At 66.5% G+C, this 55,500-nt stretch carries 52 protein-coding genes and 1 pseudogene (1 of these 53 only partly in view); 30 read left to right on the top strand and 23 right to left on the bottom strand.

Going from position 1 to position 55,500, the window contains the following annotated elements:
- The first annotated feature begins 32 nt into the window (after positions 1-32).
- The gene (locus DBY63_RS07540; RefSeq protein ID WP_027600415.1) at positions 33-791 is read left to right on the top strand and encodes an SDR family oxidoreductase; all 759 of its coding nucleotides are present in this window, start codon (positions 33-35) and stop codon (positions 789-791) included.
- A 305-nt stretch (positions 792-1,096) separates the two neighbouring features.
- On the opposite strand, the gene DBY63_RS07545 is transcribed toward DBY63_RS07540, so the two are convergent.
- Together DBY63_RS07545 and DBY63_RS07550 are read right to left on the bottom strand one after the other, a co-directional pair.
- Positions 1,097-1,384: a helix-turn-helix domain-containing protein gene (locus tag DBY63_RS07545; protein WP_027598600.1), complete on the bottom strand. Its 288-nt coding sequence runs from the start codon at positions 1,382-1,384 to the stop codon at positions 1,097-1,099.
- Positions 1,385-1,389: 5 nt separating this feature from the next.
- A pseudogene (locus DBY63_RS07550) lies at positions 1,390-1,693 on the bottom strand (type II toxin-antitoxin system RelE/ParE family toxin).
- Between the two features lie 195 nt (positions 1,694-1,888).
- Here DBY63_RS07550 and DBY63_RS07555 point away from each other — a divergent pair.
- The gene (locus DBY63_RS07555) at positions 1,889-2,422 is read left to right on the top strand and encodes a DUF924 family protein (RefSeq protein ID WP_108582772.1); all 534 of its coding nucleotides are present in this window, start codon (positions 1,889-1,891) and stop codon (positions 2,420-2,422) included.
- An 11-nt stretch (positions 2,423-2,433) separates the two neighbouring features.
- Here the strand turns inward: DBY63_RS07555 and DBY63_RS07560 are convergent, their stop codons facing one another.
- A complete protein-coding gene (locus tag DBY63_RS07560) occupies positions 2,434-3,381 on the bottom strand; it encodes a GlxA family transcriptional regulator (RefSeq protein ID WP_108582771.1) in 948 nt (315 codons plus the stop codon).
- Between the two features lie 97 nt (positions 3,382-3,478).
- On the opposite strand from DBY63_RS07560, the gene DBY63_RS07565 reads away from it, so the two are divergent.
- From DBY63_RS07565 to DBY63_RS07575, 3 genes are read left to right on the top strand one after another with little or no spacing between them, the layout of a single operon-like run.
- Positions 3,479-4,279 (top strand): SDR family oxidoreductase, encoded by an 801-nt coding sequence (locus tag DBY63_RS07565; RefSeq protein WP_108582775.1) that lies wholly within the window; start codon positions 3,479-3,481, stop codon positions 4,277-4,279.
- A 2-nt stretch (positions 4,280-4,281) separates the two neighbouring features.
- Positions 4,282-5,070 (top strand): SDR family NAD(P)-dependent oxidoreductase, encoded by a 789-nt coding sequence (locus DBY63_RS07570; RefSeq protein WP_256594360.1) that lies wholly within the window; start codon positions 4,282-4,284, stop codon positions 5,068-5,070.
- 51 nt (positions 5,071-5,121) lie between these two features.
- Entirely contained in the window at positions 5,122-6,294 is a 1,173-nt protein-coding gene (locus DBY63_RS07575; RefSeq protein ID WP_177411436.1) for an MFS transporter, read from the top strand.
- A 42-nt stretch (positions 6,295-6,336) separates the two neighbouring features.
- On the opposite strand, the gene DBY63_RS07580 is transcribed toward DBY63_RS07575, so the two are convergent.
- On the bottom strand, positions 6,337-6,852 hold the full coding sequence (locus tag DBY63_RS07580) for a peroxidase-related enzyme (protein ID WP_108582769.1): 516 nt from the start codon (positions 6,850-6,852) through the stop codon (positions 6,337-6,339).
- A 123-nt stretch (positions 6,853-6,975) separates the two neighbouring features.
- Between DBY63_RS07580 and DBY63_RS07585 the strand changes: the two genes are divergently transcribed.
- Positions 6,976-7,797, top strand: coding sequence for an AraC family transcriptional regulator (locus DBY63_RS07585; RefSeq protein WP_044343151.1), 822 nt, complete (start codon positions 6,976-6,978; stop codon positions 7,795-7,797).
- Here the strand turns inward: DBY63_RS07585 and DBY63_RS07590 are convergent.
- Positions 7,794-8,465 (bottom strand): nucleoside/nucleotide kinase family protein, encoded by a 672-nt coding sequence (locus DBY63_RS07590; RefSeq protein ID WP_074583437.1) that lies wholly within the window; start codon positions 8,463-8,465, stop codon positions 7,794-7,796. The genes DBY63_RS07585 and DBY63_RS07590 overlap by 4 nt on opposite strands.
- A 273-nt stretch (positions 8,466-8,738) precedes the next feature.
- Between DBY63_RS07590 and DBY63_RS07595 the strand changes: the two genes are divergently transcribed.
- Entirely contained in the window at positions 8,739-10,199 is a 1,461-nt protein-coding gene (locus DBY63_RS07595; protein WP_108582768.1) for a YdgA family protein, read from the top strand.
- Between the two features lie 224 nt (positions 10,200-10,423).
- On the opposite strand, the gene DBY63_RS07600 is transcribed toward DBY63_RS07595, so the two are convergent.
- The 5 genes from DBY63_RS07600 to DBY63_RS07620 all read right to left on the bottom strand — a co-directional run bounded on the left by DBY63_RS07600 (position 10,424) and on the right by DBY63_RS07620 (position 13,740).
- Complete coding sequence (locus DBY63_RS07600) at positions 10,424-12,364, bottom strand: DUF4105 domain-containing protein (protein ID WP_256594367.1); 1,941 nt, start codon at positions 12,362-12,364, stop codon at positions 10,424-10,426.
- A 17-nt stretch (positions 12,365-12,381) separates the two neighbouring features.
- Positions 12,382-12,702 carry a DUF2388 domain-containing protein gene (locus DBY63_RS07605; RefSeq protein ID WP_007160025.1) on the bottom strand — a complete coding sequence of 107 codons (321 nt, stop codon included), beginning with the start codon at positions 12,700-12,702 and terminating at the stop codon, positions 12,382-12,384.
- A gap of 34 nt (positions 12,703-12,736) precedes the next feature.
- Positions 12,737-13,036, bottom strand: a complete 300-nt coding sequence (locus DBY63_RS07610) for a DUF2388 domain-containing protein (protein WP_037006567.1) — start codon at positions 13,034-13,036, stop codon at positions 12,737-12,739.
- Positions 13,037-13,136: 100 nt separating this feature from the next.
- Positions 13,137-13,457 carry a DUF2388 domain-containing protein gene (locus DBY63_RS07615; protein WP_007160027.1) on the bottom strand — a complete coding sequence of 107 codons (321 nt, stop codon included), beginning with the start codon at positions 13,455-13,457 and terminating at the stop codon, positions 13,137-13,139.
- Positions 13,458-13,530: 73 nt separating this feature from the next.
- Positions 13,531-13,740: a DUF1127 domain-containing protein gene (locus tag DBY63_RS07620; protein ID WP_027598612.1), complete on the bottom strand. Its 210-nt coding sequence runs from the start codon at positions 13,738-13,740 to the stop codon at positions 13,531-13,533.
- Between the two features lie 261 nt (positions 13,741-14,001).
- On the opposite strand from DBY63_RS07620, the gene argC reads away from it, so the two are divergent.
- Positions 14,002-14,955 carry an N-acetyl-gamma-glutamyl-phosphate reductase gene (argC, locus tag DBY63_RS07625; protein ID WP_108582766.1) on the top strand — a complete coding sequence of 318 codons (954 nt, stop codon included), beginning with the start codon at positions 14,002-14,004 and terminating at the stop codon, positions 14,953-14,955.
- Positions 14,956-15,143: 188 nt separating this feature from the next.
- On the opposite strand, the gene yihA is transcribed toward argC, so the two are convergent.
- On the bottom strand, positions 15,144-15,782 hold the full coding sequence (gene yihA, locus DBY63_RS07630) for a ribosome biogenesis GTP-binding protein YihA/YsxC (RefSeq protein ID WP_108582765.1): 639 nt from the start codon (positions 15,780-15,782) through the stop codon (positions 15,144-15,146).
- Between the two features lie 201 nt (positions 15,783-15,983).
- On the opposite strand from yihA, the gene DBY63_RS07635 reads away from it, so the two are divergent.
- The 3 genes from DBY63_RS07635 to DBY63_RS07645 all read left to right on the top strand — a co-directional run bounded on the left by DBY63_RS07635 (position 15,984) and on the right by DBY63_RS07645 (position 19,389).
- Positions 15,984-16,613, top strand: coding sequence for a thiol:disulfide interchange protein DsbA/DsbL (locus tag DBY63_RS07635; protein WP_027598615.1), 630 nt, complete (start codon positions 15,984-15,986; stop codon positions 16,611-16,613).
- Positions 16,614-16,790: 177 nt separating this feature from the next.
- The gene (locus DBY63_RS07640; RefSeq protein WP_108582764.1) at positions 16,791-18,578 is read left to right on the top strand and encodes a diguanylate cyclase; all 1,788 of its coding nucleotides are present in this window, start codon (positions 16,791-16,793) and stop codon (positions 18,576-18,578) included.
- A 25-nt stretch (positions 18,579-18,603) separates the two neighbouring features.
- Entirely contained in the window at positions 18,604-19,389 is a 786-nt protein-coding gene (locus DBY63_RS07645) for an N-acetylmuramoyl-L-alanine amidase (protein ID WP_042134837.1), read from the top strand.
- Positions 19,390-19,404: 15 nt separating this feature from the next.
- Here the strand turns inward: DBY63_RS07645 and DBY63_RS07650 are convergent, their stop codons facing one another.
- Entirely contained in the window at positions 19,405-20,502 is a 1,098-nt protein-coding gene (locus DBY63_RS07650; protein WP_037006569.1) for a GlxA family transcriptional regulator, read from the bottom strand.
- A 465-nt stretch (positions 20,503-20,967) separates the two neighbouring features.
- Between DBY63_RS07650 and choX the strand changes: the two genes are divergently transcribed.
- From choX to choV, 4 genes are all read left to right on the top strand, one after another.
- A complete protein-coding gene (gene choX, locus DBY63_RS07655; RefSeq protein ID WP_108582763.1) occupies positions 20,968-21,906 on the top strand; it encodes a choline ABC transporter substrate-binding protein in 939 nt (312 codons plus the stop codon).
- Positions 21,907-22,176: 270 nt separating this feature from the next.
- Positions 22,177-23,115: a choline ABC transporter substrate-binding protein gene (locus DBY63_RS07660; protein ID WP_027598620.1), complete on the top strand. Its 939-nt coding sequence runs from the start codon at positions 22,177-22,179 to the stop codon at positions 23,113-23,115.
- Between the two features lie 116 nt (positions 23,116-23,231).
- On the top strand, positions 23,232-24,074 hold the full coding sequence (gene choW, locus DBY63_RS07665; protein WP_027598621.1) for a choline ABC transporter permease subunit: 843 nt from the start codon (positions 23,232-23,234) through the stop codon (positions 24,072-24,074).
- Between the two features lie 3 nt (positions 24,075-24,077).
- On the top strand, positions 24,078-25,310 hold the full coding sequence (choV, locus tag DBY63_RS07670; protein WP_027598622.1) for a choline ABC transporter ATP-binding protein: 1,233 nt from the start codon (positions 24,078-24,080) through the stop codon (positions 25,308-25,310).
- Between the two features lie 274 nt (positions 25,311-25,584).
- On the opposite strand, the gene DBY63_RS07675 is transcribed toward choV, so the two are convergent.
- The 6 genes from DBY63_RS07675 to glyA form a co-directional block, all read right to left on the bottom strand.
- Positions 25,585-26,442, bottom strand: coding sequence for a formyltetrahydrofolate deformylase (locus DBY63_RS07675; RefSeq protein WP_108582762.1), 858 nt, complete (start codon positions 26,440-26,442; stop codon positions 25,585-25,587).
- Between the two features lie 98 nt (positions 26,443-26,540).
- The gene (gene soxG, locus DBY63_RS07680) at positions 26,541-27,170 is read right to left on the bottom strand and encodes a sarcosine oxidase subunit gamma family protein (protein WP_042134845.1); all 630 of its coding nucleotides are present in this window, start codon (positions 27,168-27,170) and stop codon (positions 26,541-26,543) included.
- A 15-nt stretch (positions 27,171-27,185) separates the two neighbouring features.
- Positions 27,186-30,206, bottom strand: a complete 3,021-nt coding sequence (locus tag DBY63_RS07685; RefSeq protein ID WP_108582761.1) for a sarcosine oxidase subunit alpha — start codon at positions 30,204-30,206, stop codon at positions 27,186-27,188.
- Positions 30,203-30,502 carry a sarcosine oxidase subunit delta gene (locus DBY63_RS07690; RefSeq protein ID WP_017639232.1) on the bottom strand — a complete coding sequence of 100 codons (300 nt, stop codon included), beginning with the start codon at positions 30,500-30,502 and terminating at the stop codon, positions 30,203-30,205. The genes DBY63_RS07685 and DBY63_RS07690 overlap by 4 nt, the downstream gene beginning before the upstream one ends.
- Before the next feature lie 11 nt (positions 30,503-30,513).
- Positions 30,514-31,764: a sarcosine oxidase subunit beta family protein gene (locus DBY63_RS07695; protein WP_108582760.1), complete on the bottom strand. Its 1,251-nt coding sequence runs from the start codon at positions 31,762-31,764 to the stop codon at positions 30,514-30,516.
- A gap of 79 nt (positions 31,765-31,843) precedes the next feature.
- On the bottom strand, positions 31,844-33,097 hold the full coding sequence (gene glyA, locus DBY63_RS07700) for a serine hydroxymethyltransferase (protein ID WP_108582759.1): 1,254 nt from the start codon (positions 33,095-33,097) through the stop codon (positions 31,844-31,846).
- A 214-nt stretch (positions 33,098-33,311) separates the two neighbouring features.
- Between glyA and DBY63_RS07705 the strand changes: the two genes are divergently transcribed.
- Together DBY63_RS07705 and DBY63_RS07710 are read left to right on the top strand one after the other, a co-directional pair.
- Positions 33,312-34,670, top strand: coding sequence for a PAS domain-containing methyl-accepting chemotaxis protein (locus DBY63_RS07705; protein WP_108582758.1), 1,359 nt, complete (start codon positions 33,312-33,314; stop codon positions 34,668-34,670).
- 81 nt (positions 34,671-34,751) lie between these two features.
- Complete coding sequence (locus DBY63_RS07710; protein ID WP_007160045.1) at positions 34,752-35,180, top strand: universal stress protein; 429 nt, start codon at positions 34,752-34,754, stop codon at positions 35,178-35,180.
- 58 nt (positions 35,181-35,238) lie between these two features.
- On the opposite strand, the gene DBY63_RS07715 is transcribed toward DBY63_RS07710, so the two are convergent.
- Positions 35,239-36,018, bottom strand: a complete 780-nt coding sequence (locus DBY63_RS07715) for an exodeoxyribonuclease III (RefSeq protein WP_007160046.1) — start codon at positions 36,016-36,018, stop codon at positions 35,239-35,241.
- An 80-nt stretch (positions 36,019-36,098) separates the two neighbouring features.
- On the opposite strand from DBY63_RS07715, the gene pyrE reads away from it, so the two are divergent.
- From pyrE to DBY63_RS07735, 4 genes are all read left to right on the top strand, one after another.
- On the top strand, positions 36,099-36,740 hold the full coding sequence (pyrE, locus tag DBY63_RS07720; RefSeq protein ID WP_007160047.1) for an orotate phosphoribosyltransferase: 642 nt from the start codon (positions 36,099-36,101) through the stop codon (positions 36,738-36,740).
- A 17-nt stretch (positions 36,741-36,757) separates the two neighbouring features.
- Complete coding sequence (locus tag DBY63_RS07725) at positions 36,758-37,354, top strand: DUF4124 domain-containing protein (protein ID WP_108582757.1); 597 nt, start codon at positions 36,758-36,760, stop codon at positions 37,352-37,354.
- A gap of 146 nt (positions 37,355-37,500) precedes the next feature.
- Positions 37,501-38,166, top strand: coding sequence for a GntR family transcriptional regulator (locus tag DBY63_RS07730; protein ID WP_027600434.1), 666 nt, complete (start codon positions 37,501-37,503; stop codon positions 38,164-38,166).
- Positions 38,167-38,181: 15 nt separating this feature from the next.
- Positions 38,182-39,033 carry a DUF1989 domain-containing protein gene (locus DBY63_RS07735; protein WP_027598633.1) on the top strand — a complete coding sequence of 284 codons (852 nt, stop codon included), beginning with the start codon at positions 38,182-38,184 and terminating at the stop codon, positions 39,031-39,033.
- 60 nt (positions 39,034-39,093) lie between these two features.
- On the opposite strand, the gene argB is transcribed toward DBY63_RS07735, so the two are convergent.
- The 4 genes from argB to coaBC form a co-directional block, all read right to left on the bottom strand.
- Positions 39,094-39,996, bottom strand: a complete 903-nt coding sequence (gene argB, locus DBY63_RS07740; RefSeq protein ID WP_007160051.1) for an acetylglutamate kinase — start codon at positions 39,994-39,996, stop codon at positions 39,094-39,096.
- 74 nt (positions 39,997-40,070) lie between these two features.
- Positions 40,071-41,465, bottom strand: a complete 1,395-nt coding sequence (algC, locus tag DBY63_RS25085; RefSeq protein WP_197027426.1) for a phosphomannomutase/phosphoglucomutase — start codon at positions 41,463-41,465, stop codon at positions 40,071-40,073.
- A gap of 1,212 nt (positions 41,466-42,677) precedes the next feature.
- A complete protein-coding gene (gene dut, locus DBY63_RS07750; protein WP_044341301.1) occupies positions 42,678-43,133 on the bottom strand; it encodes a dUTP diphosphatase in 456 nt (151 codons plus the stop codon).
- The gene (gene coaBC, locus DBY63_RS07755; protein WP_077171190.1) at positions 43,126-44,349 is read right to left on the bottom strand and encodes a bifunctional phosphopantothenoylcysteine decarboxylase/phosphopantothenate--cysteine ligase CoaBC; all 1,224 of its coding nucleotides are present in this window, start codon (positions 44,347-44,349) and stop codon (positions 43,126-43,128) included. The genes dut and coaBC overlap by 8 nt, the downstream gene beginning before the upstream one ends.
- A 135-nt stretch (positions 44,350-44,484) precedes the next feature.
- Here coaBC and radC point away from each other — a divergent pair, with 135 nt between their 5' ends.
- The 9 genes from radC to DBY63_RS07800 form a co-directional block, all read left to right on the top strand.
- Positions 44,485-45,159, top strand: coding sequence for a DNA repair protein RadC (gene radC, locus DBY63_RS07760; RefSeq protein WP_108582756.1), 675 nt, complete (start codon positions 44,485-44,487; stop codon positions 45,157-45,159).
- Positions 45,160-45,505: 346 nt separating this feature from the next.
- Positions 45,506-47,035: a type VI secretion system protein TssA gene (gene tssA, locus DBY63_RS07765; RefSeq protein WP_158541721.1), complete on the top strand. Its 1,530-nt coding sequence runs from the start codon at positions 45,506-45,508 to the stop codon at positions 47,033-47,035.
- Between the two features lie 29 nt (positions 47,036-47,064).
- Positions 47,065-47,559, top strand: coding sequence for a type VI secretion system contractile sheath small subunit (gene tssB / locus DBY63_RS07770; RefSeq protein WP_027598639.1), 495 nt, complete (start codon positions 47,065-47,067; stop codon positions 47,557-47,559).
- A 14-nt stretch (positions 47,560-47,573) separates the two neighbouring features.
- Positions 47,574-49,052, top strand: coding sequence for a type VI secretion system contractile sheath large subunit (gene tssC / locus DBY63_RS07775; protein ID WP_108582754.1), 1,479 nt, complete (start codon positions 47,574-47,576; stop codon positions 49,050-49,052).
- Positions 49,053-49,058: 6 nt separating this feature from the next.
- Positions 49,059-49,463: a type VI secretion system baseplate subunit TssE gene (tssE, locus tag DBY63_RS07780; protein WP_108582753.1), complete on the top strand. Its 405-nt coding sequence runs from the start codon at positions 49,059-49,061 to the stop codon at positions 49,461-49,463.
- 4 nt (positions 49,464-49,467) lie between these two features.
- Positions 49,468-51,252, top strand: coding sequence for a type VI secretion system baseplate subunit TssF (gene tssF, locus DBY63_RS07785; protein WP_108582752.1), 1,785 nt, complete (start codon positions 49,468-49,470; stop codon positions 51,250-51,252).
- Complete coding sequence (gene tssG, locus DBY63_RS07790) at positions 51,216-52,226, top strand: type VI secretion system baseplate subunit TssG (protein ID WP_108582751.1); 1,011 nt, start codon at positions 51,216-51,218, stop codon at positions 52,224-52,226. The genes tssF and tssG overlap by 37 nt, the downstream gene beginning before the upstream one ends.
- Before the next feature lie 15 nt (positions 52,227-52,241).
- Positions 52,242-54,770: a type VI secretion system ATPase TssH gene (tssH, locus tag DBY63_RS07795; protein WP_108582750.1), complete on the top strand. Its 2,529-nt coding sequence runs from the start codon at positions 52,242-52,244 to the stop codon at positions 54,768-54,770.
- Between the two features lie 23 nt (positions 54,771-54,793).
- Positions 54,794-55,500, top strand: partial view of a sigma 54-interacting transcriptional regulator gene (locus tag DBY63_RS07800; RefSeq protein ID WP_256326391.1) — the start only. Its footprint extends 763 nt past the window's final position; only the first 707 of its 1,470 coding nucleotides appear in the window; its start codon is at positions 54,794-54,796; the stop codon falls past the right edge of the window.

The following is a 55,500-nucleotide window of genomic DNA, read 5'->3' on the forward strand; positions in this document are numbered from 1 at the left end:
TTGGAAGCTCCTCCCCTGTCCAAGGACCGCCCATGACCACCGCCCGCCCCATCGCCCTCGTCACCGGTGCCTCCCAGGGCATCGGCCGCGCCGTCGCCCTCGGCCTGCTGCAGGACGGCTTCCGCGTGGTCCTCGCTGCCCGTCGCGCCGAACCCTTGGAGGCCCTCGCCGAAGAGGCGCGGCAACAGGGCGGCGAAGCCCTGGCGGTACCCTGCGACGTCACCGATGCCGCCAGCGTCGAGGCGCTGTTCGCCCGCATCCGCGAGACCTATGGCCGCCTGGACCTGCTGTTCAACAACGCCGGCGTCGGCGCCCCGGCGGTGCCCATCGACGAGCTGGAGCTGGACGCCTGGCACCGGGCGGTCAACACCAACCTCACCGGCGTCTTTCTCTGCAGCCGCGCGGCCTTTGCCCTGATGCGCGCACAATCGCCCCGCGGCGGGCGCATCATCAACAACGGCTCGATCTCCGCCCACACGCCACGCCCCTTCAGTGCGCCCTACACCGCGACCAAGCATGCCGTGGCCGGGCTGACCAAGGCCCTGGCCCTGGACGGCCGCGCCTTCGATATCGCCTGCGGCCAGATCGACATCGGCAACGCCGCTACCGAGATGACCGAGCGCATGGCCAACGGCGTACTCCAGGCCGACGGCAGCACCGCCGTGGAGCCGCGCATGGACGTCAGGCACGTCGCCGACGCCGTCCGCTACATGGCCAGCCTGCCGCTGGACGCCAACGTCCAGACCCTGACCGTGATGGCGACCAAGATGCCCTATGTGGGGCGGGGCTGAGGGGTTCCACGTGGAACCCCAATGGGCTGCCAAGAGGGCGGTGAAAGCCATTCCTTCTGCCGCCTCGCATGAAGATGATTTCTAAGCTGCCGCGGAGGCAGCTTAGAAAACTCAGCCCGTCGTTGGTGAGCCGGTATCATGGTTCACTGCTGTATAGGCAGCATTAGAAAATGCCGGGTTTTTCCAAGGTGCGTAGCGATAGGTTCACTGCCGTGCAGGCAGCTAAGAAAGCATCCCAACCCAGACTGGGGTAAGGGAGAAAATTCATTGCCGCAACGGCAGCTCACAAACTAGGACTGGGACGGTCAAGCCTCCAACGCCGCCAGTACATGCACGGGATCGTTCTTTAGCGCTACCAACAAGGCCTTCGCCGGCCCGGTAGGTTCGCGGCGGCTCTGCTCCCAGTTGCGCAACGTACCGACGTCGATATTGAGCTTTCTGGCGAACTGCGCCTGGCTCAGACCGGTATTCTTGCGGATCTGCTTGATCTGCAAGGCATCGACGTGGAATTCACGGGAAGGTTGTCGCTCACCCCGGACGATTTCGTCCATTTGGGTAACGCTTTCCATGAGGTCATCCAGGAACTTGGTCATGCTGTCTATCTCCACTTTTCGATCATGGCCTTCAGGGCTTTCCGGTCCTCGACGGAAAGGTCATCCTTCTCACTCTTGGGGTAGATCAGTAGCAGGGCAATGCGAGCATCGGCAGCGAAGTGATAGTAGATCACCCGAAAGCCGCCACGCTTGCCATGGCCACCGCTGGCGACACGAATCTTGCGTAGGCCGCCGGTATCCCTGATGACATCGCCTGCCGTCGGATTCACGTTGGAAAGCGGCGTAGGCATCATCCTCAAGTAGCTCTTTGACGAGCCGAGTGAAGACCGGCGTTTCGATAAAGATCATGTCGCAATCCATGCGTCATTGGCGTACCCAATCATACGAGGGCCAACATATAAGTCAATGACGCACCACCCCATGACGCAGCCTCCTCGGATAGCCGCGTCTCACCGTACCAAGCAACCGTTTGCCGCAGGTCTCCAGGCTATGCTTTGTGGAACCACCACCCAGGCAAGCCGGGATCGATCGGAGGAAGACAGCATGCAACCACAGGAGGTCGTAACCTTCTGGCACTCTGCCGGCAGGCGCAAATGGTTCAGCGGCGGCCCCGAGTTCGACACCGAATGCCGTACACGCTTGGAGGCAGGGCATTTCGCTGCGAGTCGTCGCGAATTCGATAGCTGGGCCGCCAGCGCCGAAGGCGCCCTGGCCCTGTGCCTGCTGCTCGACCAGATCCCGCGCAATATCTATCGCCACAGCGGCCACGCCTTCGCCACCGACGGCCTGGCCCTGCAGCACGCGCGACAGGCGATAGCCGCCGGCCTGGATCAGCAGGTCGAAGCCGAGTTGCGCGCCTTCTTCTATCTGCCGTTCGAGCACTCCGAGAACCTGGCCGATCAAGAGCGCTCGCTCGCCTTGTTCGAGGCCCTGGGCATCGAGCACTACCGGCGCTATGCCGAGGCCCATCGGGAGGTGATCGCCCGCTTTGGCCGCTTTCCCCATCGCAACCGGGCGCTGGGCCGCATCAATACGCCGGACGAACAGGCCTGGCTGGATGCCGGCGGCGGTTTCTGAAGACCCAGGGCTCAGGCCAGGCGGCGGGCATCGCGGCGGATCATCTGCGGCGGTACGCCGAAGCCGCGCATGAACACCTCGCGCAGATGGCGGCGATCGCGAAAGCCGGTCTCGCGGGCGACCGTTTCCAGCGAATGACAAGTCTGCTCGATCATCAGCCGCGCCGCCTCCAGGCGCAGCCCCTCGATGGCCTTGGCCGGTGACTGCCCCGTCTCGGCGGTGAACACCCGGCTGAATTGCCGCGGGCTCAGATGAGCCACCTCAGCCAACTCCTCGACACTCAGGGCGCGGCTCAGGTGCTGCCGGGCGTAGGCGAGCGCGGTCTGGATACGATCCGACTTGGGCGCCAGGGCCAGCAGCTCCGAATGCTGGGTCTGACCGCCCGAGCGAAATTGCTGCATCACCAGGCGATGCGCTACCGAACGGGCCACGTCCATGCCCAGGTCCTTCTCCACCATCCCCAGCGCCAGATCCAGGCCGGCGGTCATGCCGGCGGAAGTCCATACCGGACCATCGACGATGAAGATGCGGTCTTCCTCGACGCGGATCTGTGGATAGCGTTCCTGCATGGCCCGGGCGAACGACCAGTGGGTGGTGGCCCGGCGCCCATCGAGAAGGCCAGCCGCCGCCAGGGCGAAGCCGCCGGTACAGATGCCGGCGGTGCGCCGCGCCTGGGCGCCGGCCTGGCGCACGAAGTCCAGCAGCGTCGGCGATGGCTCGGTGGCCAGGGGCGTCAGGTTGCCGACGATGAACCAGGTATCGGCGCGGCCCGGCGTACCCAGGGCTTCGGTCTCCACCAGCAGTTGCTGTGAAGAACGCACTAGGCCGCCCTGCTCGGAAAAGATCGCCTGGGTATAGAAGGGCTCGCCCAGGACCAGATTGGCGAATTCGAAAACGCTCTGGGTCGCCAGCGCCATCACCTGGAAACGCTCGCCCAATACATAGCCAATCCGGTGCATGGCTGCTCCTGATGTCCTAAATCATGACTATAAGCGTCATTTGCGCCATCGACCAGCGCGCTCATCATGGCCTCACACCCACCCCGGAGACCTGATGATGACCCGCTCCCCACAAGGTACTGCCCTGATCACTGGCGCCTCGTCCGGCATCGGTGCCCACTACACCGAACAACTGGCCCAGCGCGGCTACGACCTGATCCTGGTCGCCCGGGATCGCCAGCGCCTGGATGCCCTCGCCCAGCGCCTGACCGACGCGACCCGCCAGAGCGTCCAGGTCCTGCCGGCCGACCTGGCTGACCCTGCCGCCCTGGCCGAGGTCGAGCGCACTCTGCGTGAAGACGCCAGCCTCACCCTGCTGGTCAACAACGCCGGGATGGGTACCCATACGCCGCTGCTGCAGAGCGATCCGGCGCAGATGCTGCGGATGATCGCCCTCAACGTCACCGCCCTCACCCAGCTGACCTATGCCGCCGTGCCCGCCTTCGTCGCCCGCGGCCGTGGCGCCATCATCAACGTCTCCTCCATCGTCAGCCTGGCGCCGGAGTTGCTCAACGGCGTCTACGGCGGCAGCAAGGCCTATGTCACGGCCTTTACCCAATCCCTGCAGCGCGAGCTGGCCGGGACCGGCGTGCGCGCCCAGGCCGTGCTGCCCGGCGCCACCGCCACCGACTTCTGGGCGCGCGGCGGCCTGCCGCTGGCGCACCTCGATCCGGAGATCGTCATGAGCCCGGCCGACCTGGTCGCCGCCGCCCTGGCCGATTTCGAGCGTGAGGTCGCCATCTCGATCCCCTCGCTGCACGACCTGTCCCGCTGGGAGACCTACGAAGCCAGTCGCCTGGCCATGGCCGACCAGTTGTCCAGCCGCCAGCTCGCCCCCCGTTATCACACCGCCCATTGATCTTGATCCCGAGAGGAGCACACCCCACGAAACTGACCGACAACACCGTCTTCATCACCGGCGGCACCTCCGGCATTGGCCGCGCCCTGGCCGAGGCCCTGCATAGTCGCGGCAACCAGGTGATCGTCGCCGGTCGCCGCCAGGCGCTGCTCGACGAGATCGCCGCCGACAATCCTGGTATGGATACCGTGCTGCTCGACATTGGCGACCCGGCGCAGATCAAGGCCGTCGCCGCCGAAGTCATCGCCCGTCACCCCAACCTGAACGTGGTGATCAACAACGCCGGCATCATGCCCTTCGACGATGCCGGCGCCGGCGATCTGGACGATGCCCAGGCGGTGCAGCTGGTTACCACCAACCTGCTCGGCCCGGTGCGGGTGAGCGCCGCCTTCATCGAGCACCTCAAGCGGCAGCCGACGGCAACGCTGATCAACAACACCTCGGTGCTGGCCTTCCTGCCGCTGGCGGCCACGGCGCTCTACTCGGCCACCAAGGCGGCCTTGCACTCCTACACCCTGTCCCAGCGCTTCCAGCTGCGCGACACCTCGGTGCAGGTGCTGGAGATCGCCCCGCCGTGGGTGGACACCGACCTGGTCCACAAGAGTGGCGACAGCCGCGCCATGCCCCTCGACGATTTCATCGCCGAGACCCTGGACAAGCTGGCCACCGCCGAGACCGAGGTGCTGGTGGATCGCGTGGTGCCGCTGCGCGCCAACCCCGGTCCCCAGGAGCATGCGCTGATCAACCAGTTCAACCTCTCGCTGGTCGAGAACCCCATCCCCGTCGCCTGACCTCGGCACGCCGGCCGCCTTCTGCGGTCGGCGTGCGTTCTGGAGCCTCCCATGTCCTCACTTCCCTTGCCCGGGGCGCTGCGGCCCCTGAGCCTGGCCTACTTCGTCCAGGCGGTCGGGGCGCTGTCGGTCGTCGGCTGCCTGCAGGCGATTTCCCGCGAGTGGCAGCTCAGCGACAGCCAGAGCGCCTACCTGCTCAGCCTCTTCGGTGTCACCTTCGCCCTGGCGGCGCCCTTGCTGCAGATACTGCTCGGCCATTGGGCGCGGCGTACCCAGGTGCTCGGCGGGCTGCTGCTGTTCAGCCTGGCCGCCCTGCTGCTCGCTTGCGCCGCCGATTACCCGACCCTGCTGGTCAGCCGGGTGCTGATGGGCGTGGGCGCCGGTTTCATCGGTCCGGTGCTGGGCGCGCTGGGCGCCGGTCTGGTCAGCCGCGAGCAACAGGGCAGCGCCATCGCCACGGTGCTGCTGGGGCTGAGCCTGGCCAGCCTGGTGGGTCTGCCGCTGAGCGCCTGGGTCGCGACGGCCCTTGGCGTGCGCCCGCTGTTCGCCGGCATCGGCGGACTGGGGCTGCTCACCGCCTGGCTGATCTTCAGGCAGGTGCCCGATCGGGTCCCGGGCGAGCGCATCGCCCCGGCCGTGGTCGCGCGGCTGCTGACCACCGCCCACTCGCTGCACACCTTCCTGGTGGTGTTCTTCATCGCCGCCGGGGTGTTTTCCACCTACGCCTTCCTCACCCCCATCGTGCGCCAGGACTTCCACGGCAGCGTCGCCGATGTCTCCCTGGCACTCGCGGTGCTGGGTGTCGCCGGGGTACTGGGCAACCTGCTGGTGATCCGCGCCGCACGCCGCTTCAGTGCCGAGCGGCTGCTGCTCGGCGGCCTCCTGCTACTGGCCCTGGCGCTTTCGATCCTGGCCCTCGGCCAGGGCCGCTTCGTGGCGCTGCTCCTGGGCCTGGTGGTCTGGGCGGTGGCCACCGACATCCTCTGGCCGTCCCAGCAGAGACGTATCCTCGAACAGCTCGCCGAGGCCAGGGGCATCGCCCTGGCGCTGACCGCCTCCTTCATGTTCTGCGGCATCGGCGTCGGCACCTTCGTCGCTGGGCAGGTCTATCCCCGCCATGGCTTCCAGGGACTGCTGCTGACGTCGCTGGCTTTCCTGCTGCTGGCGCTGTTCAGTCTGCAGCGCTCCAGGCGCACGGCGACCGCGCCGCCGCTGCCGGCCTGACCCGGCCATGAAAAAGGCCCCTGACCGGGGCCTTTTTCATGCTCAGGCGGCGGGCGGAAAATCCACTTCGGTTGCCGCCAGGTTGTTGAGGTAGTTGGTCAGGGTCAGCAGGCTGACCTGAGCCACCACCTCGACGATCCTGGCATCATCTAGACCGGCTGCGCGGGCGGCCTGCAACTGCTCGTCATGCAACTGGCCACGCTGCTCGGTCACCTCCCGCGCCAGGCGCGCCACGGCGCTGAGCGTACCCGCCCGGGCGGCGGCCAGCTCCGCAGCGGTCAGGCCGGTCTTGCCACCGAAGAATTCATGGGCCGCCAGGCAATAGTCGCAACCGTTGACCGCCGAGGCCGCCAAGGCCACCACCTCGCGCTCCTGGGCGCTGAGTCCGCTCCTGCCCAGCGCCTGGGCCAGCGCCAGATAGCCTTTGAGCGCTGCCGGCGAATGCGCCAGGGTTGCGAAGGCGTTGGGTAGGAAACCGAGGCCCTTCTGGATGCCCTGCAGGGCGGTTTGCGCCTCGGCGGAAGCCTGGTCGAGGGTAAGGGGGGCGATACGGGTCATGAGGGTGCTCCTTGGGTTGCGGCCTGGTCATCAGGCGTGGAACCAGATTAGGCAGGGCGACTTGACGCCTGGACGCCCAGCGTCCAAACATCGCGACAGATCGTCCAAATCGGTACCTCATCCATGGATCGCCTCGCCGTCTTGCTCGACCACTTCGCCTTCACTGCGGACAGCTACCACCAGGGCGCCTTCTGTGGCGTGAGCCGCCATGCGGACGGTGAAGCCACCGGCCAGGTCCACCTGCTGCGCGGCGGACGTCTGAGCTTCGCAACCGCACGGGGCGAGCGGCAGGATCTGGTCGAGCCCAGCCTCATGCTGGTGATCCGTCCGCGCGCGCATCAGCTGAGCACCCCGGACGATAGCCCTGCCGAGCTGGTGTGCGCCTCGCTGGCCTTTCGCGGTGGTCCGGATAACCCGCTGACCCGCGCCCTGCCGGATTACCTGGTCAGTCCACTGCGCCAGCTGCCAGGTCTCGCCGCCAGCGCCGACTGGCTGTTTGCCGAGGCCTTTGGCAACGACTGCGGGCGCGGTCTGGTGCTCAACCGCCTGTTCGAACTGATGATCATCCAGCTGCTGCGTGAACTGCTGACCCGCCCCAGCGCCACGCCTGGCATGCTCGCCGGCCTGGCGGATCGCCGGCTCGCGCGTGCCCTGACCGCCCTGCACGAACGGCCCCAGCAAGCTTGGACCGTAGCCGAGCTGGCGGGCCTGGCCGGCATGTCACGCGCGGGTTTCGCCGCACATTTCCAACGTGTCGTCGGCAGTGCCCCAGGCGACTACCTCACCCGCTGGCGCATCGCCCTGGCGCAACAGCGCCTGCAGCAGCGCCGCCCTCTGGCGCTGATCGCCGACGAGGTCGGCTACGAAAGTCCCTCGGCCCTGGCCCGCGCCTTTCGCCGCATCATTGGCGCGAGCCCGACCGAATGGCAGCGGGCACAGGCCTAGGCCTTGCCGACAGCCGCCCCATCCCGCCACTCCACCACCAGATCCGCCCGCGCCCGGTCGCCGTCGATCAGGCGTGCATTGGGCTCGTCGGTGCTCGCCACCCAGGCCTCCGCGTCCGCGCGGCTGCGGCCGAAGTGCATGTGCCGGGCGACCAGCCGCTCGCGACGCTCCGCGGGATCGACGCGCACATACCAGCACTCGTCGAACACCTCGGCCACATCGCTCCAGGGCGCCTGGGTCAAGAGCAGGTAGTTGCCCTCGCTGATCACCAGTTGGGTCTCGGCGTGGACCGGGATGGCATTGGCGATGGGTTCTTCGATCTCGCGATTGAACAGCGGCGCATAGACGGTCTCGCCGGCCACCGGCGTCTTCAGCCGCTGCAGCAGGGCGCGATAGCCGCGGGCGTCGAAGGTGTCCGGCGCGCCCTTGCGCTGGGCGCGGCCCAGACGCGCCAGCTCGCGATTGGCCAGGTGATAGCCGTCCATGGGCACCACCACGGCGCGCTCGCCGAGCGCCGCCGCCAGGAGCTCGGCCACCGTCGACTTGCCCGCGCCCGGCGTACCGGCGATGCCCAGCAGGCGGCGCCCCCCCTGGGCCAGCAGTGCCTCGGCGCGGGCGAGGAGTTCGGCGGGGAGTTGCAGGCCATCGACCGGACGCTGACTGCTCATGCCGGCACCCCCGGTAGCGCAAGGATGGAAACGGCAGGCAGGCACGGGAGAGCGGTCATGGCGGAGGTTCCGGCAGTGGGGATCGCGGCACGCTAGCACCCCGTGGAGCGGGTCGTCGACTCGGCACCGACACCGCCGGAAAGCCATCACAGTCTGTGGCCCAGCGAGGCGATCCCGGCCGCTCCCCCTCGGCATCCACCCGGCGCTCTCGTACACTCCGCTTCCTATCGGCCGTGCGCCGCCGTGAGCCTCATGCAAAGGGATTTGGTCACCATGAAGAAACCGCTACTTACCACCCTCGCCGGTGTGGCCCTGGTCGCCGTCGGCACCGCCGTGGGCGGCGCCTGGTACACCGGCACCCGGCTGGAAGGCGAATTACGCCAGGCCGCGAGCCAGGCCCAGCTGGCCCTGCAGGCGCAACTGCCCGAGTACCCCTTGCAACTGCAGCTGGTCGAGTTGCAGCGCGGTGTCTTCAGCAGCACCGCCACCTTCAGCCTGAGCGTGCAGGCCGAGGATCGACCGCCGGTGGAGGTGCTGCGGGTGCTCGACGACATCCAGCACGGCCCCTTCCCCCTGACCCGCCTCAAATCCCTGCAGCTGGCGCCGGTCATGGCGGTCAACCGCGTCACCCTGGCGCGCACGCCGCTCACCGCCGATCTCTTCACCCTGGCCAAGGGCGCCGAGCCCGTACGGCTCGATGCCACCCTGGGCTACGACCGCACGGTGGACGGCGGTCTGACCCTGCCCGCCCTGCACCTGGACCAGCCCCAGGGCGCGGTGGCCTTCTCCGGCCTGACCGCCACCTTCGCTACCGACATGGAGGCCAGCCGGCTGCGCCTGGACAGCACGGTCGGCCAATTCAGCCTCAATGTGCGCACGCCGGATGGCTGGGCCAAGCTGGAGACCGAAGGCTTCGGCCTGACCGGCGACAACCGTCGCAATGCCGATGGCTTCTGGCTCGGCCCGGGGCAGTTGCGCCTCGGGCGCCTGCTGCTGGCCATGCCCGGCAAGCCGGCAGTCGAGTTGCGGGATCTGCAGCTCCAGGGCGACACCCAGCAACAGGGCCAGCAACTGGCGGGCACGCTCAACGCCATCCTCGGCCAGCTCGACATCGCCGGCCAGACCCTGGGCAAGGCGACCCTGAAAAGCCACTACAGCCAGCTCGACAGCCCGGCCCTGGCCCAGCTCAATGCCCTGCTGCAGCACCTGCAGCTGGATACCGAGCAGGGTCTGGATCCCACCACCCAGGCGACCCTGCAGCAGCACCTCGGCGATGTGCTCGCCGCGCGTCCCCAGCTGGTGGTGGATGAGCTGCGCTTCGACACCCCTGGCGGCAGCAACCGCCTGCACCTGGACCTGACCCTGGCCAAGCCGGCGACCTACGATCTGCCGCCGGAGCAACTCGCGGCCCAGTTGCTGGCCGGTCTCGATGCGCGCCTGTCGGTGGCGCGGGGCAGCCTGGTGGATGGCGTGCTGTTCCAGGCGGGCGCCCAGCGCAGCCAGCCGGCCATGCAGCAACAGGCCCAGGCCACCGCCGAAGCCCTGGCGGGCATCGGCCTGAACAGCGGCCTGCTCAAGGCCGAAGGCGAGGATCTGGTGGCTACCCTGAATTACAGCGCCGGGCGGCTGCTGCTCAACGGCCAGGAGGTCCCGCCGGAACAGCTGCTGGCCCTGCTGGAACGCCCGCAACCCGCGGCACCCGCCAAACCCCAGGGCAAGGCGCCGAAGCGCTAGCGGATGCCGGGGCGGTTGGGCTTCGACGATGGCGCCGTCTCAGCCCAACCTACACAGCTCCCGTGGGTTGGGTTGAGCGCAGCGAAGCCCAACAGCCTGGTACCGCGCCCCTCACCCCAGCCCTCTCCCCAGGGGAGAGGGGTGCCATCTGGCCCCTGCTGTACCTTGCGTAGGCTGGGTTGAGCCCAGCGAAGCCCAACAACGCCCCGGCCGTCCCAACCGCCCTACTTCAACTCCAGCCCGCCACTGGCCTTGTTCAGCTCGCGCAGGTGCTTGCCGAGCAGGTCCAGGTTGGCTTCGGTCAGGTCCAGGCCATCGCGGGCCTCCGGTGAGAGCAGCTGGCGAACCTCGTTGTTGAGGGTGTCCCTGAGGCTGCGCAGGTGCGCCTGGCGCTTCTGGCTCTCGGCGGTCAGCTGTTCCCACTCGCCCGGTTGCGGCAGGCCGTAGCCGTCGGTGCCGAGCAACTCGGCCGGACGACTCAGGTAGCCGCTGTCCTTGAGGATCTGTTCCAGGGCGCCACCGGCCTTGCCGAAGCGTGCCTTGTCCACCGCGTCCTGGCCCAGGTAACGATCCTTGAGCTCGGTCTGGGCCTGCAGCAGCGCCCGGCGATAGGCTGCCTGCTCCAGCAGCAGCAGGGCGGCGCTGGCGCGCAGGTCGGCACGCTGGAATTGCTCGCGACGCTGCTGCGGGGTCAGCGCCAGCCAGGCCTCGACATCCGCCTGGGGCAACTGCAGGCGCTCCCGCGCCACCTTGAACATCGCTTGGAAACGCTCGCGGAAGCTGTCGAAGCGATAGCCCAGCCGCAAGGCCTCGCGCGGATCGTCGAGCACCGAGGTGTCCACCAGGTCCTTGAACCTCAGCGCATCCATCAGGCCCGTCGGGGTGATGACATCGAGCTGGGCATCGGCCAGGCGCGGCACCCCGTCGTGCAGCAGCTTGAAGGTCTCCACCGCGCAGTTGTTGGTCACGAAGTAGTACTGGCCGTCATAGCTCCAGTGCACCTGGGCGGTCCGCTCGAGGAAGTCGGCGATCTCCGGGCGGGTCAGCTTGAGCGGCACGGATTGCAGACCGCGCAACTCCACCTTGGTGTACTCATCCACCACCTGGGCCAGCGGCAGCACGAACAGCCGCGACGGATAGGAGCCGGTCAGGCCGCGCCAGCTGGAAAGCTGGACGTCATTGACGAAGGCGCGGAACGACAGCACCAGGTGGTATTGCAGATCCAGCCGGCAATCCGGGCCACGCGGCCGACCGGGGGCGCAGACAACCAGGCGCAGCATGCTGTGCCCCCAGCGGCTCATGACCTTCTCGTTGCCCTCGGCCAGCAGGTAGTCCACCGCATAGACCCGCTCCGGATCGAGCCAGCCCAGGGGCGCCTCGCCGAAGTCGTTGCCGGCGTTGAGATAGGGATAGCGCCCCGGACAGGCATCGTGCTCGGGCGACCAGCCGAAGTGCTCGGCGAAGTAGCGCTGCAGCGCCGGCCGCCGGCAGGCGTAGCTGGGGTCGAGCAGGAAGTACTCCATGTTCACCGCCACGAATTCCTTCGGGTTGGTGACTTCATAGAGATCGGGACTGCGGGCGATGAAGAGATTCTTCGACTCGCGATTGCCGTGCTTGCGGGTCTTCACCTGCCAGCCGGCCAGGTCCAGCAGCCGTGGATCGTCGGACAGGGTATAGCTGCGCCCGGCCTGGCCCTGGCATTTCAGCGGCAGTTGGTCGGAGGTCAGCCCCAGGCCGCCGCAGGAGAGGATCAGCTGGCGCTGCGCGGGCGTCCAGACGCGCTCGCGGTCATAGAAGTGGGTCAGCTCGTGCAGCACCGTGGCCAGCAGCTCGCGGTGCTGGGTGCCATGGGGCCGGCCGGTCTGGATGCGGGTGTCGCTACCGTCGACCAGGCTGGGCAGCAGCCGGCGATTGAGCAGCAGATTGCGCCGGTCCGCTTCGCCATAGGCTTCTTCCAGCAGCTCGCTGCTCCAGCGCGCCGGGATGCGCTCGTCCAGCGCTGCCTTGAATCTGGGTGGCAGCAGGGCCTGGGCTTCATCCAGCAGTTGCTGGGTCGCCTGGATCTGCGCGGGCGTCAGGCCCTGGGTATCGAGTTCGAGGTGCAGGGCGGCCTGGGCCCCACCGAGGGCCAGGCCGGCCGCGAGGCCGGCCAGCCACTGCCGCAGCCGGCCGGCGCGGTTCTTCACAGTGCCAGGATGGCCTGGGCCAGCTGCAGGTCGTTGGCCTGGCGCGCGGCCGGGAACTGGTCGCGCAGGCTGCGGAAGGCTTCTTCCAGCTGGACGCCACGGATGTCGCCGTCGGTGGCGACAAAGCTGGCGGCATCGCCACGCGCGGCCTGGATCATCTTGGCGTCGCGGATGGAGGTGGTGGTATCGGAGGTGAAGTCGATGCTGCGCTGCAGCGCCCGCACCACGATGTTACTGGTGGCCACCAGGGTCTGGGCCTGAGCCAGGCTCGAAACGCCCAGGGTCAGGGCAGCGGCGATAAGCAGGGAACGGCGCATGGATACTCCAGGGATGTCACGGAATTGAAACGGACTACTGACTCAGAATCGCCTGGGCGAGTTCCCGGTCGGAGGCGTGCAGTGCCGGATCGGCTGCGCGCAGGGCGCGGAGTGTTTCCTCCAGCTGAGCACCGCGCAGGGCGCCGTCGGTGGCGACGAAGGCTGCGGCATCGTCACGCGCCGCCAGGACCAGCTTGTTCTGGAAGGGGCCGGTGGTGAGCTGGCTGGTGCCGTAGATGGTCTTCACCAGCCCCTCGGTGGTGGAGTCGAACGCCAGGACCGGCGTGGCGAGACAGAGGCCGAGCAACAGCGCGGCAGAACGACGGATATGCATGGATGACGACCCTCCGGTGGCAGATGGTCGCCAAGGCTAACGCAGCCCCCCGCTCCGGGCTAGCAGCCACGGGGTACGGGGGGTATCGCGGTGTTGCCCGTCAGATGGCGAGAATCGCCTGGGCCAGTTGGTCATCGCTGGCCTGCCGCAGTTCGGGCGCCTGGCTGCGCAGGTGGTCCAGCGCCGCTTCCAGGCGTACGCCGCGGATGTCGCCGGCGCTACCGACGTAGGTGGCCGCATCGTCACGGGCTTCCTGGACCAGCTTGTCGTTCTTGAAGGAGCCGGTGATGGACGAGGTGGTGTCCGAGGTCGCATCGATGGCGTTGACGATGATGTCGGTGGTGACATAGAAGCTCGACGCCGAGGCGGCGGTGGACAGGCAGAACAGCGCCGCGGCGGCGCCCAGGTGCAGGGTTTTCATGGGGGACTCCCGTCTGGATAGGCCTGAGTGAGACTACCGTCAGCCCGAGGAAGTCGCATCCCGGCGCAGATTTTCACTCGCGCCAGAAGGGTTTGTCGCCTTCCCGCCGCTGATCCGCCAGATTCAGACCCAGATCACCCAGCGCCCGGCCGTCCAGCTGCTGCAATTGCCGCCGGCCCAGGGCACGCAGGCGCCAGCGGACGAGCAGCGCGAACAGGGCGCGGCATCCGCGCCGAGGGGAGACCAGGCGGGTAATGGCACTGTCGGGCGAGAGGCGATCCATGGCGATATCCAGCGAAGCGGTGGAGGAACTCAAGCTTCGCCGCTGATGCGGGACCAGACCACTTACAGCTGCACAGAACTGTATCCGTACAAATCATCAATTTTTAGATCTGTACCTGGCGATCATGCCTGAACCGCGCTGATCCGGCCTACTGCGCCGGTCAGACGAGTTACGGCTGTATCCGCTTTCCACGGCGTATGCCTGATCTGTCCGAGTCGCTACAATCGAGGCTTTCAGCGCCCATCCGCGAGAGGCACCGCCATGAGCTTCAAAGTTTTCGTCGACGGCCAGGAAGGCACCACCGGCCTGCGTCTGCTGGACTACCTGACCGGCCGTTCGGACATCGAACTGCTGCGCATCGACGAGAGCAAGCGCAAGGATCCGGCCGAGCGTGCGCGCTTCCTCAATGCCGCCGACGTGGCCTTCCTCTGCCTGCCCGATGCCGCCTCCCGCGAAGCGGTCAGCCTGGTGACCAATCCCAACACCTGCATCATCGACGCCAGCACCGCCTTCCGCACCGACAGCAGCTGGACCTACGGCCTGCCGGAGCTGGCGCCCGGTCAGCGCGAAGCGCTGCGCGCCAGCAAGCGCATCGCCAACCCTGGTTGCCACGCCACCGCCTTCATCCTGCTGGCCCGGCCGCTGGTGGATGCCGGTCTGCTGGCCGCGGACACCCCGCTGTCGGCCTTTTCCCTGACCGGCTACAGCGGTGGCGGCAAGCAGATGATCGCCGCCTACGAAGCCGGCGGCGATGCGCGCCTGCTGAGTCCGCGCCCCTATGCCATGGGCCAGGGCCACAAGCACCTGCCGGAAATGCTCGTGCAGAGCGGTCTGACCGCCGCGCCGGTGTTCAGCCCCATCGTCGGCCCCTTCCTCAAGGGCCTGGCGGTGACCATTCCGCTGCATGCCAGCCAGCTGCGCCCGGGCACCACCGCTGCCGACCTGCAGGCGGCGCTGGCCCGTCACTATGACGGCGAAGCCTTCATTCGGGTGGCCCCGGTGGCCGCCGAGGAGGAGCTGGACAATGGCTTCTTCGACGTCCAGGCCAGCAACGACACCAACCGCGCCGATCTCTTCGTCTATGGCAATGCCGAGCGGATGACGCTGGTGGCGCGCCTGGACAATCTGGGCAAGGGCGCGGCGGGTGCTGCGGTCCAGTGCATGAACGTGCACCTGGGCGCCGACGAGGGTCTGGGGCTCGCCAGCGGCCGCTAGTCAGGGCACCGGCTTTCTGCTCGGACGAGGCGAACCTTTTTCCTGGCGCCCCGTCTGAACTGCTGAACGGTTTGGATAGCCGTTCTGCTCCTTTGCTGTTTAGTGTTGGCAGATGCTGGACCCCTGCTTGGCGGTCCAGTCTTGAACTCCGGACTTCTCCCCTCCCCCGATGGAAGTCCGGAGTTTTTTTATGCCTCGGCGACGGGCTCGTCGAGGCCCAGCCAGCGGGCCAGCACACGCTGGGCGTCTTCCACGCCCTGACGCTTGGGCGCCGAGAACAGCTGGATGCTGGCGGTATCGCCCCAGCCCTGGCGTATGTCGCGCTGCACCTTGAGCAGGGCATTCTTCTGCGCCCCGAAGGCCAGCTTGTCGGCCTTGGTCAGCAGGATGTGCAGCGGCATGGAACTGGCCTGGGCCCAGTCCAGCATCAGGCGGTCGAATTCGGTCAGCGGATGACGGATATCCATCATCAGCACCACGCCGCTGAGCGAATTGCGGCTGCTCAGATAGGCCTCCAGGTGCTCCTGCCAGTGCTGCTTGAGCGGGATCGGCACCTTGGCGTAGCCATAGCCGGGCAGGTCCACCAGGCGCCGCTCGTCGTCGAGGCTGAAGAAGTTGAGCAGCTGGGTCCGCCCCGGCGTCTTGGAGGTACGCGCCAGATTGGCGTGGGTCAGGGTGTTGAGCGCACTGGACTTGCCGGCGTTGGAGCGACCGGCGAAGGCCACTTCCAGGCCGCTGTCGAGCGGGCACTGATCGACCTTGGCGGCGCTGATGAGAAAGGACGCCTGCTGGCACAGACCGACGATGGGATTCTTGAAGCTGGACATGGGGGTACTCGCGAGCGCGCGGCAAAGCCAGCAGTATATCGGATGCGCCGGGCGAGAGCCGTGCCCCCGGCAACCTGAACGAAGCCTGAACATGGCCGGCCTCGGGCGCGTCGGCGACTAGGCGCGGCGATGCACCCGGCTACAATGCCCGCAATCCGTCATGCCCGGTTGGTGGGCGTGCCTTCTTCCAGGAGTAGTCCCATGCGCAACCTGCTTTTCTCCGCCGTGTTCGCCGCCGCCAGTCTGTTCGGCGCGGCCGCCCATGCCGACGACATCCAGGCCGGCAAGCAGTACACCGAACTGAGCAGTCCGGTTCCGGTGTCCGAACCCGGCAAGATCGAAGTGGTTGAGCTGTTCTGGTACGGCTGCCCGCACTGCTATGCCTTCGAGCCCACCCTCAACGCCTGGTCCAAGAAGCTGCCCGACGACGTCGCCTTCAAGCGCGTGCCGGCCATGTTCGGCGGCATCTGGAACGTCCACGGTCAGCTGTTCGTGACCCTGGAAGCCATGGGCGTGGAAGCCAAGGTGCATGACGCCGTCTTCGCCGCCATCCACAAGGAGCACAAGAAGCTGGCCACCCCCGAAGAGATGGCCGACTTCCTCGCCACCCAGGGCGTGGATCGCGACAAGTTCCTCAGCACCTACAACTCCTTCGCCGTGAAGGGTCAGGTGGAAAAGGACAAGAAACTGGCCATGGCCTACCAGATCACCGGCGTACCGACCATGGTGGTCAACGGCAAGTACCGCTTCGACCTGGGCTCCTCGGGTGGTCCGGACGAGACCCTGAAGGTCGCCGACTTCCTGATCCAGAAAGAACGCGCCGCCAAGTAAGCGTTACCCGCCGCCGCGTCCCGCAGCGGCGGCTCCTCAGCTCGTCCCTCTCAAGCGGCCTCCGGTCGTCCTGCTCAAACTTTCCCCGAAACCGCCGATACCCTAGCCACTATCAAGTCGGCTGGCCGCCCCGTCGTGCCTGCCTGCTGGCCACCCTCAAGCCTTTGGAGCGGGCGGATGGAGCGCGCGGACGTCGAACGCTGGAAAAGCAAATACCTGGAGAGCCTCGAGAACCTCGAACGCCTGGAGAGCCGGTGGGAAAACCGCCTGGACCTGGTGCGTCGTGGCCTCGTGCGCAGCAGCCTGGCCGCCGAAGGCAACGACGCGGCGGTGGACGCCTGCCTGGTCGAATTGCGCGACATCCTCCGCCGTGACGACAGCGACGCCGACCTCGCCAAGCTGATTCCGCGCCTGGAGCGCACCGTGCTCGATTCCGAGCAGCGCCGGGAAATGCGCGCGCGCCAGGTGGCCGAGGCCTTTGCCGAACTGTGCCGGCTCTTGCAGACCCTGGAGTTGCCGCGCGACCAGCGCAAGGCGCTCAAGGGTTTCGCCAAGCGCGCCCAGGCCGCGGCCGACCAACCGGGTGAATTGCCCGCGCTGCTCGGTGAATTCAGCCGTCTGCAGCAACAGGCGCTGAGTCAGCTGCACCCCGAACAGCCCGCCCGCGCCGGTTTCCTGCAGCGCCTGCTGGGCGGTCGGGGCGAGGCGGCGGAAGAGGCGCCGGCGACCGCGTCGAGTCCGCTAGCTGAAGACGCCTCGCCGGCGCCAGTAGCCTCGCCAGCGACGGAAGCGCTGGCAACGCCCGAACCGCCGCCGCTGCCGGTCGAAGGTATAGCCGCTGCGCCATCTGAAGCCCCTGTAGAGCCTCTGGCAGTCCAGGCCGATCCGGCCTATGCCCTGCCCCCGGTGCCCGAACCCGGCTACAGCGCCATTGCCCCGCACCTGGAAGCCACCCTGCTGCGGCTGCTCGACGACCTGGCACTGCCGGACAGCCACAAGCCCCAGGCCGAGCACCTGCGCCAGCGCATCCAGGGCAGTCTGAACTGGTACGAACTGGTGCCGGTGCTCGACGATCTGTCGGTGCTGGTGCTGGCGCTCAACCATTCCGGGCAGAGCGAATTCCAGCTCTACCTGCGCCGCCTCAACGAGCGCCTCGCCGCCTTCCAGACCGGTCTGCAGGACGTCCACGTCGGACGCCAGGACGGCCAGACCCAGGAGCGCGCCTTTGGCGACGCCCTGCGCGGCCAGGTCAATGAATTGCAGAACGAGGTGCAGGAGGCGACCGACCTGGACAGCCTCAAGCTGTCGCTCGACAGCCGCCTGGAAGGCCTGCTGACCAGCCTGGCCGACCAGCAGAGCCAGCGCGAGACCCGCGAGCAGGAAGCCAGCGAAAGACTCAGCGCCCTCACCGAGCGCGTCGCCGGCATGGAGCGCGAGGCCCAGCAGTATCGCGGCCACCTGGAAGAACAGCGGCAGAAGGCCCTCTGTGACCCCCTCACTGGCCTGCCCAATCGCGCCGCCTGGAGCGAGCGCCTGGAGCTGGAGGTGGCCCGCTGGCAGCGCCACGGCGGCGATCTGCTGCTGGCGGTGCTCGACGTCGATCTGTTCAAGCGCATCAACGATGGCTACGGCCACCTGGCCGGTGACAAGGTACTCAAGATCATCGCCAGCGAATTGCAGCGCCGCCTGCGCAAGACCGACTTCATCGCCCGCTTCGGCGGCGAGGAATTCGTCATGCTGCTGGGTGCCACGCCGGTCGCCGGCGGGGTCACCCTGATCGAGCAGCTACGCGCCGCGGTCGCCGCCTGCCCCTTCCATTTCAAGGGCGAACGGGTGGTGATCACCCTGTCCGCTGGTCTCGCGGCCTTTGCGCCGGGCGAGGATGCCGATACCGTATTCGAGCGTGCCGACCAGGCGCTCTACCGCGCCAAGCGCGCCGGACGCGATCGCCTGGACGTGGCCTGACCCCTTCCACGTTCGCGAGGTAATCGTGCGAAAGCCCTTCAAGCTCCTCCCCTGGCTGCTCTGCGGCCTGCTCCTGGCCGGCTGCTCCAGCGGCCCCCGCATCAATGACGACTACACCGCCCGCGATCAGGACAGCCGGGTGCAGTACATCGTGCTGCACTACACCGCAGCCGATTCCAAGCAGTCGCTCAAGCTGCTGACCCAGGCCGGCGTCAGCGCCCACTATCTGATCGATACCGACGGCACCATCTATCGTCTGGTGGACGAGAATCGCCGCGCCTGGCATGCCGGCGTGAGCGAATGGGAAGGCCGCACCTGGCTCAATTCCACCTCCATCGGCATCGAGATGGTCAACCTGGGCTTTCGCGACACCCCGGCAGGACGCCAGTGGTATCCCTTCAGCGAAGCCCAGATCAAGGCGCTGATTCCGCTGCTCAAGGACATCGAACAACGCCATGGCCTGGATCGCCGCGCCATCGTTGGCCACAGCGATATCGCCCCGGGGCGCAAGCAGGATCCGGGTCCGCTGTTTCCCTGGGCGCGCCTGGCCGCCGCGGGCCTGATCAACTGGCCGGATCCGGCGGTGGTCGCCCAGCGTCAAGCCAGCCTGGGCGGCGTGCTGCCACCCCCGGCCTGGTTCCAGGACCAGTTGGCACGGATCGGCTATACGGTGCCCCGCACCGGCGTGCTCGATGCGGCCACCCGCGATGTGATCGGCGCCTTCCAGATGAAGTACCGGCCGGGCCGCTTCGACGGCCAGCCGGATCTGCAGACGGCGGCGCTGCTGCTCAGCCTGCCCAGCGGTCGCTAGGCGGCCGCAGGCGGCTTACAGCCGCACGCTGGCAAAGGTGGATTCGCCCTGGGCCTGGCTCAGGGCCGCCAGCGCGGACGAGGCCGGCATCAGCGACAATTCCTGGGACAGCGGCATCAGCGCGATGGGCTGCTGGATGGTCGGACCCTGGCGCTCGTCGCGCGGCGGGATGCCGAAGTATTCGCGGTAGCACTTGGAAAAGTGCGGGGTAGAGACGAAGCCGCACACCGAGGCCACCTCGATGATCGACAGGGTGGTCTGCTTGAGCAGCTGCCGGGCGCGGATCAGCCGCAGCTTGAGGTAGTAGCGCGACGGCGAGCAGTGCAGGTACTTCTGGAACAGCCGCTCCAGCTGGCGTCGGGACACGTCCACATAGACCGCCAGTTCGTCGAGGTCGATGGGTTCTTCGAGGTTGGCTTCCATCAGCGCCACGATTTCCTGCAGCTTGGGCTGGTTGGTGCCCAGCATGTGCTTGAGGGGAACGCGCTGGTGATCCTGCTCGTTGCGGATGCGCTCGTAGATGAACATTTCCGAGATCGCCGCCGACAGCTCGCGGCCATGCTCGCGACCGATCAGGTGCAGCATCATGTCCATCGGCGCGGTGCCGCCCGAGGCGGTGCAGCGATTGCGGTCGATGGTGAACAGGCGGGTGCTGAGCACCACGCGCGGATAGGCTTCCTGCAGGGCCGCCAGGGTTTCCCAGTGCACGCTGCAGTCGTAGCCATCGAGCAGGCCGGCCCGGGCCAGGGCCCAGCTGCCGGTACAGACCGCGCCCAGCTTGCGGCCCTGGCGCGCCTGGCTCTGCAGCCAGGTGCAATGTTCGCGCGACACGCTGCGCTGGATGCCTACGCCGCCGCAGACGATCACCATGTCCATCACCGGGGCGGCGCTCACGGCGCTGTCCGGGGTGATCTGCAGGCCATCGCTCGCCCGCACCGGTCGGCCGTCCAGGCTCAGGGTGCACCAGCGATAGAGTTCCCGTCCCGACAGCTGGTTGGCCATGCGCAGCGGCTCCACCACCGACGCCAGGGAGATGAGTGTGAAGTTGTCCAGCAGCAGAAAGCCGATGGACTGGATCGCACGGGCCTGTGACGAGGTGGGAATGGGCGACATGGTTTGAATCTCCTTCACGCAGGCTGGGGCCCTTGGCTGGGCTCTAATGAGGTGCGACGGACAACGTTGGGTGAAAGATGTGTCGCGGACGCATAAGTCATGTCGCAATTCCCATGCCGAAACTGGGTGAACCCTGCCCAGGCAAGCTGTCTGGCACGAACAACCCATTCAGCAGCGCTCAATGACGTTGATTAGCTAGGGTTTTTATTTGCGACCTTTCTGATCCGAGACCGACCCTTTGCCGATGGCACTTCGCCAGGTGGACGCCATCGGTAACACCGAGACGTAACCGACGCGCGCCAAAATGTGGCATGGCGACTCAACGGGCACGGTTGTAGGTCAGGCCCTGCGACCGTCCGTCGCCCTTCTGGCCACTTATGGCGAAAAGCCACCAGCCCCTGGGCCAGACGGACCGGTACGTGCAGCGGCCAGCGGCCCTTCCCCTCGCGACCCCTGGAGTTCAGGATGAAAATCTACCCAGCGCTGTGGTTGTCCGGTCTGTTGCTGAGCGCTGCCGTACAGGCAGGCGAAGCCGAGAATTGTCAGCAGGTACGCCTGGCCGATGTCGGCTGGTCGGATCTCAATATCACCAACGCCACGGCCCGCTATCTGCTCAGCGCCCTCGGCTACGAGACCGAGGTGCTGCGCCTGTCCCTGCCGCAGACCTACGACGCCCTGGCCGCGGGCGAGGCCGATGTCTTTCTCGGTAACTGGATGCCGGCGCAGGCCAAGCTCAGTCAGCCGCGGGTCGATGCGGGTGCGGTCGAACGCCTGCACGCCAACCTGGAAGGGGCCCGCTACACCCTCGCGGTCCCCCAGTACGTCTATGACGCCGGGGTGAAGAACTTCGCCGATATCGCCCGCTTCGCCGAGCGCTTCGATCACACCCTCTACGGCATCGAGCCCGGCAACGACGGCAACGCCCTGGTGAAGAAGATGATCGCCAGCAACGCCTTCGGCCTGGGCGACTTCAAGCTCGATGAATCCAGCGAGCAGGGCATGCTCACCCAGGTGCGGATGAAGGAATTGCTGGACCACCAGTGGATCGTCTTTCTCGGCTGGGAACCCCATCCGATGAACGTCCGGCACAAGCTGGCCTACCTCGACGGTGGCGACGAGTATTTCGGCCCGAACCAGGGCGGGGCGACGGTCTACACGGTGGTGCGCAAGGGCTACGCCCAGCAGTGCCCCAACGTGGCCCGGCTGCTGGGCAACCTGGTGTTTTCCCTGGACATGGAAAACCAGCTGATGGATCGGGTGCTCAATGAAAAGGACAATCCGCGCCGCGCCGCGCGCAACTGGCTCAAGCGCAATCCCGAACGCCTCGACGCCTGGCTCAAGGGCGTCGCCACCCGCAGCGGCGCGCCGGGTAACGTGGCGGTGAAGGCCAGTCTGGCCAACTGATCCAGGGCCGCTCCGGCCGACGCCAGCGCCTCTGGCCAGCGTTCCGCCACGGCGAGGGACGCTGCTGCCCGCCTCTCTCGCTCTGCCACAGCGCTCCGGGCGCGGACGTGCCCTGGGGCTCACGCTGGATACGACATCTCCGCTTCTGGTTACGACGCCGCGTACACTGGTAGCGACGCAGGCGGTAGGCGAGCCTGGGGGGATGGGTTACAGATAAATACACGTGGGGCGCACCGAAAGGTACCCCGCCAAACGCAAGGAGATGTGTCCATGAAAGGTTGTTCCCGTTGGCTCTTGAGTGCCGCCCTGCTGGCGCCACTCGCTGTTCAGGCGGCTGAACCGGCTTCCTGTGCCAAGGTGCGCTTTGCCGATGTCGGCTGGACCGACATCACCGTGACCACGGCCGTGACCAGCGAGGTGCTGCACGCCCTCGGCTACCAGACCACGACCAACATGATCTCCGTACCGGTCACCTACAAGTCCTTGCAGAACAAGGACATCGACGTCTTCCTCGGCAACTGGATGCCGAGCATGGCGGCGGACATCAAGCCCTATGCCGACAACGGCAGCGTCGAGACCGTACGCGCCAACCTGGAGGGCGCCAAGTACACCCTGGCCGTACCCCAGTACGTCTACGACGCCGGGGTGAAGAGCTTCGCCGACATCGCCAAGAACGCCGACAAGTTTGACGGCAAGATCTATGGCATCGAGCCGGGCAACGACGGCAATCGCCTGATCCAGGGCATGATCGACAAGAACACCTTCGACCTGGGCAAGTTCAAGCTGGTGGAGTCCAGCGAGGCGGGGATGCTGTCGCAGATCCAGCGCGCCGAGCGCCGCCAGCAGTGGGTGGTCTTCCTCGGCTGGGAACCCCATCCGATGAACACCCGCTTCAAGATGGCCTATCTCGAAGGCGGCGACGACGTCTTCGGTCCCAACTTCGGCGGCGCCACCATCTACACCAACGTCCGCAAGGGCTACGTCCAGGAATGCCCCAACGTGGGCAAGCTGCTGACCAACCTGTCCTTCACCCTGGACATGGAAAACCAGCTGATGGACAAGGTTCTCAACGAAAAACAAGCCGCGAGCGCCGCCGCCAAGGCCTGGCTCAAGGCCCATCCGCAGGTGCTCGACCAATGGCTGGCCGGCGTGACCACCCGCGATGGCAAGCCTGCGCTGGAAGCGGCCAAGGCCACCCTGGCCCCTTGATAGAACAATAACATTCGACTGTCCCGCGCCAGTTCGGGCGGGTACTGCCACAGCCGAAGCACGAATCCGCGGTTCTCGTGCTTCGACCTGTCCACTCCTACCTGACGGGCACCGTTATGTTACTTACCGACCACAAGCTCCCTCTCGGTCAGCAGATCGCCGACTTCATCGACTGGCTGACGCTGCATGGCGCCAGCGTCTTCGACAAGATCTCCGATGTGCTGTCCGGCCTCATCCACGGCCTCACCGCCGGCCTGATGTGGTTCAACCCGCTGGCCTTCATTGCCCTGGTCGCGGTAGGGGTCTATCTGTTGCAACGCAGCATCGGCCTGGTGATCTTCGCCCTCGTCTCCCTGCTGCTGATCCTCAACCTGGGGTACTGGCAGGAAACCATGGAAACCCTGGCCCAGGTGGTCTTCGCCACCCTGGTGTGCATCGCCGTCGGCGTACCGCTGGGCATCGTCGCCGCGCACAAGCCCTGGTTCTACACCGGCCTGCGCCCGGTCCTGGACCTGATGCAGACGGTCCCCACCTTCGTCTATCTGATTCCGACCCTGACCCTGTTCGGCCTGGGCGTGGTGCCCGGGCTGATTTCCACGGTGGTATTCGCCGTGGCCGCGCCGATCCGCCTGACCTGCCTGGGCATCCAGGACGTTCCCGCCGAGCTGATGGACGCCGGCAAGGCCTTCGGCTGCTCGCGCTGGCAGCTGCTGACCCGCATCGAGTTGCCCCACGCCATGCCCAGCATCGGCGCCGGCATCACCCAGTGCATCATGCTGTCGCTGTCCATGGTGGTGATCGCCGCCCTGGTGGGTGCCGACGGCCTCGGCAAGCCGGTGGTGAACGCCCTCAACACCGCGGACATCGCCCTGGGCTTCGAAGCCGGCCTGTCCATCGTCCTGATCGCCATCCTGCTCGACCGGGTGTGCAAGCAACCCGCCCCTCGCGAGGTTAAGTAAATCATGACCGCCATACGTTTCGAACACGTCGACGTCATCTTCGGCAAGCAGAACAAGCGCGCCCTGGAGCTGCTCGACCAGGGCAAGGGTCGCAGCGAAATCCTCCAGGAGACCGGCCAGGTGCTGGGTGTCGAAGACGCCTGCCTGGAGGTGCAGAAGGGTGAGATCTGCGTGCTGATGGGCCTCTCCGGCTCGGGCAAGTCCAGCCTGCTGCGCTGCATCAACGGCCTCAACACCGTGAGTCGCGGCAAACTGCTGATCGAGCACAAGGGCAGCGAGGTGGACATCGCCAACTGCTCCCCCGCGGTGCTCAAGGACATGCGCACCACCCGCATCGCCATGGTGTTCCAGAAGTTCGCCCTGATGCCCTGGCTGACCGTGGCCGAGAACGTCGGCTTCGGTCTGGAGATGCAGGGCCGCTCGGCCGCCGAGCGCAAGAAGCTGGTCGAGGAGAAGCTGGAGCTGGTCGGCCTGACCCAGTGGCGCAACAAGAAGCCCGACTCCCTGTCCGGTGGCATGCAGCAGCGCGTCGGCCTGGCCCGCGCCCTGGCCATGGACGCCGACATCCTGCTGATGGACGAGCCCTTCTCCGCTCTCGATCCGCTGATCCGCCAGCAGCTGCAGGACGAATTGCTGCAACTGCAGGCCAAGGTCAACAAGACCATCGTCTTCGTCAGCCACGACCTCGACGAAGCCCTCAAGATCGGCACCAACATCGCCATCATGAAGGACGGTCGCATCATCCAGCACGGTCGTCCCGAGGACATCGTGCTCAATCCGGCAGACGAATACGTGCGCACCTTCGTCGCCCACACCAATCCGCTCAACGTGCTCAGCGGCTACAGCCTGATGCGCGGTCTGGACAAGTGCGGCCGCGAGGGCAACGAGATCTGCCTGGAACGCAGCCACGACATCTGGCTGGCCCTGGACAACCAGACGGTCAAGGCGCTGCGCCGCGGCGGCGAGAGCCTGGCCCTGCAACGCTGGACCCCGGGCATGCCGATCAACAGCCTGCAACGCCAGCCGACCCTGGCACCGGCCGATATCCGCATGCGCGACGCCCTGGAGATCCGCTACCACACCGGGCACAAGCTGGTGCTGGAGACCGATGGCCGCGCCGTGGGCATCCTTGGTGACAAGGAGCTCTACCACGCCCTGCTGGGCAAGAACCTGGAAAAGGCCGGCGAAGACGTCGCCCCGCCCGCGGTCCGCTCCACCCTGTCCCAGGCGGGCTGAGCGCTCGCCCCGCCACCCGCCTCTCCGCTGCAGAGGCGGGTGCGCCCCTCTCCTGCTCCATCGCCGGCAGCCAGCAGGCTCGCCTGACCGGCTCCCGCCTCCCGTGACCCTGAGCTCCGCCTTTGGCCCTGACCAAAAGACGCGCAGACGCCTTCCCCGGCAACACCTGACGGTGCCGCCGCGCGACTGGGAGATGATCGAGGTGATACAAGGCAGGCAGGCTGCGAGCGCCTCGGCGATCTCACAGCCTGCCTGAAGAGGTAGCGGGAAGGCCTTAGAGCACCACCGTCCGCCCGGCGTTGAGGAAGACGCGGCGTTCCAGGTGATAGCCCACCGCCCGAGCCAGGGTCAGGCACTCGATGTCGCGGCCGCGGGCCACCAGGTCCTCGGCGTAGTGGGCATGGTCCACCGACTCGACGCCCTGGGCGATGATGGGGCCTTCGTCCAGGTCGTTGTTGATGTAGTGCGCCGTGGCGCCCACCAGCTTGACGCCCTTGGCATAGGCCTGGTGATAGGGCCGCGCGCCCTTGAAGCCGGGCAGCAGCGAGTGGTGAATGTTGATCGCCCAGCCGTCGAGGCGACGGCACAGCTCGGGCGACAGCACCTGCATGTAGCGCGCGAGAATCACCAGCTCGGCACCGGTCTCCTGCAATACCTGCCAGACCCTGGCTTCCTGGGCCGGCTTGTCCTGGGGATCCAGGGCGAAATGGTGATAGGGAATGCCGTGCCAGGCCGCCAGGGGCTCCAGATCCGGGTGGTTGGAAATCACCGCCACCACGTCCATGGGCAACTGGCCGATGCGCTGGCGATAGAGCAGGTCGTTGAGGCAGTGGTCGGCCTTGGAGACCATGATGGCGACCTTGGCGCGATAGCCGGGCGGGGTCAGTTCGAAGGTCATGTCGAAGGGCGTGAAGCGCAGGTCCAGACCGACGCGAAACAGGCCTTCGTTGAAGTCGCTGGGTACCTGGAATTCCACCCGGATGAAGAAGCGCTGGGCTTCGCGATCGTCGAAGCTGTGATGCTGGGTGACATAGCAGCCTTGCTCGAACAGGTAGCGCGTGACCACGTCCACGGTGCCGAGGCGACTCGGGCTCTGGGCGGTGAGAATCCAGGTATCGGGCGTGCGGCTCATGATGAATTCCTTTGCATGGAGATGAAGCCAGAATCACAAAACCCGACCTGCGCCTCACGCAGGTCGGGTTCGAGAGAACGACTGGACGCAGCGACCGATCAGGCCTCGATGCGCAGTCCGTACTCGGCGCTCGCGTCCTGCAGCCACAGCCAGACGTAGTCGGCGAAGCTGCGTCGCACCACCAGCTCCCAGGTGTCTTCCGCGGTATGGCGGATCATCAGCTGGGACTTGGCGAATACCGTCCCCACCGCCTTGCCCACCGGGAAGTTGCTCGGATGGACATCGTAGGAGGTGGACTTCATCAGCACTTCACGCACCTTGGGGCCCTTGAGCTCGACCAGGGTCTGGCCACCACCGACGTTGACGATGGCGACATGGCGCTCGCCCAGGGCCTGGCGCAGAGCCTGCTCGGTGGCGAACTCGCTGCCACCGGGCACCACCAGCAGCCACTCGTCCGGGCCGAGCCACTGCAGCGAGCTCTCGCCCTTCTGGGTGATCGCCAGGGGACCGGGCACTTCCAGGCCGACCACGCTCTGCACCGCACCGGTGAAGCCTTCGTCATGGGCATCGCCACGGAGGACCAGATGCCCCAGCAGGGCCCGCTCGCGCAGGGTCACCCCGGCGGTGGCCGGGCCGCGGCCGGCGAGCTTGTTCAGCTCAGCGTGGAACAGCGGGGATTCGGCGCGCGCCGTGGCGGAGTATTGGTCGTAGACATTGATGTTGTTCATGGGGCGCTATCCTCGTTAGGCGACGTTCTGCCGCTCACCCTTGGGGTCGTAGAACACCGGCGAGACGATCTCGGCAGCGATGTAGCGGCCATCGGCCAGCGGGGCGTAGACGGTCTGGCCCATGCGGCCCAGGCCACCCTTGACCATGGCCATGGCGAAGCCGTAGCCCAGGGTCGCGCTGTGGTAGCTGGAGGTCACGTGACCGACCATGTCCATGGGGATCGGCTGGTTGCGCTCGAACACCAGTTGCGCCCCTTCCGGCAGGACGTCGCGGGCATCCAGGGGCTTGAGGCCGACCAGCTGCTTGCGATTCTCGCGGACGCAATCCTGGCGATGCATGCCGCGCTTGCCGATGAAGGAGAAGCTCTTGTTCAGGCTCACCGCCCAGCCCATTCCCAGGTCCTGGGGCGTGACCGAACCATCGGTGTCCTGCCCGATGATGATGAAGCCCTTCTCCGCCCGCAGCACGTGCATGGTCTCGGTGCCGTAGGGGGTCAGGTCGAATTCCTTGCCCGCCGCGACCACCTGCTCCAGCACGCCCATGGCGTAGTTGGCCGGCACGTTGATCTCGTAGGAGAGTTCGCCGGTGAAGGAGATACGGAACACCCGCGCCGGTACCCCGCCCACCTGGCCTTCCTTCCAGGCCATGAAGGGGAAGGCGGCGTTGTCCAGATCGATGTCGGTCAGCTTGGCCAGCAGCTTGCGGCTGTTGGGACCGGACAGGGTCAGGGTCGCCCAGTGGTCGGTGACCGAGGTGAAGTACACCTCCAGCTCCGGCCATTCGGTCTGGTGGTAGAGCTCCAGCCATTCGAAGACGCGTGCGGCGCCGCCGGTGGTGGTAGTCATCAGGAAGTGGTTGTCGGCGAGACAGGCGGTGACGCCGTCATCGAAGACCATGCCGTCTTCCTTGCACATCAGACCGTAGCGCGCCTTGCCGATGTCCAGCTTGGTCCAGGCGTTGGTGTAGACGCGGTTGAGGAATTCCCGCGCGTCCTTGCCCTGGATGTCGATCTTGCCCAGGGTCGAGGCGTCGAGCAGGCCGACGCTGCGGCGCACGGCCAGGCACTCGCGATTGACCGCGGCGTGCAGGTCCTCGCCCGCCTTGGGGAAGTACCAGGGACGCTTCCACTGGCCGACGTCCTCGAACAGCGCGCCCTGCTTGAGGTGCCAGGCGTGCAGCGCGGTGTAGCGCTTGGGCTCGAACAGGGCACCGCAATGGCGACCGGCGATGGCGCCAAAGGTCACCGGGGTGTAGTTCGGGCGGAACATGGTGGTGCCGACTTCCGGGATGGCCTTGCTCTGCACGCGGGCGGCGATGGCCAGGCCGTTGATGTTGCCCAGCTTGCCCTGGTCGGTGCCGAAGCCCATGGCGGTGTAGCGCTTGACGTGCTCGATGGACTCGAAGCCCTCGCGGCAGGCCAGCTCGATGCCGGCGGCGGTCACGTCGTTCTGCAGGTCGACGAATTGCTTGGGGGCCCGCGACGACGGCTTGTCGTGGGGCACCTGGAACAGCGCCAGACTCGGCTCTTCCTGACGGAATTCGGCCTGGGGCAGCTCGCCGCTGACCACCTTGGCACCGGCTTCGGCCGCGGCGGTGGCGCCGGCCTCGAAACCGTCGGCCAGGACATCGCCCAGGGCGAAGACGCCATTCACGCCACCGGCGCAGAGGCGCTTCTGCGGCGCCGGACCGGGCACGAAGGCCTGGATGTCATCGCGCCACAGCGGACGACCGCCCAGGTGCGAGGCCAGGTGGACCACCGGGCTGTAGCCGCCGGAGGTGGCGATGAGGTCGCAATCGAGCCACTCGCCGCCACCCAGGGTACGGAAGGCGGTCAGGTCGATGGTGGCGAGCTTGGCGCCGGTCACGCGGGTATTGCCGCGGGCTTCGCTGACGGCGGTACCGCCCATGACGCGCACGCCACGCTTGCGCACTTCCTCGACCCAGGCGCCGCGGGGATTGGGGCGCGCATCGGCGACTGCCACCACCTGGCGACCGGCTTCGAGCCAGTCCAGGGCCACGCGATAGGCATAATCGTTGTTGGTGGACAGCACCAGGCGCTGACCCGGGGCCACCGCATAGCGGCGGATGTAGGTGGACACGGCACCGGCCACCATGTTGCCCGGCAGGTCGTTGTTGGCGTACACCAGCGGCCGCTCGTGGGCGCCGGTGGCCAGCACCACGCGGGTGGCGCGGACACGGTGCAGGCGCTGACGCACCTGGCCATGGGGCGCGCGATCACCCAGGTGATCGGTGAGTCGCTCGTGGATGGTGAGGAAGTTGTGGTCGTGGTAGCCGTTGACCGTGGCACGCGGCAGCAGCACCACGTTGTCCAGGCCCTGCAGCTCGGCGACGGCCTTGGCGGCCCAGTCGGCGGCCGGGGCGCCGTCGAGACGCTCGCGGCTGTCCAGCAGGCTGCCACCGAATTCTTCCTGTTCGTCGGCCAGGATCACTCGGGCGCCGCTGCGACCGGCGGCCAGGGCGGCGGCCAGGCCGGCGGCGCCACCACCCACCACCAGCACGTCGCAGTGCTGGTTGAAGTTGTCGTAGGTATCCGGATCGACCTGGGTCGGCGCACGGCCGAGGCCGGCGGCCTTGCGGATGTACTTCTCGTAGGTCATCCACAGGTTCTGCGGATACATGAAGGTCTTGTAGTAGAACCCGGGCGGCATCATCTTGCCGCCGACCTTGCCGAGGATGCCCATGAGGTCGTTGTTGACGCTCGGCCAGCCGTTGGTGCTGGCCGAGACCAGGCCCTGGTACAGCGCCTGCTGGGTGGCCCGCACGTTGGGCACCTGGGTGGCCTCGGTGGCGCCGATCTGCATGATGGCGTTGGGCTCTTCGGCACCGGCGGCGACGATGCCGCGCGGCCGGGAGTACTTGAAGCTGCGGCCGATCACGTCCACGCCGTTGGCCAGCAGGGCCGAGGCCAGGGTGTCACCCTTGAAGCCCTGGTAGGTCTGACCGTTGAAGGTGAAGGTGATGGCCTGGCTGCGGTCCAGGCGACCGCCCTGGGTGAGTCGATGGACCTGGCTCATGTGCGCTCTCCTCGCTCGGCGGTGAAGCGGGGTTGCTCGCCGATCGGATAGGTTTCGAGAATTTCGTAGGTCTCGGTGTTACGGGTCGCGTTGAAGTACTGGCGGCAGCCCGAAGCGTGGACCCACAGCTCGTGACGCAGGCCGCGCGGGTTGTCGCGGAAGAACATGTAATCGCCCCACTCCGCGTCGCTGCAGGCCTCGGGATCCAGCGGACGCGGGATGTGCGCCTCGCCGGCGGCGTGGAATTCTTCTTCGGAGCGCAGTTCCCCGCAGTGGGGGCAATGGATGTACAACATGCTCGGGCTCCTTAGTGCGCGACGGCCGCTGCGCCGTGTTCGTCGATCAGCGCGCCGGTGTGGAAACGGTCGATGGAGAAGGGCTTGGCCAGCGGATGCATCTCGCCGGAGGCCAGGGACGCCGCGAAGACGTTGCCCGAGCCGGGGGTGGCCTTGAAGCCGCCGGTACCCCAGCCACAGTTGAAGAACAGATTTTCCACCGGGGTCTTGGAAATGATCGGGCAGGCGTCGGGCGAGGTGTCGACGATGCCGCCCCACTGGCGGTTCATGCGCACCCGCGAGAGGATCGGGAACATCTCGACGATGGCCTGCAGGGTGTGCTCGATCACCGGGTAGGAGCCGCGCTGGCCGTAGCCGACCCAGCTGTCGATACCGGCGCCGATCACCAGGTCGCCCTTGTCGGACTGGCTGATGTAGCCGTGCACCGCGTTGGACATGATGACGCTGTCGATGATGGGCTTGATCGGCTCGGACACCAGTGCCTGCAGCGGGTGGGATTCCAGCGGCAGGCGGAAGCCGGCCAGCTTGGCCATGTGCCCGGAGTTGCCGGCGGTGACCACGCCGACGCGGCGGGCGCCAATGAAGCCACGGTTGGTTTCCACGCCGATCACCTTGCCGTCCTGCTTGCGGAAGCCGGTGACCTCGGTCTGCTGGATCAGGTCGACGCCCAGGGCGTCGGCGGCGCGGGCGAAGCCCCAGGCCACGGCATCGTGACGGGCCACGCCGCCGCGGCGCTGCACGGTGGCACCAAAGATCGGGTAGCGGGTGTTCTTGCTGCAGTCCAGGTAGGGAATCTCCTCGGCCACCTGGCGGGTGTCGAGCAGTTCGCCGTCCACGCCGTTCAAGCGGTTGGCGCTGACCCGGCGCTCGGAATCGCGCATGTCCTGCAGGGTGTGGCAGAGGTTGTAGACGCCGCGCTGGGAGAACATGACGTTGTAGTTGAGGTCCTGGGACAGGCCCTCCCACAGCTTCATGGCGTGCTCATAGAGGTGCGCCGATTCGTCCCACAGGTAGTTGGAGCGGACGATGGTGGTGTTGCGCGCGGTGTTGCCGCCGCCCAGCCAGCCTTTCTCGATCACCGCGACGTTCTTCACGCCGAATTGCTTGGCGAGGTAGTAGGCGGTGGCCAGGCCGTGACCGCCACCGCCGACGACGACCACGTCGTACACCGGCTTGGGCGTCGGGGTGCGCCACATCCGCTGCCAGTTCTCGTGATGGCTCAGGGAGTGCTTGAAGAGGCCGAAGCCGGAATAGCGTTGCATCTGGAGACTCCTGCAGACGACGCCCCTTTCCGCAAAGGGGGAAAGGGGTTGGATAAGGGTTGCGTCAGGCGCGTGGCGACTAGCGGTAAACCGGGTAGTCGCGGCACAGCGCGGCCACCTGGCGCGCCACCTGGGCTTCCACATCGGCATCGCCGAGGTGGTCGAGGATGTCGCAGATCCAGCCGGCGACGCGTTCGCTTTCGCTGACGCCCAGGCCGCGGGTGGTCAGGGCCGGGGTGCCGATGCGCAGACCCGAGGTCACGAAGGGCGACTGGGGATCGTTGGGCACGGCGTTCTTGTTCACGGTGATGCAGGCGCGCCCCAGGGCGGCGTCCGCGTCCTTGCCGGTGATGCCCTGCTTGATCAGGCTGACCAGGAACAGGTGGTTGTCGGTGCCGCCGGAGACCACGTCGAAGCCGCGGGCCTTGAACACGCCGGCCATGGCCTGGGCGTTCCTGATCACCTGCTGCTGATAGGTCTTGAAGCCCGGCTCCAGGGCTTCCTTGAAGCACACCGCCTTGCCGGCGATGACGTGCATCAGCGGGCCGCCCTGAGCCCCTGGGAACACCGCGGCGTTGAGCTTCTTCTCGATGTCGGCGTTGGCCTTGCACAGGATCAGGCCGCCACGGGGGCCGCGCAGGGTCTTGTGGGTGGTGGTGGTCACCACGTCGGCGAAGGGCACCGGGTTCGGGTAGACCCCGGCGGCGACCAGACCGGCCACGTGGGCCATGTCGACGAACAGGTAGGCACTCACGCTATCGGCGATGTCGCGGAAGCGCTGGAAGTCCAGGGTCTTGGAGTAGGCGGAGAAACCCGCCACGATCATCTTGGGCTTGTGCTCTTCGGCCAGACGCTGGATCTCGTCGTAGTCGATCAGCCCGGTGTCGGTGTCGATGCCGTACTGTACGGCGTTGTAGAGCTTGCCGGAGGAGCTGACCTTGGCACCGTGGGTCAGGTGACCGCCGTGGGCCAGGCTCATGCCCAGGATGGTGTCGCCAGGCTGCAGCAGCGCCAGGTAGACAGCCGAGTTGGCCTGGGAACCGGAGTGCGGCTGGACGTTGGCGTAGTCGGCGCCGAACAGCTGCTTGGCGCGCTCGATGGCCAGCTGCTCGACCTTGTCGACATGCTCGCAGCCACCGTAGTAGCGCTTGCCCGGATAGCCTTCGGCGTACTTGTTGGTCAGCACGCTGCCCTGGGCTTCCATGACGCGCTGGCTGGTGTAGTTTTCGGACGCGATCAGTTCCAGGTGATGCTCCTGGCGCCGCGCTTCCTCGCCCATGGCGGCGAACAACGCATCATCGTAGCCCTGGATTTGGTCCTGCTTGCTGAACATCGCGGCGCTCCTAAAGTCTGTGGCGGTGAAAACCACCCCCTTGGCCGCGATGGTAGGCCCGGCCCCAGACCCCAAGATGCCTGTTTACGCCCCGGGCCGGCGCGTTTGCGACAGCCACTCAACGGCCGAGTTCTGCCGTTCGCCGGGTGCCATCAAGTCGCTCCGATCCGCGCCGATAGGCTGACTACCTCCCCCCCGGCCAGCGAGTTCTGCCATGTTCAATGCGCACCACAAGAAGACCATCGCTCGGCTGGAGGCCGAGTTGCACGCCAACCAGGGCCTGACCCAGGCGCTGGAGCGGTCCATGGCGGTGATCGAGTTCGATACCGACGGTACCGTCCTGCGTGCCAACGACAACTTTCTCCGCCTGACCGGCTATCGTGCCGACACCCTGGTCGGTCAGCACCATCGCCGGCTCTGTCCGGCCAACGTGGTGCAGGGTCGCGACTATGGCGATTTCTGGGCCCGCCTCAAGCGCGGCGATTTCGTTTCCGGCACCTTCCACCGCCTGGACGCCCAGGGCCGTACCCTCTGGCTGGAAGCCAGCTACAACCCGGTGCCCGACAGCAGCGGCAGGATCGCCAAGGTGGTGAAGTACGCCCTCGACGTCACCGCCCAGGTCGAGCGCGACAGCGAAGCCCAGAGCAACCTCAAGGCCTTGGACCGCGCCCTGGCGCGCATCGAATTCAACCTGGACGGGCGCATCCTCACGGCCAACGACAATTTCCTGGCCACCCTGGGCTACAGCCTCAAGGAGATCCAGGGCCAGCAGCATCGCCTGTTCTGCGAGCCGGCCCTGGTCAATAGCAGTGAATACGCCGACTTCTGGCGCCGCCTCAATGCCGGCGAGTTCTTTCGCGGCCAGTTCAAGCGGCTGGGCAAGCACGGCCGGGTGGTCTGGTTGGAGGCGAGCTACAACCCGGTGTACGACGCTACCGGTCGGCTATACAAGGTGGTCAAGTACGCCAGCGACATCAGCGAGCGGGTGGAAAAGCACGAAAGCGACAGCCGCAGCGCCTCGCGGGCCTATCACATCTCCGCCGAGACCGAGAAGGTCGCCGAGCACGGCACCCGGATCATCCAGGCGGCCGCCGGCGAGATGCGCGAGATCGCCCACAACGTCAGCGCCTCCGCCGAGGTGATCGGCCAGCTGGGCCAGCGCTCCGAGCAGATCACCGCCATCGTCAACACCATCCGCGGCATCGCCGACCAGACCAACCTGCTGGCGCTCAACGCCGCCATCGAGGCCGCGCGCGCCGGTGATCAGGGGCGTGGCTTCGCCGTGGTCGCCGACGAGGTCCGCCAGTTGGCGGGGCGCACCAGCAGCGCCACGGCGGAGATCGCCGAGATGATCGGGCGGATCCTGAGCGAGACCCAGCAGGCGGTCGCCAGCATGGAAAGCACCCAGGGTCGAGCGGTCAAGGGCGTCGAGCTGGCCGACCAGGCCGGTGCGGTGATCGTGCAGATCCGCGATGGCGCCAGCGACGCCGTGGAAGCCGTGAGCATGTTCGCCAGCAAGCTGGACGAATCCGAGGTGATTCCCAAGGGCGCGCGCAACTGGGTGGGGCATTGAGGCCGCGGGCTTGATTGGGATCAAGCGTCCCTGACAGCCAGGGTCTAGCATGAAGGCATACCCCTCTCGTGGAGATGCCCCATGCACAATGTCCTGGTCGCCTACGACGGTTCCCCCAGCGCCGACAACGCCCTGCGCTACATCCTCGACCTGGTGAAGGCCGGGCTGTCGCTGGAGCTGCACCTGCTCAACGTCCAGAACGAGCCGGAAATCTACGGCGCGCCCTTCGACGACCGCATCCTGCGCGAATGGCGCGGCAGCCTGCAGGACAAGGCCGAAGACATCCTGGTCCGGGCGCGCCCGGCCCTGCTCGAAGCCGGTATCGAGGCCCAGACCCACGTGGGCTTCGGCGGCATCGCCGAGACCATCGGCGAGACGGCGCGGCGCCTGCAGGTAGACACCGTGGTCATGGGCACCCGCGGCCTGGGCTCGCTCAGCGGCCTACTGCTCGGCTCGGTGGCCCATCGCGTGGTCCATCAGGTGCCGCTGCCAGTGATCCTGGTGAAATAGTCGCCCAACAAAAAACCAGCCCGCGGGCTGGTTTTTTCGTTTCGGAGCAGCGTCTGGATCAGATGCTCAGGGTCCAGTCGTAGTCGACGATCAGCGGCGCGTGCTCGGAGAAGCGCGGTTGCCGCGGCAGGCGCGCCGAGCGGACGAAGCGGCGCAGACCCGGGGTCAGGATGTTGTAGTCGAAGCGCCAGCCCAGGTTGAGGTGCTCGGCCTGGTCGCTGTCCGGCCACCAGCTGAACTGGTCGCCTTCGCGGCTCACTTCGCGCAGGGCATCCACATAGCCCATGTTGCCGATCACCTCGTCCATCCAGGCCCGCTCGGGCGCCAGGAAACCGGGGATCTGCTGGCAGTCGCGCCAGTTCTTCACGTCCTGCTTCTGGTGCGCCACGTACAGCGAGCCGCAATAGATGTACTCGCGACGCTTGCGGCGCTGCTTGTTCAGGTAGTGGGTGAAGTCGTCCATGAACTTGAATTTCATGTTCAGGTCTTCGTCACCGCGCTTGCCGGAGGGCAGCAGCAGGCTGGCGATGCTGACCTTGTCGAAGTCCGCCTGCAGGTAGCGACCGAAGCGATCGCAGGACTCGAAGCCCAGGCCGCTGATCACCGCCTTCGGCTGGACCCGCGTATAGAGCGCGACCCCGCCCTGGGACGGCACTTCGGCGTCGCAGGCATAGAGGATGTAACCCTCCAGCGCATAGGCCGGATCGTCCATGTCGTAAGAAGAGGCGCGCGTATCCTGCAAGCAGATCACGTCGGCATTCTGCGCCTTAAGCCAGGGCAACAGGCCCCGCTCCACAGCGTCCTGAATACCATTGACGTTCAAGCTGATGATCCGCATAAATGGCCCCCAAAAAATCGTGGATGTATGATACCCGAGCTAAACCGGTTTAGCTAAATACAAGCCGCGCAAGGACTTATATGCAGGCGTATCAGCGTAATTTCATTCGTTTCGCCATCGAGCGCGGAGTTCTGCGCTTTGGTGAATTCACCCTGAAATCGGGTCGTATCAGCCCCTATTTCTTCAACGCCGGCCTGTTCCACAGCGGTGCGGCCCTGGCTCAGCTCGGCCGTTGCTATGCCGATGCGCTGGTGCAGGCCAACCTGCCCTTCGATGTGCTCTTCGGCCCGGCCTACAAGGGCATCCCTCTGGCCGCGGCCACGGCGGTGGCCCTGGTCGAGCACCACGGCCGCGACGTGCCCTGGTGCTTCAACCGCAAGGAAGCCAAGGACCACGGCGAAGGCGGCCTGCTGGTGGGCGCGCCCCTGACCGGCCGGGCGCTGATCATCGATGACGTCATCACCGCCGGCACCGCCATCCGTGAGGTCATGCAGATCATCGAGGGCCAGGGCGCCAGTGCGGCCGGGGTGCTCATCGCCCTGAACCGCCAGGAGCGTGGCCGCGGCGAATTGTCGGCCATCCAGGAAGTCGAGCGCGACTACGGCATTCCGGTGCTCAGCATCGTGGCGCTGGATCAGGTGCTCGAATACCTGGCCGAGGACGCCGAGCTCAAGCGTCACCTCCCCGCCGTCCAGGACTATCGCGCTCAATACGGCATCTAGCCCCAGGAGAGACGGCCATGGTCGTACGTCGCGCCGCTGCCAGCCTGTTGCTCATCGCCCTGCCGCTGACCGGCCAGGCGGCCGAGCTGTACCGCTATCTGGACCGCAACGGCACCCTGGTCATCGACCGCCAGGGCGTGCCGCCGGAATACGCTGGCAAGGGCTATGACGTGCTCAACGAGCAGGGCCGGGTGATCCGCAAGGTCGCGCCGGCGCTGCCCGCCGCGGAACTCGATCGCCAGGCGCGCGAGCGCCAGCAGGCGGTCGTCGATGGCCAGTTGCGCAAGCTCTACAGCAATGTCGAGGACGTCGATCGCGCCAAGGCGCGCAAGCTGACGGAGCTCGATGGCCTGATGCAGATCAAGAAGGCTAACCTTGAGGCCGCACGCCAGCTGCAGAGCCAGTTGATGGAGCAGGCGGCGGTGCAGCAGCGCAACGGCCAGGCGCTGCCGGCGGACCTCCAGGCCCGCCTCGACGCCGCGGCGGCCGATCAGGTGCGTCTGCAGGCCGATCTGCAGCGCTACGCCGAATTGCGCACCAGCACCAGCGCCGCCTTCGACGCCGATCGTGCGCGCATGCAGCGACTGGAAGCGGCTCAGGCCACGGATCGCTAGCCCTTCTGCGTGCACTGCCGACGGTCCCCTCCGCCGATGGCCTGCTGGGCGGCACGACAAGGTTGCCGCCTCTTCACGCCATATTCTGGCACGTACCGTGCAGTTCGATTTTCTACGCATTGTTGAACAATCGGGCGTGAAGACCTATGAGCGGCAAAGACGCAGGCGCGCTGTCCCTGGGGGCTCAGCTGCTGCTGGAAATGCGCGAAGACATCATCGGCGGTCGCCTGCTACCCGGTACGGCGCTGGTCGAGGCTGAACTGGTCAAGGCCTACAACGCCTCGCGCAACACCATTCGCGAAGCCCTGCACCAGCTGGATCGCGAGGGCCTGGCCACCTATGTGCGGCACAAGGGGGTGATGGTGCGGCGCCTGGGCCTGGCCGAGGTGCGCGACCTCTTTACCGTGCGCCGCACCCTGGAACTGCAGGCCATCCTCACCAGCCGCCCGCTGCGCGAATACCAGTCCGATCGGATGCTGGACGCCCTGGAGGCCGCCGAACTGGCGCAGTCGCGTGAAGACTGGCGCGCCCTCGGCACCCACGGCCTGCATTTCCATCAGCACATCGTCGGCCTGCTGGGCAGTCCGCTGTTCGATGAATTCTTCGCCACCGTCGCCGCCCAGATACGCCTGCTGTTTTCCCTCGCGCCCGACGAGGAGCACTTCCAGCGGCCCTGGATCATCCGTGACCGCCAGATCCACGACCTGCTCGCCGCCGGACAGCGCCAGGCGGCGGCCGAGGCAATGGCCAGCTATCTCGACGATTCCGAAAACCGGCTGCTGGATCTGCTGAGCGCAGCCAGGCCGCTCTGACCGAGGAGACCTCCCATGTACAAGGACTACCCCGCCGCCTACCAGTCCACCCAGGGTTCCGCCCTGCAGGTCGACCAGGCCTTCTACGATCGCCTGCGCGAGGACAAGGACGCGCGTACCCTGATCGAGCAATTCGAGATCCCGATCCGCACCGGTCGCGCCTGGAAGGTCCCGGCGGGCCATCTGTTCCGCGTCACCACCCCGCACGGTCCCCAGGTGGGCGACTTCAACGTCTGGAACGCCGAGGACCCACGCGAGCGCATGTGGGCCGCGCGCACCCGGCAACTGCAGGGCGCCCACGTCAGCACCTACGACCGCCTCTGGTCGAACCTGCCCTTCCTGCGTCCGCTGCTGACCATCACCGACGACAGCCTGGCCGGCTACGGCATCGACGAACACGGCGGCCGTCTGCATGACCTGCTCGGCACCCGCTGCGATCCCTACGTCAACAAGATGCTCACCGGCGAGGACTTCCACCACCACTGCCACTCGAATCTGACCCGCGCGGTGCTGCCCCACGGTCTCACCGAATTCGATGTCCACGATGTGCTGAACATCTTCCAGTGCACCGGCCTCAACCATGACGACCTCTACTTCATGAAGGCCTGCCCGGCCAAGCCCGGCGACTACCTGGAATTCTTCGCCGAGATCGACGTGCTCTGCGCCCTGTCCACCTGCCCGGGCGGCGATCTGTCCCTGGCGATGTGGGGTCCTGACGCCGAGGACCCGCTCAAGGTCTGTCGCCCGTTGGGCGTCGAGATCTACCGGGTCGAGGAGGCGTTGCTGCAGGGTTGGGAATCGCCCAAGCGGGCGGCCTACAACGGCCAGCACGGTCTGACCCTGCCCAAGGCCAGCTGGGAGCAGTGAGTTCAGTCCACCAATGAAAACGGCGCCCTGGGGCGCCGTTCCTGGTCCGACCGAAAGCGCTCAGCGCTTGCGGTTGGAGATCAGGGTACCGACGCCGACATCGGTGAAGATTTCCAGCAGCACCGCGTTGGGCACCCGGCCATCGATGATGTGGGCGCTCTGCACGCCGCCCTGCACCGCTTCCAGCGCGCAGCGGATCTTTGGCAGCATGCCGCCGTAGATGGTGCCGTCGGCGATCAGCGAATTGACCTGCTCGGTGGACAGCCCGGTGAGCACCTGGCCCTGCTTGTCCATCAGACCAGCGATGTTGGTCAGCAGCATCAGCTTCTCGGCCTTGAGTGCCTCGGCCACCTTGCCCGCCACCAGGTCGGCGTTGATGTTGTAGGACTCGCCGTCCGGACCCACACCGATGGGCGCGATGACCGGAATGAAGTCGCCGCGCACCAGCATGTTGATCAGGTCGGTGTTGACCCCGGTGACCTCGCCCACATGGCCAATGTCGATGATCTCCGGCTTGGTCATCTCTGGCGTCTGCCGGCTGACCTTGAGCTTGGTGGCGCGGATCAGGCCCGCGTCCTTGCCGGTCAGGCCGATGGCCTTGCCGCCATGGCGGTTGATCAGATTGACGATGTCCTTGTTGACCTGGCCGCCCAGCACCATCTCCACCACGTCCATGGTCTGGGCGTCGGTGACGCGCATGCCATCGATGAAGTGGCTTTCGATGGACAGGCGCTTGAGCAGGTCGCCGATCTGCGGACCGCCGCCGTGCACCACCACCGGGTTGATGCCCACCGCCTTCATCAGCACGATGTCACGGGCGAAACCGGCCTTGAGCTCGTCGCTCTCCATGGCGTTGCCGCCGTACTTGATCACCAGCGTCTTGCCGACGAACCGGCGGATATAGGGCAGCGCCTCGGACAGCACCTCGGCGACGTGCGAGGCATCCTCGCGGCTCAGGGTCATGGCTCACCTCTCAAGGTCGACATAGAAAAGACAAAGGGCGCCTAGGCGCCCTCTGTGCTACCGCTGACCCGAGGTCAGAACGGCAGATTCAGATCCGGCTGTACCGCCAGCAGCTGCTTGCGGAACACCGTCTTGATGCGCTCCAGCTCTTCGAGGGTTTCCGCCTCGAAGCGCAGCACCAGCACCGGCGTGGTGTTGGACGCACGCACCAGGCCCCAACCGTTCTGGTAATCGACGCGGACGCCGTCCAGGGTGGTGATCTGGGCATCGCCCCACTGGGCGTCGCGCTGCAGGGTTTCGATGATGCCGAACTTGTTCTCTTCGGTCACCTGGATATTGATCTCCGGGGTGGAGATGTCTACCGGGAAGGTATCGAACACCTGTTGGGCGCTGTTCTTCTCCTGGCTGAGGATCTCCAGCAGGCGCACGGCGCTGTAGATGCCGTCGTCGAAACCGAACCAGCGCTCCTTGAAGAACACGTGGCCGCTCATCTCGCCGGCCAGCAGAGCGCCGGTTTCCTTCATCTTCTTCTTGATCAGCGAGTGGCCGGTCTTCCACATGATGGGACGACCGCCGTAGCCGGCGATGAGGTTGTTCAGGCGGCGGGTGCACTTGACGTCGAAGATGATGTCGGCGCCCGGGTTGCGGGAGACCACGTCCTTGGCGAACAGCATCAGCAGCTGGTCGGGATAGATAATCTTGCCTTCGTTGGTCACCACGCCGACGCGGTCGCCGTCGCCGTCAAAGGCCAGGCCCAGGTCGGCACCGGTTTCCTTGACCTTGGCGATCAGGTCTTCCAGGTTCTCGGGCTTGCCCGGATCCGGGTGGTGGTTGGGGAAGTTGCCGTCCACCTCGCAGAACAGCGGGATGACCTCGCAGCCCAGGGACTCGATCAGCTGGGGCGCGTTGACCGCGGCGACACCGTTGCCGGCGTCCACCACCACCTTGAGCTTCTTGGCCAGCACCACGTCGTTGCGGATGTAGTCGGCGTAGCTCTTGAGCACGTCGACCTGCTTGATCTGGCCCTGGCCGCTGGCCACGTCACCGGTCTCGATGCGCTCGCGCAGACGCTGGATGGATTCGTTGGCCAGGGTCTCGCCAGCGATGACGATCTTGAAGCCGTTGTAGTCCGGCGGATTGTGGCTGCCGGTCAGCATGACGCCGGACTTGCCTTCGAGCACGTTGGCGGCGTAGTAGAGCACCGGGGTCGGCACCATGCCGACATCGCTGACATTGGCGCCGCTGTCGGCCACGCCCTTGATCAGTTGGGCGACCAGCTCGGGGCCGGACAGGCGGCCGTCACGGCCGACGGCCACGTTGGGCTCGCCACGTGCCAGGCTCTCCGAGCCGATGGCGCGCCCGATCCAGTAGGCGGCTTCGGCGGTCAGGGAGTCACCCACCACGCCACGGATGTCGTAGGCGCGGAAGATGCTGGCGTTGAGTTGGGGGGCTTGCGGGGTAGTGCTCATCGGGGGTTTCTCCAATCCCAGGAGATCCTGGTCTTCGTCGAGGATACTGATATCGAGGATGTCGGTGGTCTGGAACAGCGGCTCGCTCTGCTGCGAGCGGCCTCTGTCGGCAAACTCCGCCAGGGTCTTGGCCACCGCATCGCTGGGAGCGGTGGCGTACAGGTCCGGCGACGACCCGGCCGATCGGCTGGCCAATCGGGCCGTCGACTTGGCCACGGGTTCCATTACCGCCAGGCGCAAAGTCGGGCTTTTGGCTATCTGATTGGCTTCTAGTTCCTCGGCATAGGCCGTCAGACTGCGGACGTCGTCACGGAGCCGGCGTGACAGCTCCCGGGAAAACAGCCAAAAGCCCGCCAGCACGCCAAACAGCGCCAGCAGCAGCGCCACCAGGGGGATGCCCAGCGGTGTATCTGCGCCGGCCTCGGCGGCGGGTGCCAACTCCAGCGTCCAGAGCGGGCTGCCGGTGGCGAGCCGCCGCATCAGCGCCGGATCGCCCGGGCTGCCGCCACTGGCCAGCACCTGCACGCTGCCACCTGGAAATTGCTGCAGCAGGCGCCACTGGCCGACGTTCGCCGGTGGCGTGGCCCAGCCCTGCAAGACGGCCGGGAGTTCTTCCACCAGCACGGCGCTGCCAAGCAGCTGATCGCCGCGGCGGATGGGCTGGGCGCTGTAGACCAGCCAGCGATCGCCCAGCCGATAGGCTTCCGGCGGGGTCCGCTGGCCGCTTTCCAGGCGCTTGAGCAGATCGAGGGCGGCATAGTTGAGCGGGCCGGGGCGATCGTCTTCGATCTGGCGCATGCCGGCCGGCACCACCAGCACGTCGACCACGCCGAGGCGCTCGCGCAGCTGGCTTTCCGCCGCCGCGCGCGCCGCCGGATCGTCGCCCTGCAGGGCCTGCAACACCAGGGCATCCCCGGCGACACCCTGCAGCCGGCGGGTCAGGCCGACCAGCAGCTGATTGAGGGAGGTCGCCTGCGCCTGCAGCGCCTGGTCCGCCTGCTGCTCCTGATTGCGCGCGCCCTGCGGCTGCAACACCAGGAACCACAGCAGCAGCGCGGCCAGCAGCAGGCCGGCGAGCGCCAGCAGCAGTCCCGCGCCCATGCCGGGCAAGCCAGCGACCCGCGGGGCCGCCTTGCGCACATCCTTGTCGTTCTTGCCCCTTGCCATGCCGTTCTTCTCCTTTATGTCACGGCGCGCCTTGCGTGTCTGGCGTCAGCGGGTACCGGAGTGGCCGAAGCCGCCCGCGCCCCGCTCGGTCTCGGTAAAGCTGTCGACGATATCGAAGTGCGCCTGGACCACAGGTACGAGCATCAGCTGGGCGATACGTTCGCCCACGCTCACGGTGAAGGTGGTCTGGCCGCGATTCCAGCAGGACACCATCAGCTCGCCCTGGTAGTCCGAGTCGATCAGGCCGACCAGATTGCCCAGCACGATGCCGTGCTTATGGCCCAGGCCCGAGCGCGGCAGGATCAGCGCCGCCAGCGATGGATCGGCCACATGGATGGCGAGCCCGGTGGGGATCAGCACGGTCTGCCCCGGTTCCAGCACCAGATCCTCCTGCAGCATGGCGCGCAGGTCGAGGCCGGCCGAGCCGGGAGTGGCGTAGGACGGCAGCGGGAAATCGCGCCCCAGGCGCGGGTCGAGGATCTTGGCTTGAAGGCTATGCATGGTTCTGGGTGGTGTCTTTCAGGTGGGTGGAAATCAGGGCGATGAGCTGCCGGGCGATCTTGCCCTTGCTGGTCTGCTCGAAGCGGATCTCGTGCAGGCCACGGTCGATCACGGTGACCGCGTTGTCTTCGCTGTTGAAGCCGATGGCTGGATTGGCCACGTCGTTGGCGACGATGAGGTCGAGATTCTTGTCGCGCAGCTTGCGCTGGGCGTACTCCAGCAGATTCTGGGTTTCCGCAGCGAAGCCGACGCTGAAGGGCCGATCCGGACGCCCCGCCAGGGTGGCGAGGATGTCCGGGTTGCGCACCAGCTCCAGCAGGAGACCGTCACCGCGGGTGGGGTCCTTCTTCAGCTTGTGCGGCGCGATGACCTCGGGGCGATAGTCCGCCACTGCCGCCGAGGCGATGAGCACGTCGCAGGGCATCAGCGCCTCACAGGCGGCCAGCATGTCGCGAGCGCTGATCACGTCGATGCGCTCGACGCGATCGGGGGTCGGCAGATGCACCGGGCCGCTCACCAGGCTGACGCGCGCGCCCGCCTCCGCCGCCGCTTCCGCCAGGGCGAAGCCCATGCGGCCGGAGCTGTGGTTGGTGATGTAGCGCACCGGATCGATGTTTTCCTGGGTCGGCCCCGCGGTGATGACCACATGGCGACCGGTCAGGTCGAGGCGCTGGAAGCAGTCGGCGGCGAGCTGGGCAAGGTCGGTGGCCTCCAGCATCCGGCCGGGGCCGACGTCGCCACAGGCCTGACTGCCGCTGGCCGGGCCGAACAGCTTGATGCCACGGCTGCGCAAGAGCTCGGCATTGGCCTGGGTGGCCGGATCGCGCCACATGGCCTGATTCATGGCCGGTGCCAGGGCGACCCGGGCATCGGTGGCCAACACGATCGTCGTGAGCAGATCATCCGCCACGCCCTGGGCCAGGCGCGCCATGACATCGGCGGTGGCCGGCGCGACCAGCACCAGATCGGCCCAGCGGGCCAGCTCGATATGCCCCATGGCCGCTTCGGCGGCCGGGTCCAGCAGATCCAGATGCACCGGCAGACCCGACAGTGCCTGCAGGGTCAGCGGCGTGATGAATTCGCGACCGCCGCGGGTCAGCACCACCCGCACTTCGGCGCCCTGATCCTTGAGTCGGCGCACCAGCTCGGCGCTCTTGTAAGCGGCGATGCCACCTCCGACGCCCAGCACGATGCGTTTACGATGGAGCCGCTGCATATAGCCTTTCCGTTCTCAAACCTTCTAGAACGGGCATTACGCGGCCAATCGAGGCCTGCGCGCACCCGCGAATGATCCGGTTAAGATAGCACAGCGCCTGCAGGACGCAGGCGCCCCGCCAGACAAGGAGCGTCCATGAGCATCAAGGATTGGCCGGCCCAGGAACGGCCGCGGGAGAAACTGCTGGAACAAGGCGCCCAGGCCCTCACCGACGCCGAACTGCTGGCGATCTTCTTGCGCACCGGCGTAGCCGGCAAAAGCGCGGTCGACCTCGCCCGCCAGCTGCTCGGGGAATTCGGCAGCCTCAGAGCCCTGCTGGAGGCCGATCTCGCCGCCTTCAGCGCTCACCTCGGCCTCGGCCCGGCCAAGTTCAGCCAGTTGCAGGCGGTCCTGGAGATGGGCCGCCGCCACCTGGCCGAAGGCCTCAAACGCGACTCGGCTCTGGAAAGCCCGCAGCAGGTCCGCGACTATCTAAAGGCCCGCCTGCGCCACGAACCCCACGAAATCTTCGGCTGCCTGTTCCTCGACACCCGCCACCGGGTGCTGGCCTTCGAAGCCCTGTTCCACGGCACCATCGACGGCGCCAGCGTCTACCCCCGCCAGGTGGTCAAGCGCGCCCTCGCCCACAACGCCGCTGCCGTCATCCTCACCCACAACCACCCTTCCGGCATCGCCGAACCCAGCCAGGCCGACCGTCTGCTCACCACACGACTCAAGGATGCCTTGGCGCTGGTCGATGTGCGGGTGCTGGATCACTTCATCGTGGGGGATGGGGAGCCGCTGTCGATGGCGGAATATGGATGGCTTTAATAGCTTCGCGAACAGGCAAGCCCGGCCCAACTTAAAATATAACTTTATAGTTGTGACTTATCATATCTTTTAAAACTGAAGATGACTGTCAGGTTTTCACAGTTAGTTCGGACAATTTTTGTCACTTCACTAAATAGGCTTATTTTTCATTAAGAATTAAGCAATAAAAATTGGACATAGATCACAATTTTTTGCTACCAAAGCTCATAAAACCGCTCTAGGATGCGCCTCTAGAACATTTTGAGCCAATAGCTGCCCAGCAGCAGGCGAAAAGCTCTCCAGTAATGTTCGTATTAAGAAGTTCAAGGAATAGAACTTCAATCCCGTGAGGTCATGGATGACTTTATTGTCTTCGCTCGCCCAGAACTATATAGCGGTCGCCGATCAACCCATCACCACGGACAACTTCGCCGGGGAAGATCGCCGCTATAGCCCCGAGTTCGAGAGACTCGAAGCGGTCTGTCAGAACACCCAGGCGCTGCATCGCGACGTCATGCCGGACTGGGAGTCCACGGCCGAGCAGGCGACCACCTTTCTGCGTGAGCACTCCAAGGACCTGCGCGTCGCCGTCTGGCTGACCTGGGCCCTGTACTGCACCCGGAACTGGACGGGGCTGGAAGCCGGCCTGGCTCTGCTTGAGCGATTGCTGGAGGCTCACTGGCAGGATCTTTACCCCCGCAAGGAGCGTACTCGCGCCGCGGCGCTCGGTTGGCTCCAGATCCGCCTGGAAGGCGTCTTCGATAACGCCGCCCTGACGACGCTGGAAGCATACTGGCTACAGACCTTCAGTACCCAGCTCGGCCAGTTGGAGGCACTCCTCCAGCCGCGCCTGGGCGAGGCCGCTCCGCTGCTGTTGCCGTTGGTACGTCGCCTCGATGAGCAACGACGTCGCCAGATCCAATCCACCGCTCCAGCGGAGTCGACCATCGCAGCCCTGTCACCTAGCCCGGTCGTGACCGCTCAGGCCCTCCAGGGCCCGCTGGACTCGGACAAGGACGCCCATCGTCTGCTGCGCCAGCTACAGGAAAGCGCCCGCACGCTGAGCGGCTGGTGGCTACGTCAGCGGAGCGGCGACCACCGCGCCCTGCGGCTGAATCGCGCCTTGCTGTGGAGCGGCATCGACAGTCTGCCCGCTCATGATGCCCGGGGTGTCACCGGCTTGCGCGGCCTGCCAGCTGATCGCCTGAGATATTTTCAGGAGTGCCAGGCCGCCGGTGACTTTTCTCTGCTGCTCGGCGAACTGGAGGTCAGCCTGACGCGGGCGCCTTTCTGGCTGGATGGCCAGCGGCTGGCCTGGGAGTGCCTGCAGGCCCTCGGTGCGACAATGAGTTGTCGAGAGATCGAGTGGCCGCTGATGTTGCTGCTGGAACGGCTGCCAGGCCTGGAAGCCCTGGCCTTCCATGACGGGCAACCCTTTGCCGATGCCCAGACCCGCCTCTGGCTGTCCGGTCTGACGGCGGCTAAGGCGACGCAACCCGTCTCCGCCTCAAGCGAGGCGTGCCAGGACAGCTGGAGCGAAGCCCTTGCCGAAGCCCTGGGGGAGTTGCGCGCGAGCGGCCTTAGGAGCGCCGTGCGCCACCTGCGGCAGCGCAGCTGCAGTGCCCAGGGCGAACGCCAGCGCCTGCTGTGGGATCTGGCCAGCGTCCGGTTGCTGATCCAGGCCCGCCAGTTCGAACTGGCACACCTTCAGCTCGCGGCCCTGGATGCCGAACACGGCGCCCTGCTGGCGCACTGGGAGCCGCAACTGGCGCTGGAGATCCTGCAGGCCCGCCGCCAGTGCCTGGAAGCCCTTCCCGCCACCGCCGACAGCCGGATGCAGCTGCAACAGCTGCGTCCGCGACTCTGCCGCCTCGATCTCGAAGCGGCTCTCGACTGAGGCTTGTCCTCATACCCAAGGAGAAACACATGGCCAAAGAAGGCTCGGTTGCCCTGAAAGAACGCATCAACGTCACGGTTCGACCCGCCAGCGGCGGTGCCGAGGAAGAACTCGAACTGCCCCTCAAGCTCATGGTGCTGGGCGATTTCACCCAGCGAGCCGACGACCGCAAGCTCGAAGACCGCAAGCCGGTAGCCGTCGACAAGGACAACTTCGATGAGGTGATGGCCAAGCAGCAGCTGGGCCTGACCCTGGCGGTACCCAATCGCCTGCAGGACGACAGCCAGGACGATCTGGCCGTCCAGCTCGACCTCAAGGCCATGGCCGACTTCAGCCCGGCGCGGCTGGTGCAGCAGGTGCCCGAACTCAAGCAACTGATGGATCTGCGCGATGCCCTGGTGGCGCTCAAGGGGCCGCTCGGCAACGCCCCGGCGTTCCGCAGGGCCATCGAGCAGGTGCTCGCCGATCCGGTCGCCCGGGCCACGGTGCTCGGCGAACTCGGCTTGCCGAATCAAGACGTCTGATCAGGAAGATCATCATGACCGCTACCCTGCTCCCGCAACCCGCTGCCGACGTCGCTGAAGACCGTGGCATCCTCGACCGCATCATCGCCGAGACTCGCCTCGCGCCCCACGACGAGGGCTATGGCGTGGCCAAACGCGGCATCTCCGCCTTTATCGAAGAGCTGCTCAAGCCGCAAAACGCCCAGCAACCGGTCAAGAAGGCACTGGTCGATCGAATGATCGCCGAGATCGACGAGAAGCTCAGCCGCCAGGTCGACGAGATCCTCCACCACGCGGAGTTCCAGTCGCTGGAGGCGGCCTGGCGCGGCCTGCACCTGCTGGTGGAGCGCACCGACTTCCGCGAGAACAACAAGATCGAGATGCTCAACGTCTCCAAGCAGGATCTGCTGGAAGACTTCGAGGATTCGCCGGACATCGTCCAGTCAGGCCTCTACAAGCACGTCTATACCGCCGAATTCGGCCAGTTCGGTGGCGAGCCGGTCGGCGCCATCATCGCCAACTACGACTTCGATCCCACCGCACCGGACATCCGCACTCTGCAACAGGTGGCAGCGGTCTCGGCCATGGCTCATACGCCCTTTATCGCCGCCGCCGGTCCGCGCTTCTTCGGCCTGGAAAGCTTTACCGGTCTGCCCGACCTCAAGGACCTCAAAGATCACTTCGACGGTCCGCAATTCGCCAAGTGGCAGAGTTTCCGCGAGCAGGAAGACGCGCGCTATGTCGGCCTGACCTTGCCGCGCTTCCTGCTACGCACGCCCTACGATCCGGAAGAGAATCCGGTCAAGACCTTTGCCTATCGCGAAAACGTCAGCCGGGACCATGCCCACTACCTCTGGGGCAACACCGCCTACGCCTTCGCCACCCGCCTGACCCACAGCTTCGCCAAGTACCGCTGGTGTCCGAATATCGTCGGTCCGCAAAGCGGCGGCGCGGTGGAAGACCTGCCGCTGCATCACTTCGAGAGCATGGGCGAGATCGAGACCAAGATCCCCACCGAGGTGCTGATCTCCGATCGTCGCGAATACGAGCTGGCCGATGCCGGCTTCATCGCCTTGACCATGCGCAAGGGCAGCGACAATGCCGCCTTCTTTTCCGCCTGTTCGACGCAGAAACCCAAGTTCTATGGCAACAGCGAAGAAGGTCGGGCAGCTGAGCTGAACTACAAGCTGGGTACCCAGCTGCCCTATCTGTTCATCGTCAGCCGCCTGGCCCACTACCTCAAGGTGCTGCAGCGCGAGCAACTGGGTGGCACCAAGGAGCGCACCGACCTCGAGCTGGAACTCAACAAGTGGATCCGTCAGTTCGTCGCCGATCAGGAAAACCCCAGCGCCGAGGTGCGCGGTCGTCGACCGCTGCGTGCCGCCAGCATCCGCGTCAGCGATGTCGAGGGTAATCCGGGCTGGTTCCGCGTGGGCCTGAGCGTGAGACCGCACTTCAAGTACCAGGGCGCCGATTTCACCCTGTCGCTGGTCGGCAAGCTGGACAAGGAGTAACGGCTCATGAGTTACGGCAGTCTGTTCGAACGCCTGGCCGGTCCGGGCAGCGCGCACAGCCGGGGCGCGTCCGCCGACGCCTTGAGCGCCTCGGTGGCCGCCCACCTGGCCAAGATGCTCAGCACCCGTGCCGGCAGCGTCCCGATCCAGGTCGACTACGGACTGCCCGACCTCAATGACTTGCGGCTGTCGCTGCACGACTCGCTACAGCGTGCGCGGCTGGCCATCGAGGCGTTCGTGGCCGCCTACGAGCCGCGCCTGTCCGGTGTGAAGGTGCTGCCGCTGCAGCGGGAAGGCACCACCCTGGCGTTCGCCCTCGAAGGCCAGCTCGAGCTCGACGGCCAGCGGTGCCCCATCCGTTTCACCGCGAGCCTGGATGGCAGCGGCCAGGTCAAGGTCAGCCAGGGATAGGTCCATGTCCTTCAATCACTACTACCAGAGCGAGCTGGCCGAGTTGCGTCAGCTGGGCGCGCGCTTCGCCGAACGCAATCCTGCGCTGGCACCCTTTCTGGGCCAGGCTGGTCAGGATCCAGATGTCGAGCGCCTGCTGGAAGGCTTCGCCTTTCTCACTGGTCGGCTGCGGCAGAAGCTCGACGACGAGTTGCCGGAATTGACCCATTCGCTGCTCAACCTGCTCTGGCCCCATTATCTACGGCCCCTGCCAAGTTGCGCCATCCTCGAATTCGATCCGCTACCAGCACCAGGCGCGGCCATTCAGGTTCCACGTGGAACGGAAGTGGAATCCCGGGCGCTGGACGAGGTGAGCTGCCGCTTTCGAACCTGCTTCACCACCGCCATCCAACCGCTACGCGTGGATGAGCTGAGCCTTGCCCAGCAGGGCAGCGGCGCGCGCCTGACGCTGCGCCTGCAGATCACCGGCAATGGCACCCTGGACACGCTGGACCTGCGTCAGTTGCCGCTGCATCTGGCGGGCGATCGCACGCTTAGTCAGGATCTCTATCTTGCACTGCTGCACAAACTGGACGGCCTGAGCCTGGTACCCCTGGATGCCGAACGCCAGCCGCTGACTGACCTCCAGGGCAGCGAACTCGTCCTGCCGCTCGCTCGCGACCAGGTCCAGCCGCTGGGCTTCGGCGAAGACGAGGCGCTGCTGCCCTATCCACCCAATGCCTTCCGCGGCTATCGCCACCTGCAGGAATATTTCGCCTTTCCGGAGAAATTCCTCTTCGTCTCGATTCAGGGAATGACGAAGCTGAAGCAACTGGCAGACCCGGTGCGCCGCCAGATCCGCGGGCTGGAGGTGCGCTTCGACATCGCCCGGATCGCCCGGCAGCCGCGGCTCCCCAGTCGCGACAACCTGCGCCTGCACTGCGTCCCGGTGGTCAATCTGTTCCGCCATGACGCCCTGCCGATCCGCCTCGACGGCAAGCGCGACGAGTACCCGTTGTTTCCGGCCGGCCACGGCCGCGAACACCTGGGGGTCTTTGCCGTGGAGCGGGTGACCGGCTGGCAACCGGGCGGCCTGGGCCATCGTGACTATCTACCCTTCGAATCCTTTGCCCACGACCTGAGCTTCGGCGGCCAGAGCTGTCGGCCGCACTATGCCGTACGCCAGCGCAGTGCCCTGCTGCACGGCGGCATCGATACCTATCTGGCGTTTGGCGATCCGGGTACCGATCAGGACACCCTGTCCATCGAACTGACCTGCACCAACCAGAACCTGCCCCAGCGCCTGCGCGCCGGTGATCTGTGCCTGCCCACCGAAAATACCCCGGGTGGCCTGGGCTTTCGCAATCTGGCCGCCCCAACTGCCTGTCATGCGCCGGTGCTGTCCGGCAACCGGCTGTGGCAGCTGGTTTCCAATCTATCGCTCAATTATTTGTCGCTCACCGATGTCGCGGCCCTGCGTACGGTGTTGGCCAGTTACGACCTGCCCAGTCAGCACGACCGGCAGGCCGAGCGCATCAGTCACCAGCGCCTAGCCGCCCTGCAGGGCATCAGCCATCGCCCGGTGGATCGCCTCTACCGCGGCCTGCCGATCCGCGGTATCGCCACCCAGCTGGACATGGATGCCAGCGGCTTTCGCAGCGAGGGCGAGCTGTACCTGTTCGCCAGCGTACTCAACGAGTTCTTCGCGCTCTACGCCAGCCTGAATTCCTTCCATCAACTCAGCGTTCGCAGCCTGCAGGGAGAGGTGTATCTATGGACACCGCGCATGGGTCAGCAGCCGCTGATCTGAATCGCTCGGCGCTGTGCCGCGAGATTCGCGAGTACGCGCTTTTCCAGGGTATCGGACAGGTGCTCCTGCAGTTGCAGGGCCTGATGCCGAGTCTCTCGGAGGAGCAGCTCTATGAACGGCTGGAGTTCCATGCCAACCCCAGCCTGGCCTTTCCGGGTAGCGATATCGAGCGCCTGCACTTCGTCGAGGACGCCGATGGGCTGCGCGCCCGCCTGCAACTCAACCTGGGCGCCCTGATGGGCAGCGGTTCGCCGCTGCCGGCTTTCTACAGCGAACAGGCGCTGAGCGATGGCGAACAAGGGCGTACCACCCGCGACTTCCTCGACCTCTTCAATCACCGGCTGCACCGGCTGCTGCTGCAGATCTGGCGCAAGTATCGCTATCACGCCCGCTTCCGAGAGGGCGCGCGTGACGAGTTGTCGGCCCGGCTGTTCAGTCTGATCGGCCTGGGCGACAGCAGCCTGCGCCAGGCGCCGGAGCTGAACTGGAAACGCCTGCTGCCCTATCTCGGCCTGCTCAGCCTCAAGGTGCATTCGGCGACGCTGATCGAAGCGGTGCTGCGCTATTACCTGGAGCAGCCCGAGCTGCAGCTGGAGCAGTGCCTGGAGCGCGCAGTGGTCATTCCCCCAGAACAACGCGCGCATCTCGGGCGGGCCAGCGCCCAGCTCGGAGAGACAGCCGTCCTGGGTGTGCAGGTGCGCGATCGTGGCGGCAAGTTTCGCCTGCACGTGCTCGAACTGGACTGGGAAGCCTTTCATTCATTCCTGCCCGGGGGCAGTCGGTACGCCGCCGTGCGTGCCTTGCTGAATTTCACCCTGCGCGACCAGCTGGACTACGACCTGCGCCTGCATCTGCGGCGGGACGCGTTGCGGCAATGGCGGCTGGAAGCCGCCAGCCCCTGCCGTCTCGGCTGGACCACCTGGCTCGGCCTCGGCCGAGCCAAGGGTCAGGTCACCCTGGCCTGCCACCGTTAATCAAGGACGATCAACATGCTCACCCTGGACCTGAACCTCCTTATCAACAGCCTTTCCGTGACCGCGCGCCAGGACCTGGAACAGGCGGCGCAGCGCTGCGTCCGTCGAGGCGGCCGGCACATCCTGATCGAAGACCTGCTGGCGGTCCTGCTGGAATCCCGCGACGGACTGCTCACTCGCGCGCTGAAAGCGGCTGACCTGGACCCGGTGGATTTCGCCGCGACGCTGCAGCCGCGCCAGGGCAATGGAGAAGGCGGCGACCCGGTCTTCGATCCTGCACTGCTGCTGTGGCTGCAGGATGCCGTGCTGCTCGCCCGTCTCGAACTGGAACGGGCTGAGACCGATAGCGCCGCCCTGCTGCTGGCGTTGTTGCGCCATCCCGAGCGGCTATTGGGCACAGGTTACGGTCGCCTGCTGGAGCGGGTGGATGCCGCGCAGCTCCTGGACTTCGTCAGGGCTCAGCGGCCCGAGGGGCCACCGGTCATCAGCGAGTCCCCTCTGGACCGCTTCACCCATGACCTCAGCGGCCAGGCCCGTGCCGGGCGCCTGGATCCGGTGCTGGGCCGCGAGGCCGAGATCCGGCAACTGGTGGACATCCTCTCGCGGCGGCGCAAGAACAATCCCCTCGTGGTAGGCGAAGCCGGCGTTGGCAAGACCGCCATCGTCGAGGGGCTGGCGCTGCGCATCGCGGCAGGCGAGGTGCCCGACAGTCTGCGCCGGGTGGAAATACGCAGTCTCGATCTCGGGTTGCTGCAGGCCGGCGCCAGCGTCAAGGGCGAATTCGAACGCCGCCTGCAAGGTGTGATCGATGCCGTACGCCAGGCACCGTACCCCATCATCCTGTTCATCGACGAGGCTCATACCCTGATCGGTGCGGGTGGCCAGCCCGGGGGCTCGGACGCGGCCAATCTGCTCAAACCTGCCCTGGCGCGCGGCGAGCTGCGCACCATCGCCGCCACCACCTGGGGCGAGTACCGGAAGTACTTCGAAAAGGACCCGGCCCTGGCGCGGCGCTTCCAGCCGGTAAGGCTGGACGAATTCGACGTCGCCACCGCCATCACCGTCCTGCGTGGGTTGGCGCCGACCTATGCCGAGGGCCATGGCGTTTATCTGCGCGACGATGCGGTGGTGGCCGCCGCCGAGCTGGCCGCCCGCTATCTGAGCGGGCGCCAGTTGCCGGACAAGGCCGTGGATGTGCTCGACACCTGCTGCGCCCGGGTGCGTATCAGCCTGGCCAGCCCGCCTCCGGCCCTGGATGCCTTGAGCGCACGCCTGGCCGCTACCGAGCGCACGCTCTCCGCCACCCGCCGCGATGCCGATCTCGGTCTGCCCGTCGCGCCCGGCCATCTGGATAGCCTTACCGCCCTGCGGGACGCCGAGCACCTGGCAGCCACTGCGCTGCAGGCCGACTGGGAACGCCAGCGGGAGCTGGCCGAGCGCATCCTGACCCTGCGTACGGCCTCGGTCAGCGCTGCGCTGGCAGCGACCCAGGCAGAGCTGGAGCAGCTGCAACGCCAGCATGGGCGCCTGGTCAACCTGGAGGTCTGCCCGCACCTCGTGGCGGAGGTGATCGCGGCCTGGACCGGCCTCCCGGTCGACCAACTCGCCCGTCGCCATGACCAGCGCCTGGCCCGCTTTGCCAGCGATCTACGCGGACGCCTGCGTGGCCAGGAGCAGGCGGTGGTCGCCCTGGATCGCGCCCTGCGCGCAGCCGCGGTGGGTCTGAACGCTCCCGAGGCGCCGGTCGGCGTCTTCCTGCTGGTCGGCCCCAGCGGGGTCGGCAAGACCGAGACCGCCCTGGCGCTGGCCGAGTTGCTCTATGGCGGAGAGCGCTTTCTCACCACTCTCAACCTGTCGGAATTCGCGGAAAAACATAGCGTGTCGCGCCTGATCGGCGCACCGCCCGGCTATGTCGGCCATGGCGAAGGAGGTCTGCTCACCGAGGTCGTGCGCCGCCAGCCCTATTCGGTGGTCTTGCTGGATGAAGTGGAAAAGGCGGATCCCGAGGTACTCAACCTCTTCTACCAGATCTTCGACCGTGGCCAGGCCACCGACAGCGAGGGCCGGCAGATCGACTTCCGCAACGTGCTCTTTCTGCTGACCTCCAATCTGGCCAGCGGCGAGATCCAGCGGTTGTGCGCCGACGTACGTCCGGACGTGGCCCAACTGACCGAGGCGATTCGCCCCACCCTGACAGGCCACTTCAAGCCTGCCCTGCTGGCGCGGATGCGCGTGGTGCCCTACTACCCGCTAGATGCCGAGCTGCTGCGTGAGCTGATCGTGCTCAAGCTCGAACGACTCGGCGTCCGGCTGGCCGCCCGCCAGGTCGCCTTCAGCTATGCCCCGGCCCTACTGGAGGACCTGGCGGCACGTTGCTTGGACGCCGACAGTGGTGCTCGCCGGATCGACCTACTCCTGGAGCAGCGAGTGCTGCCGCTGCTTACCGACCAGTTGCTCGACGCCCTCGCCCGTGGTCAGACGCCAGGGCGGCTGCACCTCACCTGCAACGACCAGGGTGATTTCCGCTGTGAGGTGGCGGCATGATCCCGTCCCCCGCGCCAGAAGCCATGCTGCCCCTGTTCATCGCGCTCGGCCAGCACGAAGACCCCGCCCAACTCGCCCTCGGCCTGGTGGAAGGCATCCAGCGTCTGGCCCGGCTCGACCTGGTGCAGTACTACCGTCTGGACGCCACTCATACCCAACTGGTGTGCCTGGCACAAAGTCTGGACAGCACCGCCGCCATGGCCGGTAACGCCCTGCCGCTGGAGCAGGAGAGTCTGCTGCACTACTGCCTTTCGCAGAATCGCAGCCTGCACCTGCGTGAGCTGGACCCGCTGCTGCACACCACTACCTTCCTGCCTGGCGACGGCTGGCGCAGCCTTGGTTGCCTACCCCTGACTGGCCCGTCGGGCAGCGTCGAGGGTCTGCTGGTACAGGCCAGCCGCTGCCGCCGCGAACTGGAAACCCATGCAGAGGTACTGACACCGCTCGGATGCTTCGCCCTGGCGCAGAGCCAGCTGCTAGAGCGCGCCCAGACTCAGCCATTGGGCGCCGTAACGGAAAGGCCAACGTCACCGGCAGTGGGCGATGGCTTCGGCATGCTTGGCGATAGCGGCGCCATGCGGCAGGTCCATCGCTTGATCGGCAAGATACTGCACAGCCCCATCACCGTGCTGCTGACCGGTGAAACCGGCACCGGCAAGGAACTGGTGGCTCGGGCCATCCACGAACGGGGCTCGCGACGGACCCAGCCCTTCGTGGTGCAGAACTGCGC

Origin of the sequence: Pseudomonas sp. RIT411 (genome assembly GCF_003057735.2) — a bacterium.
Taxonomy (GTDB): Bacteria; Pseudomonadota; Gammaproteobacteria; order Pseudomonadales; family Pseudomonadaceae; genus Chryseomonas; species Chryseomonas oryzihabitans.

Coding starts and splice junctions, on each gene's coding strand:
- DBY63_RS07540 (WP_027600415.1), top strand. CDS start 33: ATGACCACCGCCCGCCCCATCGCCCTCGTCACCGGTGCCTCCCAGGGC.
- DBY63_RS07545 (WP_027598600.1), bottom strand. CDS start 1,384: ATGACCAAGTTCCTGGATGACCTCATGGAAAGCGTTACCCAAATGGAC.
- DBY63_RS07555 (WP_108582772.1), top strand. CDS start 1,889: ATGCAACCACAGGAGGTCGTAACCTTCTGGCACTCTGCCGGCAGGCGC.
- DBY63_RS07560 (WP_108582771.1), bottom strand. CDS start 3,381: ATGCACCGGATTGGCTATGTATTGGGCGAGCGTTTCCAGGTGATGGCG.
- DBY63_RS07565 (WP_108582775.1), top strand. CDS start 3,479: ATGACCCGCTCCCCACAAGGTACTGCCCTGATCACTGGCGCCTCGTCC.
- DBY63_RS07575 (WP_177411436.1), top strand. CDS start 5,122: ATGTCCTCACTTCCCTTGCCCGGGGCGCTGCGGCCCCTGAGCCTGGCC.
- DBY63_RS07580 (WP_108582769.1), bottom strand. CDS start 6,852: ATGACCCGTATCGCCCCCCTTACCCTCGACCAGGCTTCCGCCGAGGCG.
- DBY63_RS07585 (WP_044343151.1), top strand. CDS start 6,976: ATGGATCGCCTCGCCGTCTTGCTCGACCACTTCGCCTTCACTGCGGAC.
- DBY63_RS07590 (WP_074583437.1), bottom strand. CDS start 8,465: ATGAGCAGTCAGCGTCCGGTCGATGGCCTGCAACTCCCCGCCGAACTC.
- DBY63_RS07595 (WP_108582768.1), top strand. CDS start 8,739: ATGAAGAAACCGCTACTTACCACCCTCGCCGGTGTGGCCCTGGTCGCC.
- DBY63_RS07605 (WP_007160025.1), bottom strand. CDS start 12,702: ATGCGCCGTTCCCTGCTTATCGCCGCTGCCCTGACCCTGGGCGTTTCG.
- DBY63_RS07610 (WP_037006567.1), bottom strand. CDS start 13,036: ATGCATATCCGTCGTTCTGCCGCGCTGTTGCTCGGCCTCTGTCTCGCC.
- DBY63_RS07615 (WP_007160027.1), bottom strand. CDS start 13,457: ATGAAAACCCTGCACCTGGGCGCCGCCGCGGCGCTGTTCTGCCTGTCC.
- DBY63_RS07620 (WP_027598612.1), bottom strand. CDS start 13,740: ATGGATCGCCTCTCGCCCGACAGTGCCATTACCCGCCTGGTCTCCCCT.
- argC (WP_108582766.1), top strand. CDS start 14,002: ATGAGCTTCAAAGTTTTCGTCGACGGCCAGGAAGGCACCACCGGCCTG.
- yihA (WP_108582765.1), bottom strand. CDS start 15,782: ATGTCCAGCTTCAAGAATCCCATCGTCGGTCTGTGCCAGCAGGCGTCC.
- DBY63_RS07635 (WP_027598615.1), top strand. CDS start 15,984: ATGCGCAACCTGCTTTTCTCCGCCGTGTTCGCCGCCGCCAGTCTGTTC.
- DBY63_RS07640 (WP_108582764.1), top strand. CDS start 16,791: ATGGAGCGCGCGGACGTCGAACGCTGGAAAAGCAAATACCTGGAGAGC.
- DBY63_RS07650 (WP_037006569.1), bottom strand. CDS start 20,502: ATGTCGCCCATTCCCACCTCGTCACAGGCCCGTGCGATCCAGTCCATC.
- choX (WP_108582763.1), top strand. CDS start 20,968: ATGAAAATCTACCCAGCGCTGTGGTTGTCCGGTCTGTTGCTGAGCGCT.
- DBY63_RS07660 (WP_027598620.1), top strand. CDS start 22,177: ATGAAAGGTTGTTCCCGTTGGCTCTTGAGTGCCGCCCTGCTGGCGCCA.
- choW (WP_027598621.1), top strand. CDS start 23,232: ATGTTACTTACCGACCACAAGCTCCCTCTCGGTCAGCAGATCGCCGAC.
- choV (WP_027598622.1), top strand. CDS start 24,078: ATGACCGCCATACGTTTCGAACACGTCGACGTCATCTTCGGCAAGCAG.
- DBY63_RS07675 (WP_108582762.1), bottom strand. CDS start 26,442: ATGAGCCGCACGCCCGATACCTGGATTCTCACCGCCCAGAGCCCGAGT.
- soxG (WP_042134845.1), bottom strand. CDS start 27,170: ATGAACAACATCAATGTCTACGACCAATACTCCGCCACGGCGCGCGCC.
- DBY63_RS07685 (WP_108582761.1), bottom strand. CDS start 30,206: ATGAGCCAGGTCCATCGACTCACCCAGGGCGGTCGCCTGGACCGCAGC.
- DBY63_RS07690 (WP_017639232.1), bottom strand. CDS start 30,502: ATGTTGTACATCCATTGCCCCCACTGCGGGGAACTGCGCTCCGAAGAA.
- DBY63_RS07695 (WP_108582760.1), bottom strand. CDS start 31,764: ATGCAACGCTATTCCGGCTTCGGCCTCTTCAAGCACTCCCTGAGCCAT.
- glyA (WP_108582759.1), bottom strand. CDS start 33,097: ATGTTCAGCAAGCAGGACCAAATCCAGGGCTACGATGATGCGTTGTTC.
- DBY63_RS07705 (WP_108582758.1), top strand. CDS start 33,312: ATGTTCAATGCGCACCACAAGAAGACCATCGCTCGGCTGGAGGCCGAG.
- DBY63_RS07710 (WP_007160045.1), top strand. CDS start 34,752: ATGCACAATGTCCTGGTCGCCTACGACGGTTCCCCCAGCGCCGACAAC.
- DBY63_RS07715 (WP_007160046.1), bottom strand. CDS start 36,018: ATGCGGATCATCAGCTTGAACGTCAATGGTATTCAGGACGCTGTGGAG.
- pyrE (WP_007160047.1), top strand. CDS start 36,099: ATGCAGGCGTATCAGCGTAATTTCATTCGTTTCGCCATCGAGCGCGGA.
- DBY63_RS07725 (WP_108582757.1), top strand. CDS start 36,758: ATGGTCGTACGTCGCGCCGCTGCCAGCCTGTTGCTCATCGCCCTGCCG.
- DBY63_RS07730 (WP_027600434.1), top strand. CDS start 37,501: ATGAGCGGCAAAGACGCAGGCGCGCTGTCCCTGGGGGCTCAGCTGCTG.
- DBY63_RS07735 (WP_027598633.1), top strand. CDS start 38,182: ATGTACAAGGACTACCCCGCCGCCTACCAGTCCACCCAGGGTTCCGCC.
- argB (WP_007160051.1), bottom strand. CDS start 39,996: ATGACCCTGAGCCGCGAGGATGCCTCGCACGTCGCCGAGGTGCTGTCC.
- algC (WP_197027426.1), bottom strand. CDS start 41,465: ATGAGCACTACCCCGCAAGCCCCCCAACTCAACGCCAGCATCTTCCGC.
- dut (WP_044341301.1), bottom strand. CDS start 43,133: ATGCATAGCCTTCAAGCCAAGATCCTCGACCCGCGCCTGGGGCGCGAT.
- coaBC (WP_077171190.1), bottom strand. CDS start 44,349: ATGCAGCGGCTCCATCGTAAACGCATCGTGCTGGGCGTCGGAGGTGGC.
- radC (WP_108582756.1), top strand. CDS start 44,485: ATGAGCATCAAGGATTGGCCGGCCCAGGAACGGCCGCGGGAGAAACTG.
- tssB (WP_027598639.1), top strand. CDS start 47,065: ATGGCCAAAGAAGGCTCGGTTGCCCTGAAAGAACGCATCAACGTCACG.
- tssC (WP_108582754.1), top strand. CDS start 47,574: ATGACCGCTACCCTGCTCCCGCAACCCGCTGCCGACGTCGCTGAAGAC.
- tssE (WP_108582753.1), top strand. CDS start 49,059: ATGAGTTACGGCAGTCTGTTCGAACGCCTGGCCGGTCCGGGCAGCGCG.
- tssF (WP_108582752.1), top strand. CDS start 49,468: ATGTCCTTCAATCACTACTACCAGAGCGAGCTGGCCGAGTTGCGTCAG.
- tssG (WP_108582751.1), top strand. CDS start 51,216: ATGGACACCGCGCATGGGTCAGCAGCCGCTGATCTGAATCGCTCGGCG.
- tssH (WP_108582750.1), top strand. CDS start 52,242: ATGCTCACCCTGGACCTGAACCTCCTTATCAACAGCCTTTCCGTGACC.